The sequence below is a fragment of the Streptomyces sp. NPDC049837 genome (assembly GCF_040674455.1).
GTDB lineage: Bacteria > Actinomycetota > Actinomycetes > Streptomycetales > Streptomycetaceae > Streptomyces.
The window spans coordinates 1-56174 of sequence record NZ_JBFAMP010000016.1; the positions used below are offsets into that span (position 1 = coordinate 1).

Consider the following 56174-nt stretch of genomic DNA (forward strand, 5'->3'; position numbering starts at 1 on the left):
CGCAGTGTCAGCTGACGTGGATCGGTGCACCCATTGTCAGACGCTGCTGGCAGCATCACCGCCATGAACGCCATATTCACCACCCCGCCGCGGCCGTTCGACATCACCGCGCTGTTCCCTCATCTGGCCCCGCTGGCGCGCACGGCGACCCGGCTGCACCCGCGCCCCGGGTCGCCGACCGTGCATGACAGTTCCGTCGGCGGGCCGCTGCTGTGGCCCGCCGACGAGCCGTGGCCGTACTGCGATGAGCCGCACAACAGGCACGCGGCGCCGGTGGTCCACTCCCCGGACGACGTCCGGCTCCTCCGTCAGGACCGTGCCACAGCAGCCGAGCGGCGGCGCCTCGATCCCGAGGCGCCCCAGTGGACTTCCGAGGAACGGGCGACCTGGGAGCGGCTCGCGGACCGCCCGTGGTTCGACGGTCCGATCCCCCTCCTCCCCGTCGCCCAGCTCTACGCTCGCGACATCCCCTTCCCGCGCCCGACCGACGCGGACCTCCTCCAGGTCCTGTGGTGCCCCTTCGACCACGAGATGGCCCACCCGAAGACTGCCCTCTTCTGGCGCACCTCCGCCACCGTCACCGACGTCCTCGACGCACCGCCAAAGCCACCCATCATCCAGCAGGACTGCTACCTCCCGGAGCCGTGCCTGTTCTCACCCGAGCAGGTCACCGAATTCCCCCACCCCTCGGAACTGAGCAATGAGCTTCAGGACCAGATGGACGACGAGAGCCGCTGGCAGACAATCGACCCCGAGCGGTACCAGGCGTACGCGGACGACCCGGGCGAGCTCTACCTGAACAACCTCTCCACCGCTCCCGGCTGGAAGACCGGCGGCTGGACAGGCTGGAGCCTCACCGACCCCAAGCCCCGCCCCTGTCCCGAGTGCGGCACCGAGCAGGTCCCGCTCCTCACCATCGCCTCCTTGGAATGGGACGGCGGCAGTGGGACCTGGATCCCGGAGGAGGAACCAACGAACCCGTCCCCGCCTCCCCTGGGCGCCCGGAACGGCAACTTCACCTTGATCGACATCGTCGGCGGATACAACCTCCAGCTCCACGTCTGCCCGGTGGACCCGTCCCACCCCCACATCGAACTGATCCAGTGAGCCTTGTGGAAGTCCTCCACGCCGACGCGCACGCCAAAATCGGCACCGCGATCGACTCTTCAGTCAGCAGCCTTGGCCAACTACCAGGTGATCCAAACGACGGGCCTTAGGGGCCCGGTGAGCCGGTGCGTGATCTGCTCAGAGGGTGTCGCGGAGGTGGACGGCGGCCAGTTCGGCTTCACGGATGACGAAGTCCGTGTCGACGTCCAGGAGTTGACCGTCCGCCTTGCGCAGCCGGCCGTCCACGAAGACGTGACTGACATTGGGCGGCTGACCGTTGAGCACGATCTGGCTGGTCCAGTCGATGCGCGGGGCGAAGTTGAGGGTGCCGGGGTCCAGGACGACCACGTCCGCACACCGGCCGGGGGTGAGGGAACCGATGCGGTCCGCCATGCCGATGCACTCGGCGCCGCCGAGCGTCGCCATGCGCAGTACGGCGGGAATCGTCGGATGCACCCGGGGGTCCTGGTGCAGCGCCCGCTGAAGGCCGAGGGCCGCCTTCATCACGTTGAACATGTCGGACGTGTCATTGGTTCCCCCGTCATGACCAAGACCCGCCTTCACCCCGCGCGCGTGCAGCGCGGGGAGCCGGATGATGCCCGAGGCCAGCCGCATGTTGCTCAACGGGCAGTGGGCCACGCGGACATCGTGCCCGGCGGCCAGCGCGATCTCGTCGTCCGTGAGGTGGATCGCGTGGTTCATCAGCAGATCCGGCCCGAAGGACCCCGCCATGCGCAGCGCGCGGATCGGGTCGTCGCCACGGTCGCTGTGGTGTTCCAGGACGTGGGAGTTGAGCATCACCCCGAGGTCACGGGCGATCTCGCTGAACCGGCGCAGCCGGTCCACGCCCGCCATGCCCGCGTGGACGGACACCTGGGCCGACGCCAGCGGCAGCGGGCCGAGCAGTTCCTTCTTCACCCGGGGGACGAGACCGGCGTTCGCCGGGGTCTGCATCATCGCGTACACGAACCGCAGCCCGGAGTCGTCCAGCGCGCCGATGTAGCGCTCGGTCGTCTCGTACGGGATGGGGTGCACCCAGTCCACGACGGTGGTGACGCCCGCCTGGAGCGCGTCCAGTGCGGCGAGGCGGACGAAGCGGTACATGTCCCGGGGGTCGATCTTCGCGAGCGTCGTGCTGTTGCAGGACGCCAGCCACCCGTACAGGTCCTGGTCGCTGCATCCGCCCCGGATGCTGGACTGCCAGAGGTGGTTGTGAATGTCCACGAATCCCGGCAGCACGATCCGGCCGCTCACGTCCAGCACCCGCGCCTCCGGCGGTACGGGCAGCCGCCGGCCCACGGCGGCGATCTTGCCGTGCCGCATCAGCACGTCGGCGTGGCGCACGGCACCCAGGGGCCCCTCGCCCGCGTCCGGGTCCATGGTGAGGATCAGTTCCGCGCCGCGGAGCAGGGTGGTGCGCGGCTGTCCCGGTCTGTTGGCGGAGGGTGGTCTGCCGCCGGACGTGAGAGCTCCCATTGTGAGGGGCACGCTGCTCAGACCGGCGAGTACGCTGCGGCGGCTCGGTGAGGGCGACTCCGTCATGGGGTTGGTATCCCGCGCCGGTCACCCGAGGGCAAGAGGTAATTCCGGTCAACGGTAATGGAATTCCAATTTCGTTACTCGGTGGAGTTCACGTGCAGCCATGCGCTGAGCGCCGCGCGCAGTTCCACCACGTCCTGGCGCCGCAGGCTCTCCCCGGCGCGGCCCACGTGGAGACGTACGTCGTCGGCGGTGACCGTGTAGCCGACCGACAGCCGGGGCGGGGAACTGACGGCCGAGCCGTCGGCCAGAAGGCGCCGCAACGCCGCCACGCGGCGGGGGAGCCCGGTCGTGGGCTGATTCCGCGTCAGCCGGTCGAGGTGCCGGGGGGCGGAACGGCGCACCGATCCTGGTGTAGAAGTCGTGGATCGCGTCCTCCGGGCTCCCGCACGGCTCGGCCGGCACCGCCTCGCCGAACGCCCGGAACACGTCTGGCCAGGGGCGCTCGATGTCGCGCGGGCACCCCGGAACGCGTTGCGGCGCCGGCTCCTCCAGCGGCAGCCGGACGCACGCGCCGGTGATCAACTCGTACGCGTAACCCTTGGTCATGTACCGCGTGCGAAGGTCCCCCGCAAGGTCGCCACCTGACGGTGGACGGGGTTCTCGCCGACCGGGCTGTCCGGCCGGGAAGCCCGGCCCACGGCACCGTACGGACCGTGAGCGCGGTGCAGCCGCCCCGAATCCGTCACCACCGCCGTCACGTGCCGGCTGCCGTTCCCCAGCCGGAACCCCACCACGGTGACCATCGCCGCCCCTTCCCGCTCGCGCACGCCACCGACGCTACCGGCGGCGCGGGCACCGCCGGGGCCGATACCGGCCGATACGGGCCGTTCCGATCGCGCTGTACGGCTGCCCGGTGTCATGCGGCGCCCGGACCGCGGCCTGCCTCTACCAGGGCCGTCCGGCACCACCCGCCCCACCGGCACCACCACCTGTCCCACGGGCCCCGCCCGCGCCGCCCGCGCCGCCCACCGGACGGCCGGTGACCGCCGTGCGGCCCACCGCCGCGGCCAGCTTGCGCAGTCGGCGCCAGTCGACCCGGGGCTGGACCTGGGGGACTCCGGGCCGCAGCCGGGGAACACGGACGCGCAGCGCCCGGGGCGCGATGCGGCAGTGGACCGGGGCGGGCAGGACGAACGCCTCACCGTCGATACCGACCTCGATGGCCGGGCGGTCGGCCTCGACCACCACCTCACGGGCCGTCAGCACCGTCAGCCCGCCCGCCTCGGGGTCCAGGAGGAGCGCGGCGGCCTCCGCCGCGCTGTCCACCCGGATGCCCAGGACGCCGAGGACACCGGAGTCCAGACGCTCACGACGGCCGAGGCCCGCCGGATCGTCCCGGCGGTAGGGGTTGTTGCTCACGAGCACCGCCTGCGGGCCGCTGAGCGTCGTGCCCTCGACGCGGGCGGTCAGGCGCGGCCCGCTCTGCCCGGTGAGCAGGTCGGGCAGCAGGTCGAGCGCCGTACCCACCTTGTCGTCCCGGTACGCGGGACTCTGCACGACCGCCCCGTACACACCGAAGGAGACGTTGTTGACGAACGGGTGCCCGCCGGCGAAGCCGAGGTCCACATGGAGCTCCACCCCGTCGGTCAGGGCGCCCAGGCAGGCGGCCGGATCGTCGCGGTCCAGGCCCAGGTCCATCGCGAAGTGATTGCGGGTGCCCGCCGAGACGACCAGGAACGGCAGTCCGTGCTCGGCGGCGACCGCCGCCACCAGCGCCTGTGTGCCGTCGCCGCCCGCGACCCCGAGCAGATCGGCGCCCTCGGCCACCGCCCGCCGGGCCAGCTCCGTGACGTCCTGGGGCTTGTCCGGGTCGAGCAGCACGACGCGCGCCCCCAGCGCCTCGGCCTTCTCCTTGAGGGCGAACCGCTCCACCTTGGCGCCGCCCGAGCGCGGGTTCATCACCAGGAACGGCCGCCGTGGTGGCGGCGTGCGGTGCTCCTTCACCCGTACGGTACGCAGGCCGGTGCTCCGCAGCGCGTACCGGCCGGCCCAGACCGCCAGCACCCACAGCGAGAGGGACACCACGACCACCCACAGCAGGTTGGCGGCCGCGAACATGACGACGACGGCGACGGGCGCCGCCACCGCGAGTGCCGCCGCCGCGACCCGGGCCGGGCCGCGCCGCGTCAGCGTCCACCACAGGCCGGACGCCGTGACGGCCATGCCCGCCGCCCCGGCCAGGAGCAGCAGCACGCCGCCGACACCCCCGTACACCAGCGGCAGCAGCGCCGCCAGCGCCACGGCCGCCAGGGACGCCCTGGCCGACCACCGCTGCCTCCGGTGGGCCCGCCCGCTCGCGTCCCACCCGCCCCCGACGCCGCCTCCGGCCCTGGCGCCGGCCCCGCCCTCGATCCCGTCGCCGATGCCGTGTCCGGCCCCGTCCCCGACCCCCATGGATCCTCCCCTCGTCCGCGGACATCGTAGGAGGCGCCGACAGCCCGCGGCCCGGCCGGAGCCCGCGGCCCGGCTGGTGCGGGCGGTGGATCACCTCCCCACGGAGGACCAGCCGGCGGGCTGAGCGGGATCGAGTGTGCGCCACTGCGCGAGGACCTTGGGGTCCTGGGCGTCGAGCCAGTCGGTCAGTTCACGGAAGGAGACACAGCGGACCTCCTTGCGCGGGCAGACGTCGCGCATCACGTCCTCGACCGCGTCCATGTATATGCCGCCGTTCCAGTCCTCGAAGTGGTTGCCGACGAACATGGGCGCGCGGCTGCCGTGGAAGACCCGCTCGAAGCCGGCGAGATAGGAGTCGCGCGTCTGCTTTCGCCAGGTGGCGTACTTCGCCGGATCGCCCTTGGTGAGTCCCCTGGACTGGTTGTAGAGGTAGTTGAAGTCCATGGACAGCACCTGGAAGTCCTTGCCCGGGAACGGCAGCATCTGGAGCGGAAGGTCCCACACGCCGCCCTTCTTCGACGGCCAGATCTGGAAGTCGCCCGAGGAACTCGCGTCGTACCGCCACCCGAAGGGCTTGGACGCCGGTATGAGCGTCTTCTGCCCTTCGAGGCAGGGCGCGCGTCCGCCGACGACCTCGCGGGTCGGGTCGAAGGGCAGCGGGTCGAGGCCGGTGAAACCGGTGTTCGTCTTCCAGTTCTGTACGAAGGAGTAGAACTGGTCGATCTCGCTGGTCCACTCCGCCGCGCTCCAGTCACCACCGCCCTTGGCCCCGCAGAAGTGGCCGTTGAAGTGCGAGCCGATCTCGTGGCCCTCCTTCCACGCCTTGCCGAGCTGTTCCAGGGTGGTGCGGATGTGTTCACGGGTGGGATAGGAGATCGCCGCTGCCCCGGTGCCGTGCTGGGGCGGCCGGTAGAGGCCCTTCTTCTCCTTCGGCAGGAGGTAGATGCCGGTGAGGAAGAACGTCATGTGGGCGCCGCTCTCCCGCGCGACGCGGCGGAAGCGGGAGAACAGCCGGTCGTCGCCCTCAAGCGCGCCGTCCCAGGAGAAGACGACGAACTGGGGCGGGCGCTGGCCCGGTTTGAGCCGCTCCGGCTTCAACTGCCCGGGCTGCGGACCGGTGTACGACGTCGATCCGTCTCCCAGGACCCTGACGCGGCCGTCCCACTCCTCCTCGTTCCGCTTGTCCTTGCCGCCCTTGTGCCCGGCCGTGGGGCGTGGTGCGGGCGCGGAGCTGCGGTCGGCGGACGCCGCCAGTCCGTCGTCCGGTGCGCCGCCGCCGGTCACCAGCGGGACCAGGCTCGCGCCGGTCGCGATGAGGACTGCGGCGACACCGAGGGCGAGGCCGCGGGTGGTCGTGCGTTCCCGCAGGCGCCGCACGGCCGGGTTGTTCCGGATCATCGTGTCTTCCCCCGCTCGTGCGACGCGGCACGGCCGGAGGCGCCGTTGACCGCGTGCGTGTACTGGTTCCAGATGCCTGCTGCCGGGTGGTCGGGCCCGGCCGTGGAGTCACCGCCGAGGCCCTTGAGGGGCAGCGGCGCGAGGCTCTTGGTGAGGTCCATGCGGTAGACGACGACGGCTGTGGCCTCCGTGGCCGTATAACCGGCGTACCAGCGTGCCGTGTCGTCCCGGGTGCCTCCCGCCTTGACCGCGGCCCTGCCCCCGCCCCCGCCCGTCTCCCGGGAGAGCGCGTCGGTGACCTGGTCGGCGACCTTGGGGCTCACGGCGCGCTTCTTGCGGGGTGCGGCCAGGGGAACGGGGTCGCCGTTGTGCGTGACGCGCAGCACCGAGTACGGCTCGGTGTGCGTGCCGTGGGCCGCGAACATGCTGTACGCGCTGGCCATGCGGATGGCGCTCGGCGTGGAGTCGCCGAGGGCGAAGCCGGGCACCGGGGGACCGAAGCTGGAGCCGAGCAGTCCGGCCGACTGGGCGGTGCTGCGCACCCGTTCCAGACCGACGTCCATGCCGAGCTGGAGGAAGGGCGCGTCGGCCGACTCGGCCATGGCCCGGCGCAGACTGATGCGCCCGTGGGAGCGCCCGTCGAGGTTGGTGGCCTTGACCATTTTTCCGGCGCGGTCCCAGTAGGGGCCTTCCGGCGTCAGCAGGGGCACGCCGTTGTTCGCGTCGTAGACGCTGGTGGGAGCGACCGGGGTGCGAGGGCCGCCGCGCTTGCGCTGGACGCCGTGTTCGAGGGCGGCGGCGTAGACGAACGGCGTGAAGACGGTGCCGGCCGGGACGGTGGCGGCGTTGGACTCGTTGAAGGCCTGCTTCTGGTAGTCCGGTCCGCCGTGGACGGCGAGTATGCGGCCGTCGGGGGCGACCGAGGCGGCGCCGAACCGGGCGTACCGGTCCGCGTCGCGGTTCTTCGGGTCGAGCGTGGCGCGCGCGTCGTTGACGGCCTTGGTGAGGGCGGTCGTGCGCGGTTTGTCGAAGGTCGTGTAGATCTGGTAGCCCCCGAGGTCGAACCGTGCGTCGCTGATGCGGCCCACGCGTTTCGCGTACGTCTCGGCCAGCTCCACGAGGTAGCCGCTCTGCCCGCCGGCGGTGCTGGGTGTGGTCGGGACCCTGGGTTCGGGGAACGTGGTGTAACGGGCGCGTTCCCCGGGGGAGAGCTTGCCGATCTCGACCATCCGGTCCAGCGTCCACGCCCACCGTTCGACGGCGCGTGTGCGGTTGGCGGGGGAGACGGCGGGGTCGTAGAGCGAGGCGCCTTTGAGGAGGGCCGCGAGGAAGGCGCCCTCACTGGCGTTGAGCTGGGTGACGTCCTTGCCGTAGTAGGCCTGGGCGGCGCGTTGCAGACCGTACGTACCGCGCCCGAACCAACTGGTGTTGAGATAGTCCTCGAGGATCTGGTCCTTGCTGTGGTGCCGGTCCAGTTTGACGGCGAGGAGCACCTCGGTGAACTTGCGGGAGAACGACTGGTCCTGGCTGAGGTAGACGTTCTTGACGTACTGCTGGGTGATCGTGGACCCGCCCTGGGTGTCGCCGTCGCCGATCGTCCGCCACAGGGCCCGTGTCACGCCGCTCGCCGAGACGCCGGGGTCGGAGTAGAAGCCGGCGTTCTCGGCGGCGAGCACGGCCCACCGGACGTGCTCCGGGATCTTGTCCAGGGGCATCTCCTGGCGTCTGACCCAGCCGGTGCGGGCCATCGGTGAACCGTCGGCCCAGTAGTAGACGTTGTCCTGCTGGGTGGCGAACCCGTTCAGGTCCTCAGGGATCTCGGTGCGTGCGTAGGCGATGGCCACGATCCCCGCGAGGGCAGCCACGGTCATCAGGAACGAGCCCAGCGTCTGGCGCCAGGACGGGATCCACCGGCGCCAGCCGCTCCTGCCTGATCTCGGGTAGTCGGGCCGGCGGAGGCGCCGCGAGGCGCCTGCCTTCCGCCGCTTGTCGCGGGCCCTGGTCAGGGGCCTCGCCGCGGTGCGCAACGCCTCCGCGACTCTTCTGTGGTCGATGTGCTTGGTCATCCCCGTCCAGCCATGACTTGCGGCCCGGGCCCGCGGACAGCCGAGGGCATCCGGTCCGGCATCGGAGTTACCGGCGCGATGAAGCCATCACAAAAGCGCACCCCAGAACATGACTGAGCGTGACGCCCGCGATGTAACGTAAAGATAACAGGCCCGTCGGGCACTCCCGTTCGGGTCGCGTCTTCCTGTGGATAAGCCGGATCGCGCCGCGGTGTCACGGCCGGGGGTCGGCCGGGGGACGGCCGGGGGCCGGGGGCCGGTGGCGGGGGCCGGTGACGGGGCACACCGGCCACTGGCCACCGGCCGGGCGCCAGCGCGCTGTCAACGGCCCCGTGTCTGCCCGGTGGAGGCCTCCGGACGGATGCTTCCGGACGGCCCGGCCGCCGTCGCCTTCTTCCCCTTGCCGAAGGAGAGGCCCGTACCGGTCAGACCGACGCGGATCCCGGAGCCCTCCACGCCGACGTGGCGGAGCCGTACGTCCCCGGCGGACCTGGGCAGTTCGAACGAGAGGGAGAAGCGGTCGGCGAGCTCCGGCGGCCGGAGCTTCAGCAGGGCGCCGATCAGACCGGGATCGATCCCGGCCTTCTCCAGCAGCCACGGGTTATCGGCCACCAGATCGACCAGGTTGACCTTCATCAACCGCTGGAGGAAGAGCGGTGAACCGGTCAGCCGGCTCAGCTCCTTCTCGCCGCGCAGCGCGCGGTCGATCTGCGACCGGGGAAGCCCCAGGCGCTCCGCGATGGCGGGCACGGCGAGCAGCGCCTTGAGGTCGGCCGCCTCGCGGCTGATCCGACGGGCGGCCTGCGGGTGCAGACGCAGACCGGAGGTGGCGGGGTCATGGCCCGGGCGGTAGGTGAAGAGCCCGGCGACGTCCAGCCGCATGTTCTCGACGGTCGTGGACACCGCCCGGTCCCCGTCCCTCCTGACGTGCGCCTCGGCGCGCAGGCTCACCTCGCGGCCGCCGACCGGCAGGGTGCCGAGGATGTGGATGCCGTCACCGCCGGCGCTGCTGAACCTGACGTGGGACGCGCCCAGTTCACGGTTCAGGTCGTCGAAGGACAGCAGCACGTCGCCGTCCATCCGGTCGATCACGGCGCCCTCGACCGAGGCCGGCAGGTCGCCGACGATACGTATGTCGGTGGCCGTCGCGTGCACTTCGGCCAGGGACACCTTGTCCGCGGCGACGTCGGGCACGGTGACGTCCGCCGTGTGGATCCGCTTGCCCAGGACCTGCGTGAGGAAGGGGAACCCCTCGATGTCGACCTGCGGCCTGGCGGCGAGGCCCAGCGACTGCTGGATCCTGTCCTCCGCCTTCTCCTCGGCGTACGCCACGGCCAGCCGGTCACCGGCCACGAACAGCAAACCGCCGACGACGACCGTGACGGTGAGCTTCACCACGACGGGAACGGCTGCGAACCGGCTCCTGCCGCGGTGGTTGGGCGGCGACCAGTCCTCCTCGTCGTCGTCCGAGGGGATGCCGAGGCCTGTCGACCCGGTGCGTGGCCGCGCCGACGGTACGTCGAACTCCGGCTCCGGATCGGCCAGTTGGGCCAGCTCTTCATAGGGATTACGGGGATGCGTCGCTATGCGTGTGGGGGGTCGCATCGACTCATCCCATCACGCCCACCACCGGTGCACGCAAGTCCGTTCGGCCGTGATCGACGAGACGTACGACACGTACGACGGGCTCGGCCCGCTTGGCCGCAGCCGTCAGCCGCTGACCTCCGGCGAGTTGAGCGATCCGGTTGATCCGGTTGATCCGAGTGATCCGGTCGATCCGGTCGATTCGAGCAGTTCGAGCAACTCGCGCTCGCGCCCGGCGCTGAGCCCCGCACGCCGCGCCCGGTCCAGGCCCTGCTCGCGCTCCCAGCGCAGCGTATCGGCCAGCAGCTCGGCCGGCGGCCGGTGACGGAGCCCCGCGGAGCGCGCGGCAGACCCGTCCCGGGCCGACCAGCCCTCCCACCCCGGCTCGACCACCCACATCGGCAGCGACTCGGCGCCCATGTACTCGGCCACGCCGTTCGCGAGCAGCCATGCGGAGTCGGCGGCGACCACCCGACCGGTGTGCCCGCCGATCGCGCGGGACAGCTCAATCCACTCGCCGAACGGGACGACCGGGCCCACGGCGTCGTACGTCCCGACGAGCCCCGTCTCGGCCGCGTTGATCAGCCAGGCGGTGAGGTCCCGGACGTCGACCGCCTGCGTCGGCATGGTGGGCGTGCCGGGAACCAGCATCGGCCCGCGCGGATCGCGCGCGGCGCGAGCCACCCAGTATCCGGAGCGCCCACTGTGGTCACCCGGACCGCCGATGAGACCCGGGCGGGCGATCAGGAGCCGGTCACCCACGACACCGGCCGACGCCTGCTCGCAGGCCACCTTCGCCTCCCCGTACACCGTGCGGTCGGCCTCCCTCGCGCCGATGGGGGCGAGGAGGCCCGCGGACTCGTCCGCGCCGGGCGTGGCGTGGGAGGCGTAGGCGCTGATGGAGGAGACGTGGACCCAGTGCCCGGCCCCGCGGCCCAGCGCGTCGAGGGCCTCGCGGACGAAACCCGGCTGCCACGACACCTCGACGACCGCGTCCCATGCGCGGTCGAGCAGGGGCTCGTACGCCGAAGGGTCGCGCCGATCGGCGGCCACCAGCCTCGCTCCCTTCGCGGCCGCTCCGCTCTCACCGCGCGCCAGGCACGTCACCCGATGGCCGCGCGCGACCGCCTGCCGCGACAACTCCCGGCCGACCCACGCCGTCCCGCCCAGAATCAGCATCTCCATCCGGACAACCAACCACCGTGAACACCGGGCGCCCAGCGGGATTCGCTGACAGCAGACCCCACGTCGCCCACACCGCCCGCGCCGGTCGGATCAGGCGGTGGGTGTTGTGTCGCTGGTTGCCGCGCTAGGGGGTGGTGGCGGTGAGGAGGGCCTCGCCGACGGCGGTGCGTGCGTAGAGGACGCGGCGCCCGGCTCGGTGTGCGCTGACCAGGCCCGCGTCGCGCAGTGCGGTCAGGCACTGGGACACCCGGGCGGGGGAGAGCCGTGTGCGGTCGGCCAGTTCGGTGGTGGAGGCCGGGGTGTGCAACTCGGTCAGGAGCAGGGTCCGGGTGCGCCCGAGTACGGCGGTGAGCGCGGCGGTCGCGGCAGTGGCGCGTGGGTGCCACAGCGAGCCGGTTCCGCGTGCCGGATAGGCGAGTTGCGGCGGGTCCGGCGGTGCCACGCGGGTGGACAGGCCCGGCCCCTTGAAGACCGAGGGAACCAGCAGTAGCCCCGAACCGGCCGTGTCGCGTGACAGCGTCCGCTGCCTGCGCACGAGCCGCAGTGCGTTGTCGTCCCAGCTCACCGAGGGGTGCAGGTGGTTGAAGAGATGGGCGGCGCCGTGTTCGGCGAACTGGCGGGTCCGGTGGAAGACATCGGCGTCCAGCACGCCCTGCACGCGCGCCCAGTAGGGGGCCAAGGCCAGATTCCAGTACGTCTCGATCTCCTGCGCGACCTGCCCGAGCCGGGCATGCGGCTGGGCGTACAGGGCTTGGAGGCGGGGACCGAGGCGCCCCTGGTGGTAGCGGAGGTGGTCGAGGTCGTGGCGTACGCGGTCGGCGGGGGTGGCCGTGATCGCGGCCAGTTCCTCCGCCAGGGCGGGGCCCGGCCCCTTGGGCGCGGGGTTCAGGAAATCCGGTGCGTACCCGGAGACGGGAACCAGCTCGGACAGCCACCCGCCCTCCAGGCCGGCGGCCGCGATCCGTGGCCGCACCTGCCTCGTCCAGGGCAGGTGCACCGGGTGCGCGGACCCGGAGCGCAGCAGCCGGAAGCCGCTGACGACCTCCCACATCGGCGAGACGGCGAACCGCACCTGTGCCAGATCGCTCGCCGTGAACGCGAGTTCCGCCGCGACGGGGCACCTCCTTCAGCATTCACCCATGCCTGAATCAATGGCGCTCATCCTATGGCCCGTTGATCATCCTGGGCATGACCCCACAGACAGACAGCCCCGGCGCGGCGGCCGCGGGGACCTGGACACTCGGAGACCTGACGATCAACCGGATCGGCTTCGGCGCGATGCGCCTGACGCAGGACGGCGAGGCCTTCGCCCCCGGCGTGGCGCCCAGCGACCGCGACCGGGCCGTCCGCGTACTGCGCCGCGCGGTGGAGCTCGGTGTGAACCACATCGACACCGCCGCGTTCTACTTCTCGCCACTGCGTTCCGCCAACGAACTGATCAACCGGGCCCTCGCCCCCTACCCGGACGACCTCGTGATCACCGCCAAGGTCGGTCCCGGCCGGGACCCGTCGGGCGCGTGGCTGCCCCACGCCGGCCCCGGGCAACTGCGCGGCCAGGTCGAGGAGAACCTGCGCCAACTCGGCCGTGACCACCTGGACGTGGTGAACTTGCGCATCGTGGGGACCGGTTCGATCGCCGAGCGCTTCGGCGCGCTGGCCGACCTGCGCGACGCCGGGCTCATCCGCCACCTGGGCATCTCCAACGTCCACCCCCACCACCTCGCCGAGGCCCGGGCCATCGCCCCCGTCGTCTGCGTACAGAACCCCTACGGCCTCGGGCTGCGGCCCGAGCACGACGACTTCGTACGCGGCTGCGGCGAGCAGGGCGTGGCGTTCGTGCCGTTCTACGCGCTCGCCGGTGCCGGGCGCGAGGCAGGCGTCACGGGCGCCGCCGACAGCGACGAGGTCCTCGCCGTCGCCCGCGCGCACGGTGCGAGCCCGGCGCAGGTGAGGCTGGCGTGGACACTGCACCGAGGCCCGCACGTGCTGGCCATCCCCGGCACCGGCAACCCGGACCACCTGGCCGCCAACGTAGCCGCCGGTGCCCTGCGCCTCTCCGCCCATGACCTCGCCCTCCTGGATGCCCTCCACCGGAACGGACCGCAAGACCGGCTCATGCGGCCGACCGGGCGGGCCTAGGCTCACCTGCCGCGCCGCGAGGCAATCCAGGAGGCGAACCGGGAGACGAACCAGGAGGCGAGGAGGAACAGGGGCAGGCTGATGCCGATCAGCAACGCGGCGCCGGTCACCGCACTCATCAGGAAGGGGCCTCCCACGTGCGCCACGCCCTGGTAGTAACCCACCACCACCGCCATCAGCAGCACGTAGCCGCCGACCGCGGTGCCCACGACCTGGCGGATCAGCGCGAGCCAGCTCCGCCCGGCGGCCATCGGAAGGAGCCGCCGGGCAGGCGTCCACGGCCGCTTCGCCGGACGTCGCCCGAGGAGGAGCAGGCCCAGCCCGAGATAGCCCATGACCAGGAGGTATCCGACCAGTATCAGCGTGATGTTGAGGGATACGGGAAGCATGGGCGGCACCTGTGTGGGGGGTCGGCCGGTCTCAGGACAGGTCCCGCAGCAGGAAGTGCCAGCCGCGTACGAAGGTGTGCCAGCCGAACCACAACCACAGGGCGAACAATGCCCAACGGCCCACGGGGTAACGCATGACCGCCCTGGTCGCGTCGCTGAGTGTGGGGAAGCCGTCGTCAGGACGGAGCAGGCCGATGCCTTCCCACGCGAAGATCGCGCCGAACAGCACGGCCCAGACGAGGTAGCCGATCACCGGATGCTCTGCCACTGCGTCTCCCGCGCTCGCTGTACCGGGCTGTCGCCTCGATCATCGGCCACGGCCGCGCGCACATCGCGGACGCGCACCGCGTGTCAGCCGCCGGAAGGCGAGGCCTGTCGCCCGGAAGGAGGTCCCGCCAGATCCCGTCAGGTCCCGTCAGGTCCCGCCAGGAAGGGAAGCGGCAGCGAGGAACGGACGGCGAGGAACCGGGCAGCGAGGAACCGGACAGCGAGGAACCGCCCTATTGTCCGCTCTTGCCCCGTTGGCCGCTGAGCCATCCGCGCAGCAGCCGGCTCACGGCCGGCATCGCCGCATACGTCATCAGGATGTTGTAAACGCCGGCGATGACGGCGCTGGAGAGCAGCACCGGCAACATGGTCAGGTGCGGCACCAGCAGGTAGCTGCCGAGCAGCGTGATCGGATAGATCGCCAGGGTGGCGCTGATCGCCATCTTCCACCGTGGAGGTGCCGGACGCGTCGATCCCGGCTTGGCGAACCAGGTCTCCATGCCGGTCAGCGTCCGCCGGGCGATCTCGGTGTGACGGTGCCCTTCGCAGTTCGCGAACCACGCCGCCCGTTCCGGGGACTCCTGCCAGGCCTTGCACGCCTCCGCATCGCGGAAGCGGTGCACGAGGAACCAGGGCGCCCCGTCCCCGGAGGACCGGAACAGCCCGTAACCGAGGTGGCCGGGAAAGCGGGACGCGCTGTCGAGAATTCCTCTCGCCCACTGCTCGAAAACGGCCTCGTAGCCGGGCTCCACCTGGCGGGCTATCAGCAGCGTCACCTCATCCGCGTCGGCGGGGACAGCGGCATGCTCAAGACTCGGCGCAGTCACTCGTTCTCCTCGTCATCGCGCCGCGCCCACGGACACCTTACGGGCCCTCCGTACCCAAACGCAGAGGCCCCTTGCCCTATCTATCGAGATTCGATAGATTTCCATCGTTGCTCGGTCGAGGGAGAGATGGTCAAGGGAGTGATGATGGGGAGACTGACAGTGCTCGCGTTGCGTGCCGTGCTCGTGGCGTTGCTCGCCGGCTCGGTGTTCGTACAGGCGGTGATGGTGCCGCTGCTGGCCATGGACCTGGACGGACTCGACACGGACTACGCGTACCTCCGCACCCCGCTGCTGGTGATCGCGGTACTGGGTGTGGTGACCGCCCAGGTCGTCCTGGTCTGCGTGTGGCGGCTGGTGACGATGGTGCGACGCGGAACGGTGTTCTCCCATGCCGCCTTCCGATACGTGGACATCGTCACCGGCGCCTTCGTGCCGGCGGCGCTCCTGGTCTTCACCCTCGGGGTCGTCCTGGCGCCGGGCGAGGCCGTGGCTCCCGGCGTGGTGCTCCTGGTGGGCGGGGCCGGGGTGGCGGTCCTGGGAGTCGCGCTCATCGTGCTCGTACTGCGGATGCTGCTCGCCCAGGCCGTCGCGCGCGACATCGAGGCGGCGCAACTCCAGGCCGAGCTGGACGAGGTGATCTGATGCCGATCGTCGTCGACATCGACGTCATGATGGCCAAACGGAAGATGTCCGTCGGCGAACTCGCCGAGCGCGTCGGGATCACCCCCGCCAACCTGGCGGTACTCAAGAACGGCCGTGCCAAGGCGGTGCGCTTCTCGACGCTCGCCGCCCTCTGCGAGGCGCTCGAGTGCCAGCCCGGAGACCTGCTGCGCTGGGAAGCGGACGACGAGGCCGGGCGCGGGTGATCCCCCGGCGCGTCACAGGCCGTACGCGTGACACGGCACCCGCGATCGCGGACGGCAGAAGCGCGGGCGCGGTCATGGCGACCCGCTGACACCGCGTCCCTGAGCCGGACCGGATCAGCCGCCCGGGCCGGGTCACCCGAGGAAGAGCGGGAGTTTCGCGGCCGGCTCGCCGAGTTCGGCCCTCTCCGCGTCGGTGGGAGCACGCCGTCCGGTGCCGACCAGCAGCGCGTCCGTGTCCGAGAACGACGCGGGGAACGCCGTACCGGCGATCCGCTCCAGCATCTCGCGGGACCGGGCGAGCCCCTCCGCCGGCGGTTCAGCCGCGTCCGGGAGGTGCGCGATCAGGTCGAGGTGGTGCAGCGTCCACTCCAGGACGTACGCGGCAAGGTACTCGCCCGCGGTGAGGACCTCGTCCCGGGTGGCCACCCGGAGGTCCGGGCCCGCGAGTTCGGCGGCGCGGCCGGCGGCGGAGCCGACGTCGTCCAGGTGGAACTTGAGCAGCCAGGGCTCCTCGTACGCGGCGGCCAGCCGGACGATCAGCGCGTCGAGCGGGTCGTCACCCGTGGGCGGCGTTTCGGCCACCTCCCAGTAGGTCACCGCGTCGCGGGTCGGTTCCTTGTCGGTGGGGGTCGCGAGGGTGATCAGGACGTCCTGAGCGTCGATGACCAGATGGCACACCAGGTCCCGCACGAGCCAGCCCGCGCAGCCCGACGGCATTGCGAAGTCCTCGTCCGAGAGTTCGGCGACCGCCGCGCGTAACGCCGTCCAGGAGCGTGAGAAGAGATCCACATCGGCACGGTAGTGCGGTGCCGCAACGGCGAACAAGCACATATGAACGGCGCTCGCCGTTGCACGCGCGGGACAGCCGGCAACGGGCACTGGTCGGTACAGGCTCCACCCTGGTCGGCAGCGAAGCGGTAGATGGGTGCTCAGTCGGTCGGTCGACGAACCGACGTGCCAACCTCCCACCGCCCAGTGATGGGACGACGGGTCAGCGGGTGTGGGGACGGGCGACGTTGTCGGGGTGGAGGATCTCGCGGAGCTGGTCCTCGGTCAGCAGGCCGCGCTCCAGGACCAGTTCCTGGACGCTGCGGTTGGAGGCCAGGGCCTCCTGGGCGACGGAGGTGGCCTGCTCGTAGCCGATGTGGGGGTTGAGGGCGGTCACCAGGCCGATGGAGTGGGCGACGAGGTGCGCGAGGTGTTCGCGGTTGGCGGTGATGCCGGTGACGCAGCGCTCGGCGAGGGTCAGGCAGCCCGCCCGCAGATGGGTGAGGCTCTTCAGCAGGCTGTGTGCGATGAGCGGCTCGAAGGCGTTGAGCTGGAGCTGGCCCGCCTCGGCCGCCATCGTCACGGCCATGTCGTTGCCGATGACCTCGAACGCGATCTGGTTGACCACCTCGGGGACCACCGGGTTGACCTTGCCGGGCATGATGCTCGAACCGGCCTGGACGGGCGGCAGGTTGATCTCCCCGAACCCGGCGCGGGGCCCGCAGGACAGCAGACGCAGGTCGTTGCAGGTCTTGGAGAGCTTGACGGCGATCCGCTTCAGAACGCCCGAGAGCTGGACGAACGCACCGGCGTCCTGGGTGGCTTCGACGAGGTCGTCGGCGACGGTCAGCGGCAGGCCGGTGATCTCCCGGAGGTGGCGGGACGCGAGCGCCGCGTACTCGGGGTGGGCGTTGAGGCCGGTGCCGATGGCGGTGCCGCCGAGGTTGATCTCGCGGATCAGCGCGCATGCCTCGGCGAGCCGCTTGCGGTCCTCCTCCAGCATGATCGCGTACGTGGCGAACTCCTGGCCGAGCGTCATCGGCACGGCGTCCTGGAGCTGGGTGCGCCCCATCTTCAGGACGTCGGCGAACTCCTCCGCCTTGGCGGCGAACGCGTCCCGCAGCACCTCCATGGCGCCGAGCAGCCGCTGGGCGGTGAAGTCCAGGGCGATCTTGACGGCCGTCGGGTAGACGTCGTTGGTGCTCTGCCCGGCGTTGACGTCCTCCAGCGGGTGCAGCCGCCCGTAGTCGCCCCGGGCGTGGCCGAGCAGCTCCAGGGCGCGGTTGGCGACGACCTCGTTGGCGTTCATGTTGGTCGAGGTGCCGGCGCCGCCCTGGATGACGTCGACGACGAAGGCGTCGTGCAGCTTCCCCGTACGGATCTCCTCACAGGCGGCGATGATCGCGTCCGCCTTGCGGGGCTCGAGGAGGCCGAGGTCGCGGTTGGCGAGGGCGGCGGCCTGCTTGACGCAGGCGAGGGCGGTGACGAGCTCGGGGTAGGCGCTGATGGGAGTGCCGGTGATGGGGAAGTTCTCGACGGCGCGCAGGGTGTGGACGCCGTAGTACGCGTCGGCGGGCACGTCACGGTCCCCGAGCAGGTCGTGCTCGACGCGGAACGCCGTCGCGGGCGCGGGCGCGGGCGCGGGGGAGGGCAGGGGAGAGGGGGACGTGACGGGCGTGGTGGCCATGGTGGCGGTACGGCTTCCTGTCGGCAGGGTGTGCGGAGTGGGACGGTGCCCGAAAAGCGGTGGCGGCAGCGGTGGTGGCAGCGGTGGGCGGCCCCGTCGCGCAGCCGTGTCCGTGCGAGGGGGAGGGTGTGGGAGAGGGATCAGATCCGGGCCGGTTCGGCGGGGACGGGCTCGCCCAGGGCGTGGCGCAGGATCCGTACGCGCTCGGTGGCGTCGGTGGTCGCGAGCGCGGCGGCCAGGACGGCGATGCGGGCCTGTCCGGCGCGCAGGGTCCCGGTGGGTACGGCGCCCGCGGCGACGAGGTCGACGCCGCCGCCGTGGGTGTAGATCTGGGAGACGGGCCCCGAGTGGACGCGCGTGGTCAGGGCGACCAGGACGCCGCGCGCAGTGGCGTCGGCGACGGCGGAGGCGACCTCGGGGGTGGCGTTGCCGGCGCCGGTGGCGACCAGGACGACACCCTGTGCGCCGGCCTCGACGGCGGCGTTGAGCAGCAGCGGGTCGCCGTCGGAGTGGTGCATCACCATGTCGACGCGGGGCCAGGCCTCCGGCAGGGCGGGCAGGGCAAGCGCGGCCGGTCGCGGCGGGCGGCGCGCCACGGTGACCTTGCCGAACCCGATGTCGCCGATCCGCGCGCCGGACGGGTCGGCGAAGGCGTCGGCGTCGAGGGTGTGCGTCTTGACCGTGCCGCGGGCGGCGTACACCTTGCCGTCGAAGGCGATCAGCACGCCCAGGTCACGGACGCGGGCGGCGGTGAGCAGTGCGTCGTGGAGGTTGCGCGGCCCGTCGCCGTCCTCGGCGTCCAGCGGCAACTGCGCGCCGGTGAACACCACCGGGCGCGGGTCGTCGTGGTACAGGTCGACGAGGAACGCCGACTCCTCCAGGGTGTCCGTGCCGTGCGTGACGACGACGCCGTCCACGCCCGGGTCGGCGAGCACCTCGTGCACCGTGCGCAGCAGGGTGAGCTGGTGCGCGGTGGTGAGGCGCGGGCTGTTCACGCTGAACAGGTCGACGACCTCGATGGTGATCCCCGCGGGTACGGCGGCGGTCGCCATGACCTCCTGGCCGTGCGCATCGGCGGCGAAGCCGGAACCCTGCCAGCGGCTGGCTATCGTCCCGCCGGTGCTGATGACGACGATCCGTCCCACAGTGTCCTGCCCTCTTCTCACCGCGCTCGCTGCGGCCTCGGCGACCGAACGAAATGTTCGAGCGCAATGATAGGGGAGTCGTCGCGCAATCGGATTGCCTCTTCGTCCGCACATCCGGCCTCACCGTGGTGGATAATTGCGTCATGGACGAGATCGACCGCGCAATCTTGCGTGAGCTTCAGAACGATGGCCGGCTGAGCAACCAGGAGCTGGCGGCGCGCGTGGGCCTGACTCCCTCCCCCTGTATGCGGCGCGTGCGGCAGTTGGAGCAGGACGGGGTCATTCAGGGCTACCGCGCGGTGATCGACCCCGACGCGGTGGACCGGGGCTTCGAAGTACTGGTGTCCATCGAGGTACGGCGCGACCGGGACGTGATCGAGGCGTTCGAGGCAGCGCTGCTGGACATCCCGGACGTCATCGAGGCGTACCGGCTCTTCGGCAGCCCCGGCTGCCTGCTGCGCATCGCGGTGGCGGACCTCGCCGCGTACGAGCGGCTGTGGATCGAGAAGCTGACCGCCCTGACCGGCGTCACGGAGGTCAACTCCCAGATCATCATGAAGCGCGTGAAGGAACCACGCGGCCTGCCCGTCGACGGCTGACGCCTACGACGGAGCCGGACGCGCGTCCTTCCCGTGGCACGGTCCGCCATTGCCCGCGCCGCCTTCAGGGGGCGCGAGGCATTGCTCGACGGCCGGTTACGCTCACGCCATGGGATACGCATTCGAGTTCGAACAGCCCGCCTCCGGCGGCTCGTTCGCCCTGAGCAACGGGCAGATGAGCTTCGTCCGGGAAGTCATGCGGGAGGCCGGTGCCGCGGCCGGGCAGGGCCTGGAGCCGGCGTTGCGCACACCGGGACTGGAGCCGACTGGGCAGACGGTCGATATGGAGAAGTTCCTGTCGAACTCCAACTGGCACGTCAGCGCCGATGAGGCGGGCTTCATCGCAACCCGCTTGCGCTCGGCCATGAGCAAGCACGTGATCGCCGATTTGTTGTCGTTCCATGACGACGCTCCCGCCGATGCCGGGCAGTGGGTCAGCGACTTCGCCGATTTCAATGACAGGTCGGTCACCCACGGCGGTTACCGGGTGAGGTGAGGTGAGGTGAGGTGAGGAGAAGGCCCCGGGCGTCACCGCCCGGGGCCTCGCACGCGTCCGGCGGTGATCCCGGCGGAGCCCCTCAGCCGACGGTGCGGGGTTCCGCCGCCTTGATCCGCTCCGTCAGGACGAACGTGACGCTGATGAGCAAGGCCCAGGCGCCGAACTTGGTGAGCGCCACCGGCTGCCACCCGTCGAGCTGGTGCGGGTAACTCCAGGCGCCGACGTAGGTGGCGGCGTTCTCCGCGACCCACAGGAAGAAGCCGATCAGGACGAAGGAAACCGCCAACGGCATCCGGTAACGACACCGGCCGACGGTGAACCCGACCCACGCCCCGGCCGTCACGGCCACCATCGCCGCGGCCAGCGGCCAGCGCAGGTCGGGCAGCCAGTGGTGGGTGAAGAAGTTGACGTACACCGCCGCGGCCACAACCGCCGTCGCGGCGGCGCGGTAACCGGTGACCCGCAGCTCGAACAGGTGCCAGGCCCGGCAGACGTAGCCGGCCACCGCCGCGTACATGAAGCCGCCGTACAGCGGCACACCGGCGACCTTCGTCACCGCGTCCTCCGGGTAGCTCCAGGACCCCAGTTGTACCTTGACGAGCTCGAACAGCAGCCCCACGACATGGCACGCCGCGATCACCATCGTGTCCCGCCGGCTCTCCCACCCCATCAGGCGGGCGGCGACCGTCAGCAGCACCCCGTAGACGAACACCAGGTCGTACCGTGCGACGGGCAGCTCCGGCAACACCCGCGACACCGCGATACCACCGAGGAGCGCCACCGCGAACGTGCAGCACCGGACCTGGAGGAGTCCGAACCTGATGAGCTGGGCCACGCCGCCGATGAATGTGTGCATGCCGGGGAGGACGCCGCAGGTCACGGAGTGGTTCGCCGTACCCCGTCAACCCGCCGATTCGCCCGCCTCGCGGTGCCCGGTCCCTTGCCGTCCGCCAGGTCGCGGGTGCCGATCCGCACCTGCAACCAGCAGGAGAGCCGGTCGTCGGGGTCGTCCAGGTCGAGGCCGAACAGCTCGCGGGCACGCCGCAGCCGGTACTTGAGTGTGTTCTGGTGCACGCTGAGGCGCCGCGCCGCCTCCCCGACGTTGCCGACGGCGTCCAGCCAGGCGGCCACCGAGGCGGCGTACCGCGTGTGCCGGTCGCGGTCGTGGACGAGCATCGCCTCGACACCGGGGTGGCGTAGCTGCGGCCGCCGGTCGAGTTCGCCGGCCAGGTGCGCCAGGAGCACCTGGGCGTGGACGTCGCCCAACGCCGCCACGGCCGGCGCGGAGGTCTCGGCCGTGGTCACGCGCAGCACGTCGTCCACCTCCGCGCGCAGCCGCGGCAGCTCGGCCGGGTCGGACGAGGCCCGGCTGACGGCGGCGCGCAGTGGGTCCGTACGCGGACGGGTGACCGCGGCGATCGCCTGTGCGGCGAGCCGCCGGGCGGACTCCAGGTCCACCCCGGGCAACAGGGTGTAGACGGCACGCGGCCCCGTCGCGACGGCGGCCGACGGGTGGACCGCCCCCCAGTGCCGGCCCAAGTCGGAGCCCATGCGGGTCAGCAGCGTGCCCGCCTCCGCTGAGCACACGACCGGCGCGAAGCCGAGCAGGACCAGCCGCTCGCCCGTCGGCAGGCCGAGCCGGTACGCCGTTTCCCGTACCTCCGCCGTGCCGTCCAGCCCGGCGCGCAGCGCCTGATCCCGCGCGTGCAGCTCCAGGGCGGCGGCACTGCGGCGACGCAGCATGTGCAGGGCAGCGGTCCGCGCGCCATCAAGCAAGGCCCGCTCGCCCGCCTCGTCCAGCGAGGATCGGCCGGCCGCCTCGTCCAGCGAGGAGTGCTCGCCGGCTCCGGTGAGCAGGGGCCGCTCGCCCGCTCCGGTGAGTACGGGCTGCTCGCCCACTTCGCCCCGCAAGGAGCGGCCACCCGCACCGTCCGCCGGCGCCCGGTCGCCCGCTCCGCCGGGCAGGGGCCGCTCGCCCGCTCCGTCCACCGCGTCCCGTTTGCCCGCCCCATCCCGCGACGCCCGTCCGCCCGCCTCATCGTGCGGCGCGTGATCGAGGATCGCCCAGATCGTGCCGAGCGGCAGGTCCCCGGCGCGGATGGCCACGGCGGCGCGCGGCAGCTCGCCCTCCGCCAGCACCGGCAACGACACGACGCCGGGCGCGGCGAGCACCTCGCGGTACTGGCGCTGCTGCCGCGCGGTCTGCGGACCGGGCTGCGCGGGCACGCGCCGGCCGAGGATGCCCTGGCGGCGCAGCTCGTCGATGCGCTGGCCCGGCAGCGTCGAGTAGGCGAGCACCCGCGCGTCCAGGTCCTCGATGGCCACGGACCCGCCGACGACCGCGGCGATGGCGTCGGCGAGGGCGAACAGCTCCTCCACCGTGCCGTCACCGGCATCCCTGTTTGGCGACGCTGACGAATTCATGGCCGAAGCGTAGGCGATCGCGACAACGCCCCAGGGGGTGGGCGGCCCCGAACATAAGGGCACCGGCCGCCGCCCGGGCACGCCGGACAGCACGCCGTCCCCCCATCGCGCAACGCGCACCGCACATCGCCCGCGCGCACCGCACCGCCACCGCACGCGTGCACCGCGCACACACGCGTGCACCGCCCACCACACATCGCACGGAGGAAGACCATGGCCGCCCCCATCACACCGACACCCACCGCCCCGCAACCGATCGCTTCGGCGTCGCGGGAGGCGCTGCTGGGGCTGTTCCCGCCGGGCACGGTGCTCGGCCCGGACGGGGCGCTGGTGATCGGCGGCTGTCCGGTCACCGGCCTGGCGGAGCGTTTCGGCACCCCGGCGCTCGTCATCGACGAGGCGGCACTGCGGGCCCGCGCCCGCCGTTACGCGGACGGGCTTGCCATCCGCTGGCCGAAATCCCGGGTGGCGTTCGCGTCCAAGGCGTTCCCCTGCACGGCCGTGTACCGGCTGCTGGCCGAGGAGGGGCTGAGCGTCGACGTCGCGAGCGGCGGCGAGCTGTCCCTCGCCCTGGCCGGAGGCGTCGACCCGGCGTCCCTCGTGGTGCACGGCAACGCCAAGACCGACGGCGAACTGCGCATGGCCGTGGAGGCCGGTGCCGGACTGATCGTCATCGACAACGCCGATGACATCGACCGCCTGGAACGGATCGTTCCGCCCTCCGGCGAGCAGGCGGTCCTGGTCCGGGTCACGCCCGGAATCCGCCCCGACACCCATGCCGCCGTCGCCACCGGGCAGGCGGGCTCGAAGTTCGGCCTGCCCCTGCCCGAGGCGCGGGAGGCGATCGCGCGGCTACGTGGCAGCAGCCGCCTACGGCTTGACGGCATCCACGTCCACATCGGCTCCCAGATCCTCGACACCGAACCGTTCGCCCGGTCCGTGGAGGCGGTGGCGGATCTCGGCGCCTTCGCCGTCTACGACCTCGGCGGCGGCCTCGGGGCCCGCTACACCTACGACGACCATCCGCCGAGCGTCGAGGAGTACCTGGACGCGCTGGTCGGAGCGGCCCGCCGGGTGCTGCCCCCCGACGCGGAGATCATCATCGAGCCAGGCAGGTCCATGGTGGCCGAGACGGGTGTGACGCTCTACCGGGTCGTCACCGTCAAGCACGGCGCCGGGGAGCCGGTGTTCGTCGCCGTCGACGGCGGAATGGGTGACAACCTCGAAGTCGCGCTGTACGGACAGCGCTTCGAGGCCGCCGTCGCCACCCGCGTGGGCGGCGGCGAACCCTGCCACCTGGTCGGCCGGCACTGCGAGTCCGGCGACACGGTCAGCACGGGCGTACCGCTGCCCGACCCCCGGCCCGGTGACCTGATCGCGGTGCCGGTCACCGGCGCGTACTGCTTCTCCCTCGGCAACAACTACAACGGCGCGCTGCGGCCGCCCGTCGTCTTCTGCCGGGACGGCGAGGCACGGGCCGTGGTGCGCCGGGAGACCTATGACGACCTGCGGCGACGCGACCTCCCCTGAACCCTCACCCGGCCCCGGACCTGGCCTTGGCCCCGGCCCCGGCCCCGGCCCCACCCCCGACCCCAGGAGACGACAGATGAACGTTCAGCCGACGCTGCGTCAGCAGCTATTGCGACGCAAGCCCCTGCACACCTTCTCGACGGAGCCGGACGAGGGAGGCCTGCGCCGCACCGTCGGCCCCTTCCAGCTCACCATGATCGGGATCGGCGCCACCATAGGCACCGGCATCTTCTTCCTGCTGGGCACCGCGGTGCCCGAGGCAGGTCCCGCGGTGATCGTGTCCTTCGCCGTCGCGGCGGTGGCCGCGGCCCTCACCGCGCTCTGTTACGCCGAACTCGCCTCGGCCGTGCCGGTGTCCGGCTCCTCGTACTCCTACGCGTACGCCACCCTCGGCGAGTTCGCGGCCTGGGCCGTGGGCTGGTGCCTGCTGCTGGAGTACGCCGTCTCCGGCGCGGCGATCGCGGTGAGCTGGGGACAGTACCTCAACGACTTCACCGAACGGCTCTTCGGCTTCCGGATGCCCGAGGCCATCTCCGCCCCGCCCGGCGCCGGCGGCATCGTCAACCTTCCTGGTGTCGTCCTCGTGGCCCTGTGCTGCCTCCTGCTGGTACGCGGGGCCCGGGAGTCGGCCGTCGTCAATACGGTGATGGTGCTGCTCAAGCTCGGTGTGCTGGCGCTGTTCGTGGTGGTCGGCGTCACCGGGTTCGACTCCGGCAACCTGCACCCGTTCGCACCCATGGGCATCGCGGGGATCGGTACCGCGGCCGCCACCGTGTTCTTCGCCTTCATCGGCCTGGACGCCGTCTCCACCGCCGGTGACGAGGTCCGCGACCCTCGCCGCACCCTGCCGCTGGCGATCGTGGGCGCCCTCGCCGTCGTCACGACCCTGTACATCCTGGTGGCCGTCGTCGGCGTGGGCGCCCAGCCCTGGACCGCCTTCGAGGGCCAGGAGGCGGGCCTGTCCGCCATCCTCGGCGACATCACCGGAGCGCAGTGGCCCGCCGCGCTGCTCTCCGCTGGCGCGGTGCTGTCCATCGTCAGCGTCACCCTCGTGGTGCTCTACGGGCAGAGCCGCATCCTCTTCACCATGGGCCGCGACGGCATGCTGCCCGCCGCCTTCCACCGGGTGAACCCGCGCAGCGGCACACCGGTGTTCACCACCCTGCTCACCGGCGGCGTGGTGGCCGTCATGGCGGCGGTCTTCCCGCTCGACCTGCTCGCCGACCTCACCAGCATGGGCACGCTCGCGGCCTTCGCCGTGGTCTCCCTGGGCGTACTGATCCTGCGCCGCACGGCCCCGGACCTCGACCGGCGCTTCCGCGTCCCCGGCCACCCGGTCCTTCCGGTCCTCTCCCTCCTCGCCTGCGGCTACCTGATCTACGAACTCCCCCTCGACACCTACCTCCTCTTCGGCGGCTGGCTCGCCCTCTCCCTGGCCGTCTACCTGCTCTACAGCCGCAGGAACTCCCGCCTCCAGCCAGTGCCCAGCCCCGCCCCCGCCCGCGCCCCCGATCCGGATCCCGATCCCACGGCCGGCACCCTCCTTGGCTGATCGCGCGCGACTCCCCGGCCACCGCCGCCCGTACGGTCCCCTCCCAGGGCTGCGCGACCGGTGCCTACGTGGCTGAGGAACCTGGTGTGCGCAGCGAATCCAGGGCCTTGTCGAGCCGGGCTCGCCGTGTCTCCGGCGTGGTGGCCTGGAGCAGCGGGAGGATCAGCAGGTACCGGCCCGTCCGGTCGAGCTTCTCGAAGGCGCGCCCGGCATCGGGGTCCGCCTCCAGTGCCGCGGCGAGGTCGGGCGGAACGGTGGCCGTACGCTGCGACTCGTACGCCGCCGCCCACCGCCCGTCCGCCTGGGCCTTGCGTACCTCGGCCAGACCCGGTTCGCGCATCCGGCCGGCGGCGGTCAGCGCCTCGACCTTCTCGACGTTCACCTGCGACCACAGGCTCCGGGGCCGGCGGGGCACGTACTTCTGCAGGTAGTGCTGCGCGTCGTAGGACCGCCGCTGACCGGAGATCCATCCGTAGCAGAGGCCGATGTCGACCAGTTCGTCAGAGGTGACCGAGGGGATGCCGGAATTCTTCTTGGCCACCTTGATCCACACGCCCTCATGGCGGGTGTGGTGCTCGGCAAGCCAGCCCTCGAACGCCTCGCCGTCCGCACAGGTGATGATCTCCACCCCGTCGATTTCATCCATGCGCGTCAGGCTATCGCCACAGCACTCAGGGTCCGCCGTCGGCTTATTGACGATCCATCAAAGGCCGAGCCTCGTCGATCTCACGGCTGCACGTCCAGTACCTTGGGCCCGCCCGAGCCGGGGACCGCGAGAGGGGGACGAGGTGGCCGACCAGGTGGGGGAGCACGGCGAGCGGTACGCCGCCGCGCACGGGGGCCGCCATCCGTACACCGACTGCTGGCCCCGGGCCATGGGCGTGGCCGTGTGGGGCTATGAGGACGGGAACGCCGAGCGGTTGGTCACCGGCATCGCGGAGGCGATGCGTCTGGCGATGGCCCGGCATGACGTGCCCGTCGCCCGCCTCGGTATCGACGCCGCCCGCGACGAGCTCTGGTACTGGGTGGGGGACGACGGACCACTGCGAGCCGTGCCCGGTTCGGCGGAGTGGCCGGCGCCCACGGGGCCGCACGCGGCGTCCTGGCGGCGGCACTTCGCCGACGCCGGACTCGACGAGGTCCGGCGTACGGCGCAGACGGTCGACTCCGTACTGACCGCCCTGCTCCACTACACCGCCGAACGCTTCCCGGACGTGCCCGCGACCTTCGGCGCGGTGCTCAAGGAGTACGAGGATGCGGTGAGCGGGCGCGCGTTCTTCTCGCTCGCCCAGGAACCGAGTCCACCGCCGTAGGTCCCGCCGACCGAGTCCGAGTCCGAGTACGAGACCGAGTACGAGCCCGAGACCGAGTACGAGTACGAGCCCGAGACGAGACCGCATCGCCCGACTCGGTGTGCGAGAACTCGTTGGTGATCTTCGCCCGCCCTCCTACTCTCACCCCATGCCCAGAGCCGGTCGAGCACAGCCACTGGACCCCGGCGCCGCACGGCGCCGCTTCGCCACCGTCACGTTCCTGTTCTGGCTGCCCGTCGGCCTCTACATACCCTCGCAGGTCCTGCTCCTGACCGAGCGGGGCATGGCCCTCGCGGTCGTCGGCGGGCTCTTCGCCGTCTACTCGGTGGCCGTTTCGGTCATGGAGCTGCCGACCGGTGGCCTGTCCGACGTCGTCGGCCGCCGCCCCGTCCTGGCCGCCGCGGGCCTGCTGAATCTGTGTGCCCTCACCGTGATGGCGCTCGGCACCACCGTGTGGGCGCTCACCGTCGCCATGGTGCTGATGGGCACCGGCCGCGCCCTGTCCAGCGGCCCCGCCGAAGCCTGGTACGTCGACACCGTCCAGGCCCATTCCGGCGCCGGGGCCGAACTGCGCACCGGCCTGGCCCGTGGCGGCACCGCCTCCGCCGCCGCGCTCGCCGCCGGAACGCTCGTCGGCGGCACCCTGCCGCTCCTCCTCGGCCTGGGCCCGGACCCGGGCGCGGAACTGGTCCGCGTCACCGGCGGACTCGTGCTGCCGCTCTCGGTACCCGGGCTCCTCGGCGCGGCGGTCGGCGCCGGCTACGTCGTGTACGTCCTCTGCGCGCTGCCGGAGCCGCCACGGGCGCCGGCCACCCTGCGCGGCGTCCCCGCGACGATGGCGGACGGACTGCGTCTGGGCGTACGGGAGCCCTTGATCCGCCGGATCCTGCTGACCGCCGCCGCGGCGGGCGCGGCGCTCGCCACCATCGAGCTCCTCACCCCCGGGCGGGCGGCCCGGCTGACCGGCTCGCCGGAGTCCGGGGCGGTGCTGTACGCCGCTGTTGCTTGCGTGGGCTTCGTGTGCACGGCGCTCGGCAGTCACAGCGCGCCGCTCGCCGCCCGGCTGACGGGCAGCAGTGAGAAGGCGGCCCTGGCAAGCCTCGCTGTGAGCACGACCGGACTGGTGCTGCTGGGCGTGACGGCCGGCTGGGGAGGCCCGGGCCCGGCGGCCGTGGCAGCGGGCGGCTACGCGCTCGTGTATCTCGGCCTGGGAGCCGCCGGCCCCAACGGAACGACCTCCTCCACCGCCGCGTGGCCGGCCCGGTGAGGGCCACCGCTCTGTCCGTGCAGTCCCTGGCGCTCCAGTTGGCGGGGGCGCTGGCCGGCCTGGTCGCCGGTGCCCTGCCGCCGGGACCGCTGCCGTGGCTGGCCGGGGCGGCGGCTCTGCTGGCCGGCGCGCTGCTGTGGACCCGGCGTGCGAGCCCCGCACCCGAGCCGCCGGCCGATGAGGGCCACCGACCGCACGCGCACGCCGAGCACATCGCGCGCGCCGAGTGACACGAGTCCCGCGACGGGCGGTGGCCTCCGGGACGGATGAGGCGGGTTCGGTCCGTCAGCCGGTCAGGCGCGCCACCAGCAGGAAACCGCCGATGACGATCATCATGGCGCCGGAGAAGCGGGTGACCGCCCGGGCCGCCGAGGGCCGGCTCTTCAGGACGGTGCGGGCCAGGACGCCGACCGTGAGGTAGACGACGGCGCAGGCGGTCATGTGGAGCGTGCCGAGCAGGCCGGTCTGCGCCGCGACCGGCCAGCCGACCGCGGGGTCGATGAACTGCGGGAACAGCGAGAAGTACAGCAGCAGCGCCTTCGGGTTGAGGCTGCTGATGCCGGCTCCCTTGAGCATGACCTGCAACCGGGAGGAACCCACGACCTCCTCCGAGGCCGTCAGGGTGGCCGGCTGCCTCAGCACGCCCCAGCCGAGCCAGACCAGGTAGCCGGCCCCGGCGACGGTCAGCACCGTGAGGAGGGTCGCCGAGCTGGCCACGATCACCACCAGGCCCGCGACGGCGAGCAGGGTGTACCCCGCGTACCCGGCCACCAGCCCGGCGACCGCCGGGACGACCGACCGGTCCCGCAGGCCGGCCGAGATCGTATAGGCCCAGTCCGCGCCCGGGGTGAACACCAGCAGGAGATCCAGTGCCAGGAAAGCCGCCAGCGTCGTCGTGTCCATGGGTCGCTACCTCTCGCATTCCGTGTTGCGAGAGGAAGGCTAGGTCGGATCCGCCCGAAAGTGTTCCCTCATTTACCCCATTATCGCGCTTCCTGAGGGAGAATCTTCTCCATGGATGCCCTGGACCGGAAGATTCTTACCGAGCTACAGATGGACGGCCGTCTCACGGTCACCGAGCTCGCCGCCCGCGTGCGGCTCAGCGTCTCGCCCTGCCACCGCCGCCTGCGCGACCTCGAACGCGAAGGCGCCATCCGCGGCTACCGCGCCGTCGTCGACCCGGCCGCCGTCGGCCTCACCTTCGAAGCACTTGTCTTCGCCACCCTGCGCTGGGAGGACCCCGACACCGTCACCGCCTTCGAAGAGGCCGTCGCCGCCGTCCCGCACGTGCTCCAGGCCCAGCGCCTCTTCGGCGAACCCGACTACCTCCTGCGCGTCGCCACCACCGACCTGGCCGCCTTCCAGCAGCTCTACGACCAGCAGCTCGCCCGGCTCCCCGGAGTCCAGCGCCTGACCTCCACCCTCGTCATGAAGCACGTCGTCGACGACCGCCCCCTGCCCGAGTAGTCGTTCCCTGGCCGGCCGAATGGGCAGATATGGACCCTGGCAACGACCGCATCGCGTGACACACTCGTGGCTGTGGATCGCGTTGTTGTGACCAACGAGCCCGATGAGTCCGCCCGCCTCCGGGCCGCCCCGCTCCTGACCGTGGGTGTGGAAGAGGAGTTCCTCCTGGTCGATCCGGACTCCAGAACGCCGGCGCCCGTCGCGGAAGCGGTCATCGCCACAGCATCGGCGGACCTGGGCGATCTCGTCGGCCCGGAACTGACGCGCTGCCAGATCGAGACCCGAACCGGTCCGCACACCTCCCTCGCGGAGCTCACGGAGCAGCTCCACTTCGCCCGTCAGGTCGCCGCTGAGGCGGCCAAGGCCCACAACGTGAGGCTGATGGCCAGCGGTGCCCCGGTGCTGGCTCCGCACGGGGCACCGCGTCTGATGCCGGGTGAGCGGTACGCGCGCAGCTCAGCCGCGTTCGGCGCACTCGATGACGAGGAAGTCGCGTGCGCCTGTCACGTCCACGTGGGGTTCGCCGACCGGGGGCAGGCCCTGGCGGTGAGCAATCGCCTTCGCGTCTGGTTACCCGTTCTCACCGCCCTCGGCGCCAACTCGCCCTTCTGGGCGGGCAGGGACACCGGCCATGCGAGCTGGCGCTGTGTCACCCGGCACCGGTGGCCCGTCAGCGGACCGCCACCGCTGTTCACCTCCACCGAGCACTACGAACACCTGGTCGCCCGGCTGGTCGACACGGAGACCTGCCTGGACGCCGACGGGGTGTACTGGGACATCCGTCCCTCCCGCAAGCACCCGACCCTGGAGATCAGGATCGCCGACGTCGGGCTGACCGTCGACGACGCGGCGCTGCTGGCCGCGCTCGTCCGTGCCGCGGCCGCCACTGCCCTCGACGAGGTCCTGGAAGGCCGGCCCGCACCGAATCCCGACCCCCAGCTCTTGCGCGCCGCCTGCTGGCGCGCGGCCAGGGACGGGCTCTCCGGCGAAGCGATCGACCTGACCCAGCGGTGCCTCGAACCCGCGACCGACCAGCTTCGGGCACTGATCCAGTGGGTCTCTCCCGCCCTGGTCCGCCACGGGGACGCCGCGCTGGTCGATGCGCACGTCGCCCGCCTGGAGGCGGTGGGAACCGGCGCCGAACGCCAGCGGACCGCCTATGCCCGCCGGCACCGCTTCGAGGACGTCGTCGACATGGTCGTCACGCAGACGCTGCTTCCCCCGGCATCCTCGTCGACACGCTGACGGGTTCCCGCCCGGGTATGCCGCTGCGCGCAGCGGGTAGCCGGGCCTCATGCAGTCGTCGGCTCAAGATGATCACATCGAGGTACGCGAAGAGCTGGACCACGCGAGGGAAGCGGCGGCCCACGGCTTCTCGGAGGCCGGGCAGGGCGTCGCGGCGCTGGCAGCCGGCGGTGCGTGTGGCCTGCTCGCCCTGTGGTCGGCGCATACGACGCTGCTCCGTGTCCTGGAGCGCGTCTGGGAGCCTCGAAAGGTCACGGGAGCGCTGACGCTCGCCTACGCGTCCGGGGCCTGCGCCCTCCTCCACCACGGCTCGAAGAGGCTGCGTGCCGCCCGCACCGAGTCCCGTGACGCACTGCGAGCCTCAGTGGAGGTCGTGCGGTACGTGGCGGACGAACTCAAGGACGGCTGACGGCCGGTGGAGCCGAACAGGAAACCGGACGGGGCCCGGGCACGGTACGAGCCCGTGTGACACGACCCCGCGTCGTTCCTGGACGCCCTGCTGCGGGCGATCCCGGCCCGCTGACCCACCCGCACCCACCCGCACGGCTCAGCCGCACCCGCCCTACGGGCCCTCTGCGCCCTACGCTGTGTGCTGGAGCGACCGCCAGGTGTGCAGCGCCCAGGCGAGGTCGTCGGCCGCCTCGAACGTACAGAACGTCCCGACGGCCGTGCCGTCGGCGTGCGCGGCGAACCCGTACAACTCGTGGCGCTCCCGGCCGTGTTCCGCCGGGGTCAGCCAGAACGCGTGCCGCTGCCCGTCCGGCAGCGGCTCGGTGAGGCGCTGGCTCTCCGGGGCCGCCGGGGCACCCGCGAGGAGGGCCGCCAGGAAGTCGGACGGGGCGCGGCCGGGGGTGTCGTCCTCGAACACGTTGACCGCGACGCTGCGAACGGGGTCCGCGAAATGGTCCGTGCCGTCGGCGAAGCGGGCGGTCAGGCCGGCGGTGCGCTCGATCGACCACCGCTCGTCCAGACTCGTACGGACGGACAGCGGCAGTGGGTGCGCGAAGCGGCTGAGCACCTCGTCGCGGTCCCAGGTCCGCGTCACGACGCGGGCCGCGAGCGGGTGGTCCGACGCGGTGACGTACGGCAGTTCGTCCGGGTCGCGAACCTCGGCCGTGACGTGCGCGCCGAGCAGGGCCTCGCCCCACGGCCGGACCGCGTTGGCCAGCGCCCCGCGCAGCGACAGCGCGGCGTACGCGGGGTCCTCCCACACGGCGTGGGCGCGGGCCAGCGTGGCGTCGTCGACCTCCAGCCAGGTCCCGAGGACCAGTTCGGTGCCGCCGGTCAACCGGACCGGCAGGAGGACGCGGAGGTAGCAGCCACCTCCGTCGAGGCGCAACGCCGAGGGCCCGGCGTCATGGCGGGCCTCCTCGGGCACGGTGAGGGCCGCGTCCGGCAAGCGGAAGCGGACGTCGACGCGCCGCTCGTCCGCGAGGGGCTCGCCGCAGCAGGAACAGGAGGTGTGGTGCTGGGAAGTCACCGGCACAGCCTAGGCCGCCCCCGGACCGGCGCCCGGCCGGGGCGCTCAGCCGGGCTGCGGGCCGCGCGGGTGGATGGGGACCGGGAGGCGGTCGAGCGTGATGCCGAAGTGGTCTCGGTAGGCGGCCAGGACCTCCGCGTCGGTGCCGAGGGTGTACTCGGTACGCCCGCCGTCCCCGGTGGTGATGAGCGTGCGGTCGCGGAGCGTGACGCGTCCGGCCGGGGCGAGCCGGGAGCAGACGGGGCCGCGGGTGAAGTGCGAGGCAGGTGACGTCCGGTGCCACCAGGCGCCGGTGACGAAGTCGGCGAGGGCACGTGGCCGCCGCGCGAGCCGGAGCCCGGGCCTGCCGTCCCTCAGGACGTCCAGGTCGCCACACCCGTCGGTGGTGTCCTGGATCCGGAACACCCCCGCCGGGTCCTTCTGGTCGTCGCGGTCGTCCAGGCCGAGCGGGTGGTGGGCGTGGTCGCCGAAGCCGACGTCCGCGAGCCAGCGGCTGCCGTCCTCGGCCTCCACCTGGAGGGCGAGGTGGTCGTACGGGATGCCGGGCGCGCCGTCGCGTCCGTACACGCGGCCCTCCAGGAGCCGGACCCGGTAGCCCAGCGTCCGCAGCAGCAGCGCGAAGGCGCCGTTCAGTTCGTAGCAGAAGCCGCCCCGTCGCCGGTCCAGGAGCTTGCCGAGGATGGCCCCGGCGTCCAGCGAGACGTCCTCGCCGAGGTGGATCGACAGGTTCTCGAACGGCACCGTGTGCAGGTGCCGCACCTGGAGGTCGCGCAGGGCCCCGGCGGTGGGGGCGGCGAGGCGGCGTGCCCCGATCCGGTCCAGGTACGCGGCGAGGCGGGCGGGCGTGAGCGGCTCCTGGCTTTCCATGGCCACAGTCTGGCCGGACCTCCGGGACGGGGCCATCGGCCGCTGGCCCTGGTCCCAGTCCTAGTCCCGGTCCTGGTCCGAGCCCTGGTTCCAGTCCTGGTCCCCGTCCTCGTTTCCCAGTTCCCGTTCCCGAGTGGCGTTCCCCGTCCTCTTTCCTGGCCGGTCATCGCCCGCGAGCCAGGCGCACCGTGCCCCGAAAACCCCAGGCCGCCGCCGGTACCCGCCCAGTACCATCCCCGGATGCCGGACATGGAGACGCTGATCCCGTCGGCCGGGCAGGCCGACACCGACGCCCTGCGCGCGTACGACGCCCAGGAGCTCGCCCGGTACGTGGCCGAGCCGTCGCACCCCTGGTGGCGGCGGAGGCCCTGCGCGCTGGCGCTCGCCGGACGCGTACCGGAGGCGTGGGCCGGCCTGCTGCTCGACCGGGTTCGCGACACCGGCGACGTGGGGGAGGTTCGCCGCGCGCTGCTGGAAGTCGTCGGGGACCACCCGGAACTGCTGCCCTGGCTGCGCCACGATGACCGCCGCAACGAGAAGTCCTACGGCATGCCGGAGGCGTTCCTCAGCACACGCGGCCTGGCCGGCGACCTCACGGCCGTCGCGGAACTGGCCACCCTCGCCGCCGACCCGTGGCAGCACAGCCAGGAGGCCGGCGAGACCGCGCTGGACGCGCTGGTCGAGCGGCACGGCGTCGAGGCGGTCCTGGCGCGGCTCGGGGAGGACCGTCCCGAGGACCGGCTCTTCCGGCTGCGCATGCGGTTCCGGGCGGGTCAGGACGTGACGTACGCGCTCGCCGACCCGGACCGGATGGTGGCCCACCGCGCCCACACGCTCGCGCACGACGCCGACCGCCTCCGGTCGTACCTCGCCGAGGCGCCCACGACCGAGGCGAAGCTCTGGGCCGTCCTCGCGCTCCACGAGCTGACCGACGACCTCGGCGAAACACGCACGCTCTACGAGGCCCTGGGCCGTCCCCGCGTCGAGGTTCCCGGCCTGGACGAGGAGCTGCGCACCGCGATCCTCCACGAGTACGCCCCCTGGAGCCGGCGCCTCACCGACCCCCGCTGGCGCGTCGAAGCCCTGTGCGCCGAACCGCCCGCTCCCCATGACGTGGACGGCTGGCTGCGCCGCGCCACGGAGGCGCTCACCTCCGCGGGCCTCGCCCCGAACCCGCCCGTCCACTGCGGGGCCCACCACCAGCAGGGCGACGGGACGTACCACGTCATCGAGTTCGGCGACAGCGAGGTCTGGATCAGTACCCTCGGCCGGTTCGCCATCGCCCGCGAGGCCGGAACCGACGCCCGCCCGGCACTGGAGGCGGCCGGCCTCCGCTGGATCGACGAGGAAACCGAGGCCATCGAGGTCACCGACCTGTACGTCTACTACTTCGGCAGGCGCGCGCCGCTCTCCGTCGACACCCTGCTGTTCTACTGGCAGGACTAGGCCGTTCCTTGTGGATCACCTGAGGCCGCCCCGGACCGCGACCCGCCGTTCGCCGACGGCATTTCGCCAACCGGAATGTGGCCGACGGCGTTTCGCCGACGGCATGAGGTGAATCAGCCACCAGTCCGGCCCGTGGAGACATGGCCCGGGCCATCGCCCGACACCCGCCGGGGCGGTGTGGCGGCCACGGGAAGTTCTCGCAGCGTACGGACGGGGGAGCAGAAGACGGGGAGGAAGGCGACGGCCATGAAGATCGCGCCCGCCCAGACCGCCGTGCGTACGCCTGCCGCCTGGCCGATGAGGCCGCCGAGGGCGGAGCCGATGGCCAGAGCGCCGGTGAGCAGGAAGCGGAAGGTGGCGTTCATGCGGCCGAGCAGCGGGTCCGGGGTCAAGTGCTGGCGCAGGGACACGCCGAGGACGTTGTCGATGCCCGTCTTCGTCAGGGCCGCGAGCCACCCGGCACCGGCCACCCACAGCCACGGCCCGTCGCCGACCAGCGCGACGGCGAGTGTGGCGGGTGCGAACCAGAGCCCGGCCAGCCCCAGGGTCCGACCGTGGCCGAGGCGGGAGGCGAGGCGGCGGGCGAGGCCGGCACCGAAGAGGATGCCCAGGCCGCCGGCGGCCCAGTACGCCCCCAGCACCCCGGAGGGCAGGTGCAGTTCGCGGACGAACAGCACCGGCAGCACGGCGTTGATCATCTGTGCGCCGAGGTTGCTGAGGGTCGCGGTCAGCGCCAGGGCGCGCAGCTCGCGGCTGCCGAGGACGTGGCGCAGCCCTTCCGCCATCTCGGTCCGCAGCCGTCTCCGGTCGGCCGGCACCACCCCGGCAGGAGCGTGGCGCCGCCCGATGCCCATGAGGCCGGCGGCGGAGGCCAGGTAGGCGGCGGCCCCGCCGAGGATCGCCAGGGGAGCCGTGAGGAACTGGACCAAGAAGCCGCCCGCACCGCGACCGGCGATGTTGGCGCCGGCCATCAGGCTCACGAGGGCGACGTTCGCCGGCACCAGGCGCTCGCGGCCGACCAGTTCGGGCAGGACGCTCTGCGAGCCGACGTCGAAGAACACCGTGGCGCAGCCGTTCAGCAGCACCACGACGTAGAGCTGGGGCAGTGACAGCACGTCCAGCCACCAGGCGACGGGGACGGACGCGAACAGCACGGCGCGTACGGCGTTGGCGGCCACCAACACCCGGCGGGCGGGCAGCCGGTCCACCCAGGCGCCCGCGGGCAGGCCGATGATGAGGAAGGCGACGGTGGACAGCGCGGCCAGCGCACCGGCCTGGCCGGGGCCCGCGCCGAGGGTGGTGACGGCCAGCAGCGGGATCGCCACATAGCCGACGTTGCTGCCGAGGTGGCTGAGCGAGCCGGCGGCGAAGAACACGCGGAAGTCGCGCAGCGGCCAGGGGGAATGGGGCGTTCGGGTCATGCCCGTACCGTGCTCGACCCCCGACCCGACGCCCTATTGATTTACCCTCAGCTAAATGATCGAGATCGAACTCGGCGTGGAGGACGTGGCCCGCACCCGCTTCGCGATCTCCCCGCTGTGGGAGCTGGTGGCCGGCGTCCGGGTGCTCAAGGGCGCGGACGAGCACGGCCTGCACCGCACCTGGGCCGAACAGGTGCGCCCCCGGCTGGCGGCGGCGGACCTGGACCTGGGGCCGCTGTTCGACCTCGTTCCGGTGCCGACACGCTCGCCCTGGACCGGCCGCATTCCGGGGTTCATCTGCCCCCCGCCCACGACGCCGCTGCCGTCACTGGACGTGGAACTGGCCACGGTCCGGGCCACCCCTCCGGCGCTGCTGCACACGACGGCCGAGGTGCCGCCCGAGCGGATGGCGGCACTGCGCGCCGACCCGGCAGCCGAACTCGGGCGCCTGGCCGACGTGCTGGAGGCGTACTGGGAGCTGGCTCTTGCACCGTACTGGTCGCGGATCCTCACCCTGCTGGAGGGCGACATCCGCTACCGCGCCGGCCGTCTCGTCGAAGGCGGGGCCCAGCACCTCTTCGCGGACCTCGACCCCCAGGTCACCTGGGCCGGAGGCACCCTGCACCTGGAGCACCGCACCGCGCGCGGAGCGCGCCGGCTCGACGGCCGGGGGCTGTTGCTGGTGCCGTCCGCCTTCGTGTGGCCGCGCGTGTTCTCCGTGCTCACAGAGCCATGGCAGCCCTCGCTCCGCTACCCGCCCCGCGCCGTCGGCACGCTGTGGAACACGCGGCCCGCGGCCGTGTCCGATGCCCTGGCCGGCGTACTCGGCCGCTCCCGCGCGACCCTCCTGACCGAACTGACCGCCCCCGCCTCGACCACGGACCTCGCCCGCCGCACGGGCCTGACCCCCGGCGGAGTCTCCCAGCACCTGACGGCCCTGCGCACCGCCGGCCTGGTCAGCTCCCACCGTGCCGGCAGACAGGTGCTGTACGCGCGCACCCGTGCCGGAGAGACCGTCGTGGCGGCCGCGGGCTCCGCCCGGACGGCTCCATAGGCCGACCGGGGAGGCCCCGTCACGACGTACAGGCCCCGTCACGACGTACAGGCCTCGGCGATCGACAAGCTGTTCTCGTAGAGGTGGTGCCGCGTGATCCGGCCGTCCTCGACGGTGAGGTGCAGCGCGAACGGGCCCTCGAAGGACTTTCCCGTCTCCCGTACGGTCCCCGACACATAACCCATCAGCACGGCGTCGGTGCCGTCGACGAGGAAGGTGTCGACGGAGGCGCGCGCGTCCTCGGGCACGGTGTGCTCCATCAACTCCGTGAACTGGGCGGCGCATTCGGCGGCGGTGGACCGCAGCCTGATCCACGGGACGACGGGGTTCTCGGCGAGCACCCAGTCGACCTCGTCGGCGAAGAGCGCGACGAGCCGCCCGGTGTCCCCGGCCAGACGAGCGGCCAGGAACTCCTGCACGACGGCCCGCGTGGCCTCGGCGATGGGATTCGTGTACGTGACGGACATGCGCTCTCCTCGCGGCTGCGGCCGGATCACGACAGGGGCTCCCGTCGATGTGTTCGATCCTGCCGGGGGAGGGGAGAGCGGTCGATTACCGCCGGGGTAATGAGGACGTTCCGGAGGAGAGGGAGGACAGGGCCCCGCATCCGAGTGGATCGCGGCGGTCGAACGGCCCCGGAGCCGCCTTACCTGCTGTGCACGATCTGGATCAGGTTGCCGCAGGTGTCGTCCAGGACCGCGGTGGTGACCGTGCCCATCTCCAGCGGCTCCTGGGTGAAGTACACCCCGAGCTCGCGCAGCCGGTCGAACTCCGCTCGTACGTCGTCCACGGCGAAGGACGCGGCCGGGATGCCGTCCTGGACCAGCGCCGACTTGTACGGCGGCACCGCGGGATGGCCGGAAGGTTCGAGCAGCAGCTCGGTCCCGTCGGGGTCCTCCGGCGAGACGACGGTGAGCCATCGGTCCGTACCCAGCGGGACGTCGTGCTTCTTCACGAAGCCCAGCACGTCGGTGTAGAAGCGCAGGGCCTTTTCCTGGTCGTCGACGAAGACGCTGGTGAGGTGGATTCTCATGGGGTGCTCTCCGGTGCATCGGGCCTGAGCCATCGGGTCACGATGCGCTCAAGGGGTTCGGTGTTCAGGTCGTGGAACTTGTAGCGGCCCTGGCGCCGTGAAACGACCAGACCCGCCGCTTCCAGTACGGCCAGATGCTGGCTGATCGCCTGGCGGGACAGCCCCAGACCGTGCTTGGTCACCAGCCGGGTGCAAATCTCGAACAGGCTCTGGCCGTCCCGTTCCGCCAGCTCATCGAGGATGAGCCGACGGGTGGGGTCGGCCAGCGCCTTGAACACATCCTCCGCCATGACCACCACCATAGGCAAGTAGTGACTTGCCTATCAAGCGGGGGTTCCGCCGCCGCCCGACCGAAGGGACGCGCCCGCCCTAGTCGTCGACGGCGCCCGGCGCCAGGGCTGGGGCGGGGAAAGCGGGCCGGGACCTCGGCGCCCGACCACCAGACACCGATCGCGAAGACCGCGGTGGCCTCCAGCAGCCCGGCCCGGTGAAGCCCACCGCACGGAAGCGCGGTGCAGTGCATGCTGCTGACCAGCTCGGTGGTGAGCCGTACGGCCTCTGGCGCGTCCGCGCAGAAGGGCACCGCGAGCGGCGCGTCCTCGAACGACGGGCGGTCCATGGTCCAGATGCTTTCGTGGACGAGGCCGAAGACCTTGGCGACATACGACCCGGGCGCCGCTTCCGCGAGTTGCCGGGCGACGGGGACCGTTGCCGTGAGGACGGGCCGCCCGTCGCCGCCCGGCGCCATGGGGACCGTGCAGTCCAGCAGGACGCGGCCGGCAAGCGGCCCGGCGAGGCTTTCGACGAGCCCGGGCGCCGCCACGGCCGGCACCGCCACCAGTACCGCTTCACCGTGGGCGGCGGCCTCGGCGAGCGTGCCGTGCCCCGCGGCACCCGCCAGGTCCGCGGCTCGGGCGGCCGCGGCCGTGTCGCGCCCACCGATCCGTACGTCGTGCCCCGCCCGCACCCAGGCTCCCCCGAGTGCGCGCGCCATCGCCCCGGTACCGAGAATTCCGATGCGCATGCTCGTGCTCCGTTCACGTCGCTCACAGTGGACGGGGCTGACGCTAGGCGTGGCGATACACACCACCAGGTATGCGTCGCCCGGGCACGATGGAGGGCATGCAACCAGGACCCGACCTCGGAGGCGACCCGTTCGCCGCGGACTGCCGGGCGCGCGTCGCCTTCGAGGTGCTCGCCAACCGCTGGGACAGCGTGGTCGTCTACATCCTCGGCGAGGGCGGGCCGATGCGCCCGCGCGCCCTGCTGGACCGCATCGGCGGCATCAGCCCCAAGGTGCTCAACGACGCCCACGTCAAGGACCACCGGGCACGTCGCCGAGAAGCACCGGCCGCCGCTGGTCACGCCGGCCCCCGCATGGTCGTCAAGGCGGGTCAGGGCCAGCCGAGTTCGCTGTAGAGGCGGCCGGCCCGGATGCCGGCGATCGCGGCACGGGTGTAGGGCACGATCGGCGAGGGAAGCGCGTCGACCGGCCACCAATCCCAGCTCACGCACCGGTCCGGCTCACGCACCACCGGCTCGCCCTGCCAGCGGTGCGCGCGGAAGACCATCCCGATCCGGGGCTGACCGCCCGGCTCGTCCAGCGTGTGGACGACGTGCGCCAGTTCCACGTGCGCGGGGGCGATGGCCAGCCCCGCCTCCTCCTCGGCCTCACGGACCAGACACCCGACGGCGGACTCCTGCTCGCAGTGTCCGGCGAGGAAGTGGTGGGTGGAGGCCCCGAACGCGGCGTCGGGGTGGCGCAGGCCGAGCAGCACCTTGCCGTCCTGCTCCAGGTAGAGGTGTACGCCGACGACGTTCAGGCGCGCCCGGCCGCCCGGGCGGAGCTGCGCCGGCACGGCGGGCGGGGCGGGGTTCCGGGTTTGGTGGAGGTCGATGACCTCCTTCGTCCAGGGGCACATCGTCAAGTACGGGATCGTCGCGGCGTCGAAGTGCCGGAACATGATCCCCTCGGGACATGGCAGTTCGTTGGCGTCGCCGTCCCAGGCGCCGAGGTAGACGTGGATACGGCCCTTGGTTCCGTCAGGGCCCACACTGTCCACGACCGTGAACTCCTCCAGCGGCACGGCAAGGCCGGTCTCCTCCCGCAGCTCCCGCTCGACCGCTTCCCGGCAGGACTCCATCCCCTCGCGGTTACCTCCCGGGATGCTCCACGTACCAGGGTCACAAATGGGTTTGTTCGCGTCGCGCAGATGCAGCAGGTACCGGCCACGGGAATCGACCAGCAGCGCGGCAGTCCCGCAGGGTTCCTCGTCGATGATCACGAACAGCTCCTCGGGTGTCGGGTGTCGGGGCCGGAAGGGTCGGTCAGCGGTCCTGGGAGAGTTCCAGCAGCTCGGCGAACGTTCCGCCGGCGTGGACGAGGTCGTCCCAGCGGCCCTGTTCGGTGATCCGGCCGTGCTCCATCACGATGATGTGGTCGGCGATCTTCGTGTTCTCCAGGCGGTGGGTGACCACGATGGTGATGCGGTCGGCGGCGATGGCCTTGATCTGCTCGAAGATCTGGTGCTCGCCGCGCGGGTCCATCTGGGAGGTGGGCTCGTCGAGGATCAGCAGCCCGGGCCGCCGGTACAGGGCCCTGGAGCAGGCGACGCGCTGCCACTGGCCGCCGGAGAGCTCCGATCCGCCGAAGACGTCGCGGGCCAGGAGGGTGTCAAGGCCCGCCGGGAGGTCCTCGACGGCTTCGCGGAGGCCGACCGCGTCGACGGCCTCCCATACCGGGGTGTCATCGTGGGTGCGGGGCTGGCCGAGGGTGACGTTCTCACGGACCCGCAGCGGCCACTGGGCGAAGATCTGCGGCACCAGACCGGTGTTCGCCCACACGGTGGCCGGGTCGGCGTCGGCGAGGTCGGTGCCGTTCCAGGTGACCTTGCCCTTGTCGGGCAGGTAGATCCCGGTCAGCAGCCTGGTGAGCGTGGACTTCCCCGAGCCGTTCGCCCCGACGATCGCGAGGATCCGGCCGCGCTCCAGGGTGAGGGAGACACCGTCCACGGCAGGCTTGTCCTTGCCCGGGTACTGGTAGACGACTTCCTCGAGCCGGATCTCCTCGACCGGCGCGGCGAGTTTGCGCGGGCCGCGCCTGGGGGTGCGGGCGGCGGCGTCATCGAGGAAGGACTGCATGTCGCTCAGATACAGGCTGGTGTGGAAGACCGCGGCGCCGTTGATGACGACCTGCGAGAGAGCGGCGAGCGTGGTCTGGACGGCGATGACGGCCGTGGCGGCGACCGCGAGTCCGATCCGGCCGGTCACGGCCAGCCACGCGAGCGCTCCCCAGGTCGCGACGAGGAACACACCGCCGGCCAGCGAGGAGAGCAGGGCGATCCGCAGGGTCCGCGGCGCCGCGGCCAGGGTGCGCCGGTCGCACCGGTCGGACAGGGCCCGGTACCAGAACACCAGGTAGTCGGTCATGGAGTTGGCGCGGACCTCGTCCCCGTACTTCGACGTGGTCGCCCACCAGCGCATCATGCCGCGCACGTTGCGGTCGGCGACGTTGGCGTAGTGGATCTCGTAATCGACCCGGGCGGTCAGGACGGCGCCGACACCGGCCGGCAGCACGGCGAGCAGGAGCAGCGGCAGCATCAAGGGGTTCAGCACCGACAGCACGCCGCCCGCTGTGACCATGCGGATCAGCGCGGACAGGAAGCGCTGAGCGTCGGTGACCATCACCTGGGTGCGGATCACCCCCATCTCGGCCGCCTCATGCCGGTCCGAGAACCCGTCCTCCGCGTACGCCGCCGCCTCCACCCGGCACACCGCCTCGACCAGCGCACTGTCCGTCTCCGTGGTCAGCCGCGGCGTGATCCGCCGCTCGGCGTACGTGGCCACCGCCCCCGCGCCACGCCCCAGCGCGGCTGCGAGCGCCACCACCATCAGCGCCGCCAGGGCACCGCGCAGCCGCTCGCCGGCGGAGCCGTCCCCGAGGACGGGCCCCATGGCGCGAGCGGTGGCGGCCAGCAGCACGGCGGCCGAGACGCCGGTGACCACCTGGCAGCCAAGCAGGAGCTGCACGGCCCGCCGGTCGGTCCGCCACGACAGCATGGCGATCCGGCCCAGGACGGCCGGAATCTGCGCACACATCCGGCGGAAGGAGACCTCGGCGAGCGGATTGACGGAGTACTGCCCGCTGTAGGTGATCTCCGCCGGCGGTGGCGGAGGCGGCGCGGTGTCCTGCTGTTCGTTCGTGGCGGCCGAAGTCAACGTGGTCCCCCTCTGACGGTCGTGCGGCGTGCTCGTCAGGCTCAACGACCCGGCCGGGATATCGAACACCTGTGTTTCGGTCGGTTACGGAATCCCGAGATAGAGCGCGCGACGGAGCGTGGGGGATGCATCGACCCGCTTCCCGCAACGGGAGGGCACAGCAGGGGGGTTGGCCGAAACGCCGACACCGGCCCCCGTGCCCTGGATGGAGGCGGCGCCCTGAACCAGGCAAGGGAGCCGGCGGCTGGCCACCCGTGCCGGAGGGCGTACGAGGGGCGACCGGCGAGGAGCCGTGGCCTGGGTGCACGGCTGAGGCCGCCGCCCCTTGCCGGGGCGCGGCGGCCTCGGGCGGGGGTTGCTCAGCTCGCGGAGGGAGTGCCGAGTTCGGTGACCTCGACCCAGTTCACGCTCTCGTCGTCCGCGCGGAGGGAGTTGCCCCAGTCGTCCACGGCCACCACGGCGTACATCACGGTCTCGCCGTCCGCCGTACTGCCGTGGAGGAAGGAAGTGGTGTCCTCGGCGATGTAGGCGAACCGGTGCGCGAGCCAGACGTGGCCGCCCTCACCGTCGTCGTACTGCTCGGCCTTGAACAGCTCGTACCGCTTCAGGTCGGGCTCGGTGCTCGGCTGCCACTCCAGCAGTACGCCGTCCTCGCGGGCCGTCGCCTTCAGGCCGGTGACGGGCGCCGGGGCGACCAGGTCACCATCGGTCGTGGCGGACGCCGAGGCGGACACGGGGGACTCGTTGCCCGCCTCGTCCACGGCGGTCACGGTGTAGGTGTACGTGCTGCCGTGGCGGACCGACATGTCCGTGTAGGTGCTGCCCCAGACCTCCACGTACGGAGCGCCGAACCGGTACAGGCGATAGTGGCTGACGTCGTCGCTCGTCGAGCGGGTCCAATTGACGACGATGCCGTTGCCCGGCTCGAACTGGGCCGTCACGCCCGTTGGCACCGCGGGTGCGTAGTCGCCGTGCGTGGCGGACACCGCGCTGCGCGTCACCGACGTGTTGCCGGCCGCGTCGGAGGCGGAGACGGCGTAGGTGTAGCCCGTCCGCTCGGCGGCGGTGGTGTCCGTCCAGGAGGCGGAGGTCACCGTGGCCATCTGGACCACGGGGTGGGGGCCACCGGCGTCGGTCTGCCCCTGCTGCTGGCGGAAGACGGTGTACTTCGCCGCACCGGGGACCGGCTGCCACGCCAACGCCGTCCCACCCTGCCCGTCGGTCGCCGTCAGCCCGCCCGGTGCCGCCGGGGCGGTCCGGTCGACACTGGCGACCGTCTGGTCGGCGCTGCCGAGGGACTCGCGGCCCGCCTTGTCGACGGCACGAACCTGGTAGAGGAACGATTCGCCGGTAGCGGGCGGGTAATTGACGAACGAGGTACCGGTGACGAGCGCCGTGCCGCTGACCTTCGCCCAAGCGGTGGAGCTCAGCCTGCGGTAGACGCGGTAACCGGCGAGGTCCATCTCCTTGTTCGCCGACCAGCGGAGCGTGGCCTTGTTGGTGGCCCGGTCGTACGCCACCGAGGTGCCGGTGGGCGCGAGCGGCCGGACCGTGTCGACGGTGGCCGCCGTGCGGGGCGCGTAGGTGAACTTCACGTTCGCGGAGCCCGTCCAGGCCACGTAGTCCACCCGGAGGGTGTGGGGTCCGGCCGGGACGGTGACGTTGACGGTCTTGCTCTGCGTGGTGGAGACATTCCGCCACAGGTCGATCTTGCGCACCCCGTCGAGGTACACGCGGATGCCGTCCTGCGTCGCGGCGGAGAACGTGAAGGGCCCGCCGGAGCCGAAGTCGCGGGTGACGGACCAGCGGACGGAGAAGTTGTCCCTGGGCAGGGTGACGCCGGCCGGGTCGCCGGTGCCGTAGTTCTCGTTGATGGTGGTGTCGCAGCTAGTGAGCTTGGGGGTGCCGCTGAATGACGTGTTGGCGAAGAACTGCGCCTTCCAGATCGGAGAGGCGCAGGTGACGGCGGCGGCGGCCGGGGTGGCGGTGAGCAGACCGCCTGTGGCGGCGAGGGCGGCCGTCGTGGCCAGCGCACTCAGCCAGGTACGAGTGATCACAGAGTAAAGGGCCCTTTCCGGACCACACGGCGCAAGGCCGGGGCTGTTCAGCACAAGATGAAGAAGCGATGCGCGTGGGGGAAGGCGGTGCGGGTGGGGCCGGTGTTCCGCCGGAAGGGCACTGTACAGCCCTGCTCCACTCCGCACGACAGACGGTCGGCCCCGGGGCGCCCAGGCTGGAACACCTGCTTGGGGCCGGCGGTCTCGCCGCCCTCCCGCTCGGCTGGTGGGCGTTTTCCCGAGATCACCGTCATCGACGCCGGTCAGCCCCAGACGCTAGCTGCCGGGCGAAGCGGCGCACTGCCCCGGTGAAAGCCTCCGGATCGTCGAAGTTCGCCAGATGCCGAGCCCGTGGGATCAATTCGACACGAGCCTGCGGGTGCGCTCGGGCGAAGTCCCTTTCGCCGGAACGGAAGACGGTGTCCTTCTCCCCGTTCAGTATGAGGACCGGAGCCTTCACATGACGCATGCTCTCCGCGTCGAAACGGCCGAGCACCTCTCCCCATGCGGCGGGCAGGGCATGGAACGCGTAGCCCGTGCGGATGGTCGGCTCCACCACGTCGGGAGAGTAGAGCCGGCGCAGCACCCTGTCGTTCCACCGGGCCAGCCGGTCCGCCGGTACCCGGGGAACGAGCCCGGCGACCCACCGATACGGCGCCGCCCAGGCGCCCTTGGTGGAGGCGCTCGCCCCGGCGAGGACCAGCCCTCGCAGCCGCTCGGGGCGACGCCGGGCGAACTCCAGTGAGGCGTATCCGCCGAGTGAGTGTCCGACGACCAGAGCCGGGCCACAGGCGAGGGACTCCACCGCTGACGTGATGATCTCCGTCGCCGCGCTCAGGCTCCACGGCTGAGCCGTGCGGGCGCCATGGCCGGGCAAGTCGATCGCGGCGACCGGGAACTCGTCCCGGAGCGCGGCGACTTGTGCGCTCCACTGCCCCGCACTGAACCGCGTTCCGTGGACGAAGACGATGGGCGGTACGTCCACTGACATCATGATCCCCCTGTCAGTCCCTTTCGCAGACACCGCCCTCAGGACGCAACCGCGATCCAACGGTCAAGTGTCTCGTCATTGTCGTCGTACGTCAGCCAGGTACCGTCTCCCAGCGGGCGCGCGTAGCTGTCGACGGGGCCTTCGGGATACGTGACCGTCCCACGCACCCGTAGCGTTCGGGCATCGAGGAGCCAGTGGCGGGCCCGATCCGGTTCCTCGTCGGAGTCGACCGTCGAGGCGATGACGGTGTCGGCGTCGACGAAGCCGCAGGCATCGTCCCAGCGGGGCAGGTGCCCCGGGTCTTCATCGTCACCCGGCTCGGGCACTCCCTCGGCGAGCACGGTGCCGTCCAGGGCGTGCAGTCTGAGGTCGGCTCCGTAGTGCTCGACCGTCAGGAAGCCGGCGTGCTGCGTGTGGACGTCGATCAGAATGCGATCCATGGTCCGGTTGAGGTCCCAGCCGGTCAGCTTCTCCCCGTCCCAGCGCGCCCAGTGGAGAAGGATGCCGTCCTGGCCCGTGCCTATGGAGAGACCCATGTGGACGCCGTCCGGGTGGGACAGGTGATAGGAACCGGCAGCCGCACTGTCCAGTGGCAGCCGGGCCAGCTCTCGTCCGTCCCGGGCGTCCAGGACGACCCAGCGTTCCTGCCAGTCCTGACCCCCGAGTTCAGCCACTATGTGTGCCCAGACGAACCGTCCGTCGTCGGACACCCGGCAGGACCCGTGCTCCAGCCCGCGGCACACCTCCAGCTCGTCACCCGTGTGCGCATGGCCGAGCTCGGGCCCCCAGCAACCGTGCCTGTACTCCCACAGAGTCTGCCCACCCCGGCCGACGGCCCGTACCGCACGCTGGCCCGAGAACACGGCGAACGTACCGTCCGGACTCACCGAGTGAACACCGCGGTCCCACGCCGGCCACGGCAAGGGGAACGCGGCGCTCGGCGCCCGCTCCCCGGCGAAGATCTCGTCCAGCTCATAGACCTCCAGCTCCCGCCCGCTCCGGAGGAGGGCGCGGCGCGAACCGTCCCCGCGGCTCTCGAAGGCAAAGCCGTTGACCAGCGCGGCCCCACCCGGCAGCCTCACGGAGTCGCGTAGTCGTGCGTTGATCGACATGGCCCGAAGGTAACGGACAGCACTGACAGTGGGTCTGCCGGAGCCCTGCGACGCAGCCGCGAGCCCCTGGGGGTACGTGTCATTCGAGAGCCGTAGAAGCCTGTCGTCGGGAGAGCGCCAGCCTGCGTCGCTGTCGGTCGATCTCCGTGATGGCGACCTTGATCGTGTCGCCGACCCGGACGACCTCCTCCGGAGCCTCGACAGGCGTCCACGTGAGCTCTCGCAGATGGACCAGACCTTCAAGGCCGTCGGTGACCCGGACGAAGACGCCGAACGGCACCAACTTGGTGACCCGTCCCTGCAGTACCTGCCCCACCCTGGCGCCGGCGGCGAACGCCTGGAAAGGGTCAGGCTGCGTCGCTCGCAGGGACAGCCTGGCCTCTCCGTTCGTTGTGTCGAACTGGAGGAACTCGCACGAAACGCGCTGTCCCACCTCAACGATCTCCGAAGCTGCCTCGAAACGTCGCCAGGACAGTTCGGGAATCGTGATGAACCCGACACCGGGAAAGACCGGGTGGTCAGGGCCGTCGTCCAACGCCACGAACACGCCGAACCGTTCGATCGACGCGATCCTGCCCGAAATCATTTCGCCGACGCGGAGAGACTTCAGGAACGCCCAGAGCTCGGCGTTCTCCGTAGCGGCCATGGACAGCCAGGCTTGGCCCTGATCCAAATCGACGGCCGTCACCTCGGCGATGATTCGCTGGCCCGCCTCCACCGATGCAGACGAAAAATGGCGCCAAGACAGGTCCAAGGGCCCCACGAACCCCAGCGGACGAGCGGCGAAATCGTCCAGGATCACCGACACCCCTCGTGGAGACACCTCTGCCGCGATCCCGCTGCAGATGTCACCGACCTGAATCGCAGCCAGAAACCGCCGGGAAGCCTGACCGTCCGACGCTCCACCCATGCGGTTCAGCCTCTCATGGGCTCGGCGGCCGAGACGATGACTGCGGTCGTGCAGCGGAGCCCGGAACCCGCAGAGCCGCGGGAATCGTGGCGGCGAGCCTGCCGCCTTTATGCCGCGCATGCGGCAAAGCGGGGAGAAGCGCAGCACATGTGCTGATCATGGATGCCTCGCCCGGTCGGCCGCCGCGGCCACATCAGAAGTCGGCACTGATGGCTTTCGGCCAGCCGCAGGGTGGTCGGACAGGGCTACGTACCCGGTGCCGCAGGCCTGCTACCGGCACCAATTAGACTGCGGCTGCAGGAAGGCGCCGGCCCGCTGCCGTTGCCACGGCGACAGCCGTGTCGGCCGACTGCTTAACCATGACAGGAGAGGCACAGCACGATGGTGGTCCACGACGCCCTGGTACTCGACGACCCGGTGGGCCAGTCACTCCGCGGCCACCACGCACATCTCGCCCGCCAACTCGGCCAGGCTGCCACCTACCTGCCCGGAGTCGCGACCTTCTCCGCGATATCCACCGACCCTGACGCGGCGGACTGGGCCGACCTCGCCAAGCTCCTCGGCCGGGGAGAGCTCGCCGACATGTTCGGCTCCCCGGCGGCCCCGCCACCGGACTGGGAGCCGGTGTTCCTCCTCGAAGGCCGTCAGATGATCTGGCCCGGCAGCGGCCGGCCCGATCTCTCTCACGCCGGATCCGACACCAGCGTGGTCGAACTGGGCGTGGACGACGTGCCCGAGATGCTCGACCTCGTCGCACGGACCCGACCGGGACCGTTCTGGTCGCGCACCCACGAACTCGGCACCTACCTCGGCATCCGTGACAACGGCACGTTGGTGGCGATGGCGGGCGAACGACTGCGGCCTCCAGGCTGGACCGAGATCAGCGCCGTCTGCACTGCCCCGGAGGCACGCGGGCGAGGCCACGCCGCTCGTCTCGTCAGTGCGCTCACCACCCGTATCGTGGCTCGCAACGAACGCCCCTTCCTGCACGTCGCCGAGGCGAACACCGGCGCGATCGCACTCTACGAGCGGCTCGGCTTCAAGTCCCGCAAGCACGTGACCTTTCAGGGGTTCCGCACTCCTTGATCACCCCGGGCGTCATCCGGCCCCATCGCACGAACCGTAAACACCGGAGGCGCCACGGTCCCGCCAGCATCGGCGGGCGCCGGCGGCCTTGGCACGCGCCGAGCCAGGTGTGCGAGGAAGGCAACGGAGAGGCACCCGGCAAGCACTGATCCATCAGGCGAGGTCGACTCGCCCCTCACTGCTGCTCGGCGACCGCTGCCGAACCCTCACCTCGGGCCTGTCCCGGGACGCTCAGCGGGCTCGATGGGCCCGGCACCGTGGAGTAGTACGCCGTGCGCGAGCTTTGCCGGGGTCTCGGCTGGCAGCCGCTCCCGACGCCCCCGAGCGCTGTGGCAGCGGGCCCACCGACCGGTCGCCGTACGGGAGCACACCCTGAACCCGCCTTCCTTGCACGGGCTCGTCGGAGGCTTCACAGGGCAGGAGGCCGTCCAGGGAATGGCGATCGGCGGCCACCAGGTTCGCGGTCGACGGCGGCCGCCCCCGGGGCAGCGCCGGTGCGGCCGGATACGAAGGGCGGAGACAGCCGACAGCATGGTGCGGGCGAACGTCGCCGGCGGGTTGTCGGTCGACCGTCCGTCGGGCGGCTCCACGTGCGACGCGTCGGGTTCAGTCGGTGATGTACCAGTCGTTCTTGAGGTACTCCAGGGTGTAGCTGCCGAGGTCGCTTTCGGAGAAGGTGGCGGACGCCCTGACCGCTTCGACGGGCATCTCGATCTTGTCGGGCGTGCGCACCGCGATGCGCTGCGGGTCGACCGTCGCGGTTTGCAGGGCCTTCTTCTGCGCGGGCGAGATCATCTGGAACACGACGGCGTACGTCGACGTGCACGGGCCGAGCCCCTGGTCCTGTGCCTTCTTCGCAGCGGGGCCGGCCACTTCGCAGACCGTGTCGATGTCCTCACGGCCCAGGGCGTGGAGGTACTGCTCGTACCGCTGGATCGCGCCCTCGATCGTCCTGGGCGCGGGCTGGTCGCCGCTCGGCTCGGCCGACGGCTTCCCGGTCCGTGCGGACGCGGACGGCGTGGCCGACGGCCCTTCGGCCGACGTGGACGCGGACGGCGACGAAGGCTTCGCGTCCGTGTCCTCCTTCGTCGCCTCGGGACCGCACGCGCAGGCCACCAGCGCCACACAGGTCGATACCGCCACGCGCACCATCGTTCGCGCTCTCATTCGGTCCCCTCACCACCAGCCGACAACTCGTCAAGAGGTCACGCAGGATCGGAGGGAACGGTTCCCGAGCCGGTTCACGGAGTGCCCCGAGTCCGCGTGCTCCGCTGCGGTGGTACGCCTGGCGGAGGGGCGGGCCGCCGGCCTCGCCATGGCTGGTGACGATGCCGGTGGCTCCCGCGATGCGCGGCCACTGGAGTCCGGTCACATCGGTGCACGTACCCCTTGGGCCGGTGTCGGGTGCCTCGCGAGGCCGTGGACGTCGAACGCATCGGCATCGGGGCGCCGCCCGCGCTCAGCGGCGAACGACGCCCGTTCTCGGGTGGTTCTGGCTCAACTTCAGTGAAGCGGCCACCTTGCGTGACGGCTGGATTTCGCCAGGACCTGGGCCGTCACGGTGGTGTGACCTGGGCGGCTTGGCCGCACATGCTCAGCCTCGCGAGACCGGCCGCGTAGCTCTACCCGCGGTGTGTGCCCTGACCGGCCGCGACCGGCGTGCGACCGGGCAGGGCCTCGTGCGGTTCACCGTGTGGCTGAAGTACGGGACACCGGAGGCCACCGGACCCCCACGGGGCGGCGGATGCGGCCGAGCGTGCGTCATCAGGCCACGGCGGCGGCCCGCGCCGTGTTGTCTTCCGCATCAGACTGCCAAACCCGTGAAGCCGCCGACGATCGCTCCGTAGCCGATGTGGGCGAGGACCGTGACCACGGGCGTGCCCGGCCCGTAGTTGCGCATCAGGAAGCCGGGCGGTTCCAGCAGCGCGCTTTTCGGGGCGCTGGTCAGAGGGCTGCCCATGCGCGGGTGGACGAGCGGCAGCAGGATGTTGACCAGCGCGGTGCCGGCGAACAGGCCGTGCGCGAGTCCGAACAGGGCGCCCAGCCACCAGCCCGCCCGGTCAATGGCGACGAAGACGGCGAAGTAGACGAACGCGAAGACCTGACCGTTGACGAAGTGCATCAGGTAGCCGAGGGCTTTGGCACGGGTACGGTCGACGGTCACCGCCGTGCCGAGCAGGAACGGCAGGTCAATGCGGGTCAGTCTCAGCTCACTGGCGGCGCGCAGCGCGGTCGTCAGGGCGAGTGTGCCGATGAAGGCGCCCGCGGCGGTTCCCCACGCGTTCACCGCGCCGTGTCCTTGCTCGCGGCGGTGATGGCGCAGGCGGCGCTGATCAGCGCCAGGTGGCTCAGGCCCTGGGGCAGGTTTCCCAGGAAGTCGCCGGTGACGGGGTCGATCTCCTCGCTGTAGAGGCCGACGTCGTTGGACAGTCCGACCAGCTCGTCCATCAGCTCGACCGCCTGCGCCAGGCTGCCGGTGCGGGCGAGGGATTCGGCGAGCCAGAACGAGCAGGCGAGGAAGGCCCCTTCACCGCCGGCGAGGCCGTCTTCCCCCGAGTACCGGTCGACGTAGGGCCCGTGCCTCAGATCGCGATCCAGCGCGCTGATCGTTGCCCGCATGCGGTGATCGTCGCCGCCGTATCCGTACAGGTGGCCCAGCAGGACGGCGGCGTCCAGGTCGTCACTGCCGGGGGAACGTACGTAGCTGTCGCGGTCGGCCGAGAAGCAGCGGTTCTCGATGAACTCTGCGATGTCGTCGCGTGCCGCGTTCCAGCGGGGCAGGTGCCGGTCGGGGATCAGGCCGCGTTGGGCGAGGTCGGCGGCGCGGTCGAGGGCGACCCAGCACATCATCTTCGACTGGGTGAAGTGACGGGGTGGACTGCGGACCTCCCAGATGCCCGCATCCGGCTCCTGCCAGACTGTGCAGACGAGGTCGGCCAGCTCGGCGAGACGGCGTGCGACGTCGGCGTCGAGACGGCCGGCGGCCCCCGCGTACTGCCAGGCGGTCTGCATCAGTTCCCCGTAGGTGTCGAGCTGGACCTGCGCGACCGCGGCGTTGCCGGTGCGGACCGGCTCGGAGTGGCGGTAGCCCTCCCAGGACAGGGTCTTCTCCGGGGTGCGGTGCCCGCCGTCCAGCCGGTACAGCACATTCATTCGGGGGTGAGTGAGCTGGGAGGCGTGCATCAGCCACCAGAAGTAGGCGTGTGCCTCCGCCGGGCAGCCCAGCCTCAGGAACGCGGCCAGGGTGAAGGCGGAGTCGCGCACCCAGGAGAAGCGGTAGTCCCAGTTGCGCTCGCCGCCGATCTCCTCCGGCAGCGAGGTCGTCACCGCGGCCGCGACCGCACCCGAAGGGGCGTAGACCAGCAGCTTCAGCGCCAGCAGGCTGCGCATCACCGCCTGGCGCCACCGCCCGGTGTACGGGCGGTCGTCGGCCCAGCGCCGCCAGGCCGCGCACGTGGCGTCCAAGCGTGCCTCGCACTCGGAGCGGGCGGGCAGGACGAGAGGCTCCTGATGCGCGAACGGCATCGCAAGCAGAGCACGCCGGCCCTCGGCGAGCGTGAAGTGCCCGCTGACGGCGTTCGAGTCGCATACGGGCTCGCCCGCCTCCCAGGCGCAGATCGCCAGCGCGTCCCTTCCGGCTGTCGCCACGGGGACACCGGCGCGCCGGGTGATCCGGGTGCGGTGGGTGCCGTAGCCGAAGCGCGGCGTGACGCTCCAGCGCAGCGGCACGCATCCCGACAGGCCCTCGACGCGTCGCAGCAGCTCCCGCGCCGGGGTGAGCGTTGCGTCGTCGTGGAGGGTGAGGGCGTCGGTGATCCGCACCGTGCCCGTGCTGGTGCGGAAGGTCGTCTCCAGGACGTTGGTACCGGGCAGGTAGCGGCGCTCCACCCGGTAGGGCACGGACGGCTCGAGCGTGAACCGGCCGCCGCGGGCGGCGTCCAGCACGGCGCCGAACACGGCGGGGGAGTCCAGGTCGGGCAGGCACAGCCAGTCCATCGACCCGTCTCGGGCGACCAGGGCGGCGGTGCGGCCGTCGCCGAGGACCGCGTACTCCCGCAGAGAGACGTAGCCGCGGGTCCGCCGGCGTCCGGCCGAGGGGACCGGATCGATTGCTGTCTCCGGAGAACCGTTGCTGGTTCCCATGGCACCACCTTCCCATCCCGCAGGCCGCGCGTGCCATGTGTTGCGGTCCCGTCGGCGAGGGCGGGTGAGCCCCGGGCGCTCACCCGCCTGTCGCCGGTCGGGCCCGCTGCGGCGACGGTCAGCGCGGCTGCCGGGTGCCGTGGTAGCGCTGGGCGAGCCGGGCCAGGGCCACTGCGCCGAGCAGGAGGCCGAAGTCGCGCAGTGCGATGTCGTAGTGCCCGGGGATGGTCAGCAGGTTGACGATGATGCCGGCGAGCCATCCGGCGACCAGCCAGCCGCCGAAGCGGGGGGCGAGGGCGACGACGAGGCCCGCGACGATCTCGATGACGCCCACGGCGTACATGGCCGCCTGGGCGCTGCCCGGGACGATGTCGTTGATCCACGGCGCGAGGTAGGTGGGCCAGTCCACTAGCAGGTTCGTGAATTTGTCCAGCCCGAACAGGATCGGCGCCACGGTGAACCCTGTGCGCAGGATGACGAACGCCTGGTAGCCGGGGTCGGCGAGCGCGGTCCGTCGAGAGGTGGTGGACGTGGTGGTGGTTGCGGACGACATGACGCACTTCCTTCTATCGGCAACTTCCACTAGCAATAGAAGCGCGCAAACCTTCTTTAGTCAATGGCTGTGGGTTTTACACTGGTGTTGTGGACCACCCGAAAGAAGCACCCCACCCCGACGTCTCCGCCGTCGCCGCTCTCGACGAGCCGACCCGCAGGAGGCTGTACGACCACGTCGTACGCCAGCCGGGACCGGTCAGCCGCGACGAGGCCGCCGAGGCCCTGGGCCTTGCCCGGAAGACCGCGGCCTTCCACCTGGACCGCCTGGCGGACGAATCACTGCTCGACGTCGTCTACGAACGGCGCAGCGGCCGCACCGGCCCGGGAGCCGGCAGGCCGGCCAAGCTCTACAAGCGGTCCTCCAAGCAGGTCACCGTCAGCCTGCCCGAGCGCCACTACGAACTGGCCGGCCGCCTTCTCGCTCAGGCCCTCGAGGAATCCGAAGCCACCGGCGAACCCGTCCGCACCGTCCTGCACCGAAAGGCCCACAACCTCGGCGCCCAGCTCGCCGGTCAGACCAACACGGGCGTGTTCGACCTGCTGGAAGACAACGGCTTCGAACCCCGCCACGACGGTGACGCCATCGTGCTGGGCAACTGCCCCTTCCACACCCTCGCCCGCGAACACACCCAGACCGTGTGCGGCATGAACCTTCACCTGCTCCGCGGCGCCCTCGAAGGACTCGGCGAAGCCGGCTACCAGGCATGCCTGGCCCCCACCCCCGGCCACTGCTGCGTCCGCCTCGAGCCGGCCCTCGGTACTCCCTCATGTCAGGAGAAGCGGCACCTGCCCGGTCGTCAGTGACGTTGGGATCGTGGGGACCGGTAGACCGCGTATCAGTCGGCGGCGATGTCAGTCATCACGATACGGAACTCCCGCCCATGCTTCGGCGGCTGGCCGTGTCTCGCTTTTCCCGCGCCACGAAGCCCAACCAGACCACAAGCCCGGGCTCGGCGATGTGCTGCTCACCGATCTCCATGCCCCGACTGACGACCCCGCCCAGCCGACCGGTTCACCGATCACGGGGAGACAACTTGTACGAGGGACTCGAGCCGCCGAGTCACCCGGCGCTGGTCGCGGCGCGGACCGTGGCCCGACCGGAACCAGGAGGGAGCAGCCGCGCTTCGCCGACAGGACCGGGCGGGCTGCGACCCCCGTTGCCGGGGAGCCGTGCCACCCCCGGGGGGCCACGGCTCCCCACAGGAGGACCTGGTGGTGCTGCGCCCGCCCGTGGAGCCATGCCCGCCCAGGCCCGGGAGACCGTCCGGAGCCGAAGTAACCATGGACCGCTCAGGGCTTGAGGGCCGGCCTCCTGCGAGAGGCCGGCACCTACGTGTCACTGCGCCAGGTATTGCCACAGTGGCATGAGCGGCGAGTTCCCGACGGCGACGCGGCCCGTCCGCGACCCTCCACCGACACGGAGCTCGCGGGCAACGCAGGCATCGGCCGAGGCACCTCGACACCGCTGGCCGTGCCAGGTCGCGGGGCACCGGCCAACCCGTGGACCGGAACTCTGCCCGGCCCGCGACGCCCACCATCCCGCCGCCCGCGCCTTCACCGGTATGCGCGGCGGGCGGGCGCCGGCGGTCAGCCCGTCGCGCGCAGCGACAGCCGTGCGTAGGCGGGGATCAGTACCCCACGCGCCGGGCGACGGCTGGCTATGACCAGCTCCGGGAAGCCCCGCAGGGTGCCGACCACCGCGCGTATCTCCGCCATGGCCAGCGGCATCCCCAGGCAGAAGTGCGGGCCCGCTCCGAACCACAGCCGGCGCAGCCCGGCGGTTTCGGAGGGGTCCCGGTCCGGCGAGAACGGGCCGTACGCCCCCGTGCACAGCAGCGTGGCGATCACCACCCGTTCCCCGGCCTCCACCCGGACGCCCCCGATCCGCCCGGCCCGGGCCGCGCTGCGCAGCATCACCGGGGTCGGCGAGGTGACCCGCAGCGCCTCCTCCACCAAGGCGTCGGTGATCTCGTCCGGCCCCCGGCCCGTGTCATGGGCCAGTGCGACCAGCCGGGGCACGAAGGAGACCAGCGTCTCGGTGCCGGTCAGCAGGAACAGCCCCACTGCGCCTCTCGCCTCGGCCTCGTCCAAGCCCAGCGCGCGCAGTCGGCCCGGAACGGTGGACTCGTCGCCGGTCCGGTACGACGCCACCGCCGCCTCGCTCAGCCGGGCCAGCGCCGCCCGGGCACGCTCCGTCTGGCGCCCGGTCAGCGTCGTTCGCCACAGCCGTACGGACGACACCACCGCGGCGGCCTCGGTGAAGTCGCTCCCGCCGGTGGGGAGCCCGACCAGCTCGCGGATCACCTCGGCGGCCCCGTCCCGCACCACCCCGACGAGGTCCACCTCCTCACCCGCCGCGAGCCGCCGCTTCAGCCCGTCCAGCGGAGCGCGCAGCACGCGCTCGCAGACGGCATCCACGTGTCCCTGCGTGAAAAGCCCGCCGAGCCGCCTGCGCAACGCCGCGTGCTCGGCGCCGTCCAGAGTGATCAGCACCCGCGAACCGAGCACCGGGCTCCACAGCGCGGCCGCCGCGCCCGGTCC

General features: G+C 71.8%; 55 protein-coding genes (1 of these 55 running past the window's edge). 19 read left to right on the plus strand and 36 right to left on the minus strand.

The window, feature by feature from the left end; all coding sequences use genetic code 11:
* Window positions 1-63: 63 nt before the first annotated feature.
* The gene (locus AB0J57_RS31825) at window positions 64-1107 is read left to right on the plus strand and encodes a hypothetical protein (RefSeq protein WP_366131843.1); all 1044 of its coding nucleotides are present in this window, start codon (window positions 64-66) and stop codon (window positions 1105-1107) included.
* Between the two features lie 138 nt (window positions 1108-1245).
* Here the strand turns inward: AB0J57_RS31825 and AB0J57_RS31830 are convergent, their stop codons facing one another.
* The 8 genes from AB0J57_RS31830 to AB0J57_RS31865 all read right to left on the minus strand — a co-directional run bounded on the left by AB0J57_RS31830 (window position 1246) and on the right by AB0J57_RS31865 (window position 12348).
* Entirely contained in the window at window positions 1246-2583 is a 1338-nt protein-coding gene (locus AB0J57_RS31830; RefSeq protein ID WP_366131844.1) for an amidohydrolase family protein, read from the minus strand.
* 140 nt (window positions 2584-2723) lie between these two features.
* Complete coding sequence (locus AB0J57_RS31835; protein ID WP_366131845.1) at window positions 2724-2990, minus strand: hypothetical protein; 267 nt, start codon at window positions 2988-2990, stop codon at window positions 2724-2726.
* A gap of 544 nt (window positions 2991-3534) precedes the next feature.
* Complete coding sequence (locus AB0J57_RS31840; protein ID WP_366131846.1) at window positions 3535-5043, minus strand: diacylglycerol kinase family protein; 1509 nt, start codon at window positions 5041-5043, stop codon at window positions 3535-3537.
* 90 nt (window positions 5044-5133) lie between these two features.
* Window positions 5134-6441, minus strand: a complete 1308-nt coding sequence (locus AB0J57_RS31845) for a hypothetical protein (protein WP_366131847.1) — start codon at window positions 6439-6441, stop codon at window positions 5134-5136.
* Window positions 6438-8507 (minus strand): transglycosylase domain-containing protein, encoded by a 2070-nt coding sequence (locus AB0J57_RS31850; RefSeq protein ID WP_366131848.1) that lies wholly within the window; start codon window positions 8505-8507, stop codon window positions 6438-6440. The genes AB0J57_RS31845 and AB0J57_RS31850 overlap by 4 nt, the downstream gene beginning before the upstream one ends.
* Window positions 8508-8828: 321 nt before the next feature.
* A complete protein-coding gene (locus AB0J57_RS31855; protein ID WP_366131849.1) occupies window positions 8829-10112 on the minus strand; it encodes a DUF2993 domain-containing protein in 1284 nt (427 codons plus the stop codon).
* A 105-nt stretch (window positions 10113-10217) separates the two neighbouring features.
* On the minus strand, window positions 10218-11276 hold the full coding sequence (locus tag AB0J57_RS31860; protein ID WP_366131850.1) for an NAD-dependent epimerase/dehydratase family protein: 1059 nt from the start codon (window positions 11274-11276) through the stop codon (window positions 10218-10220).
* Window positions 11277-11400: 124 nt separating this feature from the next.
* Window positions 11401-12348 (minus strand): DUF5937 family protein, encoded by a 948-nt coding sequence (locus AB0J57_RS31865; RefSeq protein ID WP_366131851.1) that lies wholly within the window; start codon window positions 12346-12348, stop codon window positions 11401-11403.
* A 116-nt stretch (window positions 12349-12464) separates the two neighbouring features.
* On the opposite strand from AB0J57_RS31865, the gene AB0J57_RS31870 reads away from it, so the two are divergent.
* A complete protein-coding gene (locus AB0J57_RS31870; RefSeq protein WP_366131852.1) occupies window positions 12465-13415 on the plus strand; it encodes an aldo/keto reductase in 951 nt (316 codons plus the stop codon).
* A 2-nt stretch (window positions 13416-13417) separates the two neighbouring features.
* Here AB0J57_RS31870 and AB0J57_RS31875 read toward each other — a convergent pair whose 3' ends face one another.
* From AB0J57_RS31875 to AB0J57_RS31885, 3 genes are all read right to left on the minus strand, one after another.
* Entirely contained in the window at window positions 13418-13804 is a 387-nt protein-coding gene (locus tag AB0J57_RS31875) for a DUF6256 family protein (RefSeq protein WP_366131853.1), read from the minus strand.
* 31 nt (window positions 13805-13835) lie between these two features.
* Complete coding sequence (locus AB0J57_RS31880) at window positions 13836-14072, minus strand: DUF6186 family protein (RefSeq protein ID WP_366131854.1); 237 nt, start codon at window positions 14070-14072, stop codon at window positions 13836-13838.
* A gap of 232 nt (window positions 14073-14304) precedes the next feature.
* Window positions 14305-14898 carry an antibiotic biosynthesis monooxygenase gene (locus AB0J57_RS31885; protein WP_366131855.1) on the minus strand — a complete coding sequence of 198 codons (594 nt, stop codon included), beginning with the start codon at window positions 14896-14898 and terminating at the stop codon, window positions 14305-14307.
* A gap of 144 nt (window positions 14899-15042) precedes the next feature.
* Between AB0J57_RS31885 and AB0J57_RS31890 the strand changes: the two genes are divergently transcribed.
* On the plus strand, window positions 15043-15540 hold the full coding sequence (locus tag AB0J57_RS31890; RefSeq protein ID WP_366131856.1) for a DUF2975 domain-containing protein: 498 nt from the start codon (window positions 15043-15045) through the stop codon (window positions 15538-15540).
* Window positions 15540-15764 (plus strand): helix-turn-helix transcriptional regulator, encoded by a 225-nt coding sequence (locus AB0J57_RS31895; protein ID WP_366131858.1) that lies wholly within the window; start codon window positions 15540-15542, stop codon window positions 15762-15764. The genes AB0J57_RS31890 and AB0J57_RS31895 overlap by 1 nt, the downstream gene beginning before the upstream one ends.
* Window positions 15765-15896: 132 nt before the next feature.
* Here AB0J57_RS31895 and AB0J57_RS31900 read toward each other — a convergent pair whose 3' ends face one another.
* The 3 genes from AB0J57_RS31900 to AB0J57_RS31910 all read right to left on the minus strand — a co-directional run bounded on the left by AB0J57_RS31900 (window position 15897) and on the right by AB0J57_RS31910 (window position 19364).
* The gene (locus tag AB0J57_RS31900) at window positions 15897-16553 is read right to left on the minus strand and encodes a maleylpyruvate isomerase N-terminal domain-containing protein (RefSeq protein ID WP_366131859.1); all 657 of its coding nucleotides are present in this window, start codon (window positions 16551-16553) and stop codon (window positions 15897-15899) included.
* A 202-nt stretch (window positions 16554-16755) separates the two neighbouring features.
* Window positions 16756-18219, minus strand: coding sequence for an aspartate ammonia-lyase (aspA, locus tag AB0J57_RS31905; RefSeq protein WP_366131861.1), 1464 nt, complete (start codon window positions 18217-18219; stop codon window positions 16756-16758).
* A 140-nt stretch (window positions 18220-18359) separates the two neighbouring features.
* Window positions 18360-19364 carry an asparaginase gene (locus AB0J57_RS31910; RefSeq protein WP_366131862.1) on the minus strand — a complete coding sequence of 335 codons (1005 nt, stop codon included), beginning with the start codon at window positions 19362-19364 and terminating at the stop codon, window positions 18360-18362.
* A 143-nt stretch (window positions 19365-19507) separates the two neighbouring features.
* On the opposite strand from AB0J57_RS31910, the gene AB0J57_RS31915 reads away from it, so the two are divergent.
* Together AB0J57_RS31915 and AB0J57_RS31920 are read left to right on the plus strand one after the other, a co-directional pair.
* Window positions 19508-19963, plus strand: a complete 456-nt coding sequence (locus tag AB0J57_RS31915; protein WP_366131863.1) for an Lrp/AsnC family transcriptional regulator — start codon at window positions 19508-19510, stop codon at window positions 19961-19963.
* 109 nt (window positions 19964-20072) lie between these two features.
* On the plus strand, window positions 20073-20459 hold the full coding sequence (locus AB0J57_RS31920; RefSeq protein ID WP_366131865.1) for a hypothetical protein: 387 nt from the start codon (window positions 20073-20075) through the stop codon (window positions 20457-20459).
* Window positions 20460-20541: 82 nt separating this feature from the next.
* Here AB0J57_RS31920 and AB0J57_RS31925 read toward each other — a convergent pair whose 3' ends face one another.
* Window positions 20542-21318: a DUF817 domain-containing protein gene (locus AB0J57_RS31925; protein ID WP_366131866.1), complete on the minus strand. Its 777-nt coding sequence runs from the start codon at window positions 21316-21318 to the stop codon at window positions 20542-20544.
* A 20-nt stretch (window positions 21319-21338) separates the two neighbouring features.
* Complete coding sequence (locus tag AB0J57_RS31930; RefSeq protein ID WP_366131867.1) at window positions 21339-22886, minus strand: helix-turn-helix domain-containing protein; 1548 nt, start codon at window positions 22884-22886, stop codon at window positions 21339-21341.
* Between the two features lie 213 nt (window positions 22887-23099).
* Here AB0J57_RS31930 and lysA point away from each other — a divergent pair, with 213 nt between their 5' ends.
* Together lysA and AB0J57_RS31940 are read left to right on the plus strand one after the other, a co-directional pair.
* Entirely contained in the window at window positions 23100-24416 is a 1317-nt protein-coding gene (gene lysA / locus AB0J57_RS31935) for a diaminopimelate decarboxylase (RefSeq protein WP_366131868.1), read from the plus strand.
* A 76-nt stretch (window positions 24417-24492) separates the two neighbouring features.
* Window positions 24493-25968, plus strand: coding sequence for an amino acid permease (locus tag AB0J57_RS31940; protein WP_366131869.1), 1476 nt, complete (start codon window positions 24493-24495; stop codon window positions 25966-25968).
* Window positions 25969-26032: 64 nt separating this feature from the next.
* Here the strand turns inward: AB0J57_RS31940 and AB0J57_RS31945 are convergent, their stop codons facing one another.
* Window positions 26033-26614 carry a YdeI/OmpD-associated family protein gene (locus tag AB0J57_RS31945; protein ID WP_366131870.1) on the minus strand — a complete coding sequence of 194 codons (582 nt, stop codon included), beginning with the start codon at window positions 26612-26614 and terminating at the stop codon, window positions 26033-26035.
* Between the two features lie 142 nt (window positions 26615-26756).
* Here AB0J57_RS31945 and AB0J57_RS31950 point away from each other — a divergent pair, with 142 nt between their 5' ends.
* From AB0J57_RS31950 to AB0J57_RS31960, 3 genes are all read left to right on the plus strand, one after another.
* Window positions 26757-27281 carry a hypothetical protein gene (locus AB0J57_RS31950; protein WP_366131871.1) on the plus strand — a complete coding sequence of 175 codons (525 nt, stop codon included), beginning with the start codon at window positions 26757-26759 and terminating at the stop codon, window positions 27279-27281.
* A gap of 148 nt (window positions 27282-27429) precedes the next feature.
* Complete coding sequence (locus AB0J57_RS31955; protein ID WP_366131873.1) at window positions 27430-28548, plus strand: MFS transporter; 1119 nt, start codon at window positions 27430-27432, stop codon at window positions 28546-28548.
* A complete protein-coding gene (locus tag AB0J57_RS31960) occupies window positions 28545-28778 on the plus strand; it encodes a hypothetical protein (protein WP_366131874.1) in 234 nt (77 codons plus the stop codon). The genes AB0J57_RS31955 and AB0J57_RS31960 overlap by 4 nt, the downstream gene beginning before the upstream one ends.
* 55 nt (window positions 28779-28833) lie before the next feature.
* Here AB0J57_RS31960 and AB0J57_RS31965 read toward each other — a convergent pair whose 3' ends face one another.
* Window positions 28834-29451 carry a LysE family translocator gene (locus AB0J57_RS31965; RefSeq protein WP_366131875.1) on the minus strand — a complete coding sequence of 206 codons (618 nt, stop codon included), beginning with the start codon at window positions 29449-29451 and terminating at the stop codon, window positions 28834-28836.
* A gap of 111 nt (window positions 29452-29562) precedes the next feature.
* On the opposite strand from AB0J57_RS31965, the gene AB0J57_RS31970 reads away from it, so the two are divergent.
* From AB0J57_RS31970 to AB0J57_RS31980, 3 genes are all read left to right on the plus strand, one after another.
* On the plus strand, window positions 29563-30015 hold the full coding sequence (locus AB0J57_RS31970; RefSeq protein ID WP_366131876.1) for an Lrp/AsnC family transcriptional regulator: 453 nt from the start codon (window positions 29563-29565) through the stop codon (window positions 30013-30015).
* Window positions 30016-30087: 72 nt separating this feature from the next.
* Window positions 30088-31260, plus strand: coding sequence for a glutamate--cysteine ligase (locus tag AB0J57_RS31975; RefSeq protein WP_366131877.1), 1173 nt, complete (start codon window positions 30088-30090; stop codon window positions 31258-31260).
* A gap of 49 nt (window positions 31261-31309) precedes the next feature.
* Window positions 31310-31669: a phage holin family protein gene (locus tag AB0J57_RS31980; protein WP_366131878.1), complete on the plus strand. Its 360-nt coding sequence runs from the start codon at window positions 31310-31312 to the stop codon at window positions 31667-31669.
* A 171-nt stretch (window positions 31670-31840) separates the two neighbouring features.
* Here AB0J57_RS31980 and AB0J57_RS31985 read toward each other — a convergent pair whose 3' ends face one another.
* Window positions 31841-32740, minus strand: coding sequence for a DUF2199 domain-containing protein (locus AB0J57_RS31985; protein ID WP_366131879.1), 900 nt, complete (start codon window positions 32738-32740; stop codon window positions 31841-31843).
* Window positions 32741-32785: 45 nt separating this feature from the next.
* Window positions 32786-33607, minus strand: a complete 822-nt coding sequence (locus AB0J57_RS31990) for an arylamine N-acetyltransferase (protein WP_366131880.1) — start codon at window positions 33605-33607, stop codon at window positions 32786-32788.
* Between the two features lie 240 nt (window positions 33608-33847).
* Here AB0J57_RS31990 and AB0J57_RS31995 point away from each other — a divergent pair, with 240 nt between their 5' ends.
* Window positions 33848-35053 carry a hypothetical protein gene (locus AB0J57_RS31995; protein ID WP_366131881.1) on the plus strand — a complete coding sequence of 402 codons (1206 nt, stop codon included), beginning with the start codon at window positions 33848-33850 and terminating at the stop codon, window positions 35051-35053.
* A gap of 113 nt (window positions 35054-35166) precedes the next feature.
* On the opposite strand, the gene AB0J57_RS32000 is transcribed toward AB0J57_RS31995, so the two are convergent.
* The gene (locus AB0J57_RS32000; protein ID WP_366131882.1) at window positions 35167-36474 is read right to left on the minus strand and encodes an MFS transporter; all 1308 of its coding nucleotides are present in this window, start codon (window positions 36472-36474) and stop codon (window positions 35167-35169) included.
* A 55-nt stretch (window positions 36475-36529) separates the two neighbouring features.
* Here AB0J57_RS32000 and AB0J57_RS32005 point away from each other — a divergent pair, with 55 nt between their 5' ends.
* The gene (locus AB0J57_RS32005; RefSeq protein WP_366131883.1) at window positions 36530-37528 is read left to right on the plus strand and encodes a DUF5937 family protein; all 999 of its coding nucleotides are present in this window, start codon (window positions 36530-36532) and stop codon (window positions 37526-37528) included.
* Window positions 37529-37566: 38 nt separating this feature from the next.
* Here AB0J57_RS32005 and AB0J57_RS32010 read toward each other — a convergent pair whose 3' ends face one another.
* The 4 genes from AB0J57_RS32010 to AB0J57_RS32025 form a co-directional block, all read right to left on the minus strand.
* Window positions 37567-37995 (minus strand): nuclear transport factor 2 family protein, encoded by a 429-nt coding sequence (locus tag AB0J57_RS32010; RefSeq protein WP_366131885.1) that lies wholly within the window; start codon window positions 37993-37995, stop codon window positions 37567-37569.
* Window positions 37996-38174: 179 nt separating this feature from the next.
* The gene (locus AB0J57_RS32015) at window positions 38175-38561 is read right to left on the minus strand and encodes a VOC family protein (protein ID WP_366131886.1); all 387 of its coding nucleotides are present in this window, start codon (window positions 38559-38561) and stop codon (window positions 38175-38177) included.
* Window positions 38558-38851: a metalloregulator ArsR/SmtB family transcription factor gene (locus AB0J57_RS32020; protein ID WP_366131888.1), complete on the minus strand. Its 294-nt coding sequence runs from the start codon at window positions 38849-38851 to the stop codon at window positions 38558-38560. Before AB0J57_RS32020 ends, AB0J57_RS32015 begins: the two co-directional genes overlap by 4 nt.
* Complete coding sequence (locus AB0J57_RS32025) at window positions 38740-39651, minus strand: NAD(P)-binding domain-containing protein (RefSeq protein WP_366131889.1); 912 nt, start codon at window positions 39649-39651, stop codon at window positions 38740-38742. Before AB0J57_RS32025 ends, AB0J57_RS32020 begins: the two co-directional genes overlap by 112 nt.
* Before the next feature lie 32 nt (window positions 39652-39683).
* Between AB0J57_RS32025 and AB0J57_RS32030 the strand changes: the two genes are divergently transcribed.
* Entirely contained in the window at window positions 39684-39980 is a 297-nt protein-coding gene (locus tag AB0J57_RS32030; RefSeq protein WP_366131890.1) for a hypothetical protein, read from the plus strand.
* On the opposite strand, the gene AB0J57_RS32035 is transcribed toward AB0J57_RS32030, so the two are convergent.
* The 6 genes from AB0J57_RS32035 to AB0J57_RS32060 form a co-directional block, all read right to left on the minus strand.
* Window positions 39956-40846, minus strand: coding sequence for an NUDIX domain-containing protein (locus AB0J57_RS32035; protein WP_366131891.1), 891 nt, complete (start codon window positions 40844-40846; stop codon window positions 39956-39958). The two genes, AB0J57_RS32030 and AB0J57_RS32035, sit on opposite strands and share 25 nt — an antisense overlap.
* Window positions 40847-40889: 43 nt before the next feature.
* Complete coding sequence (locus AB0J57_RS32040) at window positions 40890-42779, minus strand: ATP-binding cassette domain-containing protein (RefSeq protein WP_366131892.1); 1890 nt, start codon at window positions 42777-42779, stop codon at window positions 40890-40892.
* A gap of 359 nt (window positions 42780-43138) precedes the next feature.
* Complete coding sequence (locus tag AB0J57_RS32045) at window positions 43139-44836, minus strand: PA14 domain-containing protein (RefSeq protein WP_366131893.1); 1698 nt, start codon at window positions 44834-44836, stop codon at window positions 43139-43141.
* Between the two features lie 250 nt (window positions 44837-45086).
* The gene (locus AB0J57_RS32050) at window positions 45087-45830 is read right to left on the minus strand and encodes an alpha/beta hydrolase (protein WP_366131894.1); all 744 of its coding nucleotides are present in this window, start codon (window positions 45828-45830) and stop codon (window positions 45087-45089) included.
* Window positions 45831-45865: 35 nt separating this feature from the next.
* Complete coding sequence (locus tag AB0J57_RS32055) at window positions 45866-46939, minus strand: hypothetical protein (protein ID WP_366131895.1); 1074 nt, start codon at window positions 46937-46939, stop codon at window positions 45866-45868.
* A 79-nt stretch (window positions 46940-47018) separates the two neighbouring features.
* Window positions 47019-47996 (minus strand): S1 RNA-binding domain-containing protein, encoded by a 978-nt coding sequence (locus tag AB0J57_RS32060; RefSeq protein WP_366131896.1) that lies wholly within the window; start codon window positions 47994-47996, stop codon window positions 47019-47021.
* Window positions 47997-48230: 234 nt separating this feature from the next.
* On the opposite strand from AB0J57_RS32060, the gene AB0J57_RS32065 reads away from it, so the two are divergent.
* Window positions 48231-48935, plus strand: coding sequence for a GNAT family N-acetyltransferase (locus AB0J57_RS32065; protein WP_366131897.1), 705 nt, complete (start codon window positions 48231-48233; stop codon window positions 48933-48935).
* Between the two features lie 606 nt (window positions 48936-49541).
* Here AB0J57_RS32065 and AB0J57_RS32070 read toward each other — a convergent pair.
* From AB0J57_RS32070 to AB0J57_RS32085, 4 genes are all read right to left on the minus strand, one after another.
* Complete coding sequence (locus AB0J57_RS32070) at window positions 49542-50078, minus strand: hypothetical protein (RefSeq protein WP_366131898.1); 537 nt, start codon at window positions 50076-50078, stop codon at window positions 49542-49544.
* A 661-nt stretch (window positions 50079-50739) separates the two neighbouring features.
* Window positions 50740-51222: a hypothetical protein gene (locus AB0J57_RS32075; protein WP_366131899.1), complete on the minus strand. Its 483-nt coding sequence runs from the start codon at window positions 51220-51222 to the stop codon at window positions 50740-50742.
* Window positions 51219-53078, minus strand: a complete 1860-nt coding sequence (locus tag AB0J57_RS32080) for a glycoside hydrolase family 15 protein (RefSeq protein ID WP_366131900.1) — start codon at window positions 53076-53078, stop codon at window positions 51219-51221. The genes AB0J57_RS32075 and AB0J57_RS32080 overlap by 4 nt, the downstream gene beginning before the upstream one ends.
* A 118-nt stretch (window positions 53079-53196) precedes the next feature.
* Window positions 53197-53631: a hypothetical protein gene (locus AB0J57_RS32085; RefSeq protein ID WP_366131901.1), complete on the minus strand. Its 435-nt coding sequence runs from the start codon at window positions 53629-53631 to the stop codon at window positions 53197-53199.
* A gap of 89 nt (window positions 53632-53720) precedes the next feature.
* Here AB0J57_RS32085 and AB0J57_RS32090 point away from each other — a divergent pair, with 89 nt between their 5' ends.
* On the plus strand, window positions 53721-54437 hold the full coding sequence (locus AB0J57_RS32090) for a helix-turn-helix domain-containing protein (protein WP_366131902.1): 717 nt from the start codon (window positions 53721-53723) through the stop codon (window positions 54435-54437).
* Window positions 54438-55220: 783 nt separating this feature from the next.
* On the opposite strand, the gene AB0J57_RS32095 is transcribed toward AB0J57_RS32090, so the two are convergent.
* A protein-coding gene (locus tag AB0J57_RS32095; RefSeq protein WP_366131903.1) for a cytochrome P450 crosses the window boundary here: on the minus strand, window positions 55221-56174 show its 3' portion. Its footprint extends 183 nt past the window's final position; 954 of the gene's 1137 nt are visible here — the last part of the coding sequence; its start codon lies beyond the right edge, outside the window — the gene reads right to left on this strand; its stop codon occupies window positions 55221-55223.

Coding starts and splice junctions, on each gene's coding strand:
- AB0J57_RS31995 (WP_366131881.1), top strand. CDS start 33,848: ATGCCGGACATGGAGACGCTGATCCCGTCGGCCGGGCAGGCCGACACC.
- aspA (WP_366131861.1), bottom strand. CDS start 18,219: ATGGCCACCACGCCCGTCACGTCCCCCTCTCCCCTGCCCTCCCCCGCG.
- AB0J57_RS31825 (WP_366131843.1), top strand. CDS start 64: ATGAACGCCATATTCACCACCCCGCCGCGGCCGTTCGACATCACCGCG.
- AB0J57_RS32080 (WP_366131900.1), bottom strand. CDS start 53,078: ATGGGAACCAGCAACGGTTCTCCGGAGACAGCAATCGATCCGGTCCCC.
- AB0J57_RS31945 (WP_366131870.1), bottom strand. CDS start 26,614: ATGGATGAAATCGACGGGGTGGAGATCATCACCTGTGCGGACGGCGAG.
- AB0J57_RS31990 (WP_366131880.1), bottom strand. CDS start 33,607: ATGGAAAGCCAGGAGCCGCTCACGCCCGCCCGCCTCGCCGCGTACCTG.
- AB0J57_RS31850 (WP_366131848.1), bottom strand. CDS start 8,507: ATGACCAAGCACATCGACCACAGAAGAGTCGCGGAGGCGTTGCGCACC.
- AB0J57_RS31940 (WP_366131869.1), top strand. CDS start 24,493: ATGAACGTTCAGCCGACGCTGCGTCAGCAGCTATTGCGACGCAAGCCC.
- AB0J57_RS32000 (WP_366131882.1), bottom strand. CDS start 36,474: ATGACCCGAACGCCCCATTCCCCCTGGCCGCTGCGCGACTTCCGCGTG.
- AB0J57_RS31840 (WP_366131846.1), bottom strand. CDS start 5,043: ATGGGGGTCGGGGACGGGGCCGGACACGGCATCGGCGACGGGATCGAG.
- AB0J57_RS31860 (WP_366131850.1), bottom strand. CDS start 11,276: ATGGAGATGCTGATTCTGGGCGGGACGGCGTGGGTCGGCCGGGAGTTG.
- AB0J57_RS32065 (WP_366131897.1), top strand. CDS start 48,231: ATGGTGGTCCACGACGCCCTGGTACTCGACGACCCGGTGGGCCAGTCA.
- AB0J57_RS31855 (WP_366131849.1), bottom strand. CDS start 10,112: ATGCGACCCCCCACACGCATAGCGACGCATCCCCGTAATCCCTATGAA.
- lysA (WP_366131868.1), top strand. CDS start 23,100: ATGGCCGCCCCCATCACACCGACACCCACCGCCCCGCAACCGATCGCT.
- AB0J57_RS31830 (WP_366131844.1), bottom strand. CDS start 2,583: ATGGGAGCTCTCACGTCCGGCGGCAGACCACCCTCCGCCAACAGACCG.
- AB0J57_RS32005 (WP_366131883.1), top strand. CDS start 36,530: ATGATCGAGATCGAACTCGGCGTGGAGGACGTGGCCCGCACCCGCTTC.
- AB0J57_RS32085 (WP_366131901.1), bottom strand. CDS start 53,631: ATGTCGTCCGCAACCACCACCACGTCCACCACCTCTCGACGGACCGCG.
- AB0J57_RS31890 (WP_366131856.1), top strand. CDS start 15,043: ATGGGGAGACTGACAGTGCTCGCGTTGCGTGCCGTGCTCGTGGCGTTG.
- AB0J57_RS31970 (WP_366131876.1), top strand. CDS start 29,563: ATGGATGCCCTGGACCGGAAGATTCTTACCGAGCTACAGATGGACGGC.
- AB0J57_RS32015 (WP_366131886.1), bottom strand. CDS start 38,561: ATGAGAATCCACCTCACCAGCGTCTTCGTCGACGACCAGGAAAAGGCC.
- AB0J57_RS32055 (WP_366131895.1), bottom strand. CDS start 46,939: ATGTCGATCAACGCACGACTACGCGACTCCGTGAGGCTGCCGGGTGGG.
- AB0J57_RS31895 (WP_366131858.1), top strand. CDS start 15,540: ATGCCGATCGTCGTCGACATCGACGTCATGATGGCCAAACGGAAGATG.
- AB0J57_RS32050 (WP_366131894.1), bottom strand. CDS start 45,830: ATGATGTCAGTGGACGTACCGCCCATCGTCTTCGTCCACGGAACGCGG.
- AB0J57_RS31980 (WP_366131878.1), top strand. CDS start 31,310: ATGCAGTCGTCGGCTCAAGATGATCACATCGAGGTACGCGAAGAGCTG.
- AB0J57_RS31915 (WP_366131863.1), top strand. CDS start 19,508: ATGGACGAGATCGACCGCGCAATCTTGCGTGAGCTTCAGAACGATGGC.
- AB0J57_RS31870 (WP_366131852.1), top strand. CDS start 12,465: ATGACCCCACAGACAGACAGCCCCGGCGCGGCGGCCGCGGGGACCTGG.
- AB0J57_RS31965 (WP_366131875.1), bottom strand. CDS start 29,451: ATGGACACGACGACGCTGGCGGCTTTCCTGGCACTGGATCTCCTGCTG.
- AB0J57_RS31955 (WP_366131873.1), top strand. CDS start 27,430: ATGCCCAGAGCCGGTCGAGCACAGCCACTGGACCCCGGCGCCGCACGG.
- AB0J57_RS31845 (WP_366131847.1), bottom strand. CDS start 6,441: ATGATCCGGAACAACCCGGCCGTGCGGCGCCTGCGGGAACGCACGACC.
- AB0J57_RS31925 (WP_366131866.1), bottom strand. CDS start 21,318: ATGCACACATTCATCGGCGGCGTGGCCCAGCTCATCAGGTTCGGACTC.
- AB0J57_RS31875 (WP_366131853.1), bottom strand. CDS start 13,804: ATGCTTCCCGTATCCCTCAACATCACGCTGATACTGGTCGGATACCTC.
- AB0J57_RS32020 (WP_366131888.1), bottom strand. CDS start 38,851: ATGGCGGAGGATGTGTTCAAGGCGCTGGCCGACCCCACCCGTCGGCTC.
- AB0J57_RS32030 (WP_366131890.1), top strand. CDS start 39,684: ATGCAACCAGGACCCGACCTCGGAGGCGACCCGTTCGCCGCGGACTGC.
- AB0J57_RS32010 (WP_366131885.1), bottom strand. CDS start 37,995: ATGTCCGTCACGTACACGAATCCCATCGCCGAGGCCACGCGGGCCGTC.
- AB0J57_RS31920 (WP_366131865.1), top strand. CDS start 20,073: ATGGGATACGCATTCGAGTTCGAACAGCCCGCCTCCGGCGGCTCGTTC.
- AB0J57_RS31930 (WP_366131867.1), bottom strand. CDS start 22,886: ATGAATTCGTCAGCGTCGCCAAACAGGGATGCCGGTGACGGCACGGTG.